49 protein-coding genes (1 of these 49 running past the window's edge) are annotated in these 57,671 nt (G+C 73.8%); 29 read left to right on the top strand and 20 right to left on the bottom strand.

Going from position 1 to position 57,671, the window contains the following annotated elements; all coding sequences use genetic code 11:
* Positions 1 to 884, top strand: the 3' portion of a protein-coding gene (locus Ae150APs1_RS08275; protein ID WP_075296760.1) for a LysR family transcriptional regulator. It extends 46 nt beyond the left edge of the window; only the last 884 of its 930 coding nucleotides appear in the window; its start codon lies off the left edge, out of view; the stop codon is at positions 882 to 884.
* Between the two features lie 10 nt (positions 885 to 894).
* On the opposite strand, the gene Ae150APs1_RS08270 is transcribed toward Ae150APs1_RS08275, so the two are convergent.
* Positions 895 to 4,419, bottom strand: coding sequence for a molybdopterin-dependent oxidoreductase (locus Ae150APs1_RS08270; protein WP_212567178.1), 3,525 nt, complete (start codon positions 4,417 to 4,419; stop codon positions 895 to 897).
* On the bottom strand, positions 4,416 to 4,922 hold the full coding sequence (locus tag Ae150APs1_RS34240) for a molybdopterin-dependent oxidoreductase (RefSeq protein ID WP_212567177.1): 507 nt from the start codon (positions 4,920 to 4,922) through the stop codon (positions 4,416 to 4,418). The genes Ae150APs1_RS08270 and Ae150APs1_RS34240 overlap by 4 nt, the downstream gene beginning before the upstream one ends.
* 248 nt (positions 4,923 to 5,170) lie before the next feature.
* Between Ae150APs1_RS34240 and Ae150APs1_RS08265 the strand changes: the two genes are divergently transcribed.
* Both Ae150APs1_RS08265 and modA read left to right on the top strand, forming a co-directional pair.
* Positions 5,171 to 5,578, top strand: a complete 408-nt coding sequence (locus Ae150APs1_RS08265) for a RidA family protein (protein ID WP_060575201.1) — start codon at positions 5,171 to 5,173, stop codon at positions 5,576 to 5,578.
* Between the two features lie 186 nt (positions 5,579 to 5,764).
* The gene (gene modA / locus Ae150APs1_RS08260) at positions 5,765 to 6,565 is read left to right on the top strand and encodes a molybdate ABC transporter substrate-binding protein (protein WP_083679998.1); all 801 of its coding nucleotides are present in this window, start codon (positions 5,765 to 5,767) and stop codon (positions 6,563 to 6,565) included.
* Between the two features lie 71 nt (positions 6,566 to 6,636).
* Here the strand turns inward: modA and Ae150APs1_RS08255 are convergent, their stop codons facing one another.
* From Ae150APs1_RS08255 to Ae150APs1_RS08240, 4 genes are all read right to left on the bottom strand, one after another.
* A complete protein-coding gene (locus Ae150APs1_RS08255) occupies positions 6,637 to 7,059 on the bottom strand; it encodes a VOC family protein (RefSeq protein ID WP_075301845.1) in 423 nt (140 codons plus the stop codon).
* Between the two features lie 91 nt (positions 7,060 to 7,150).
* A complete protein-coding gene (gene cydB, locus Ae150APs1_RS08250; protein WP_075296758.1) occupies positions 7,151 to 8,167 on the bottom strand; it encodes a cytochrome d ubiquinol oxidase subunit II in 1,017 nt (338 codons plus the stop codon).
* Positions 8,168 to 8,180: 13 nt separating this feature from the next.
* Positions 8,181 to 9,599 carry a cytochrome ubiquinol oxidase subunit I gene (locus tag Ae150APs1_RS08245; RefSeq protein WP_060575203.1) on the bottom strand — a complete coding sequence of 473 codons (1,419 nt, stop codon included), beginning with the start codon at positions 9,597 to 9,599 and terminating at the stop codon, positions 8,181 to 8,183.
* Positions 9,600 to 9,774: 175 nt separating this feature from the next.
* Complete coding sequence (locus Ae150APs1_RS08240) at positions 9,775 to 10,788, bottom strand: nitroreductase (protein WP_010240107.1); 1,014 nt, start codon at positions 10,786 to 10,788, stop codon at positions 9,775 to 9,777.
* Between the two features lie 178 nt (positions 10,789 to 10,966).
* Here Ae150APs1_RS08240 and Ae150APs1_RS08235 point away from each other — a divergent pair, with 178 nt between their 5' ends.
* Positions 10,967 to 12,604, top strand: coding sequence for a GAF domain-containing protein (locus Ae150APs1_RS08235; RefSeq protein WP_075296756.1), 1,638 nt, complete (start codon positions 10,967 to 10,969; stop codon positions 12,602 to 12,604).
* 3 nt (positions 12,605 to 12,607) lie between these two features.
* Here Ae150APs1_RS08235 and Ae150APs1_RS08230 read toward each other — a convergent pair whose 3' ends face one another.
* From Ae150APs1_RS08230 to Ae150APs1_RS08215, 4 genes are all read right to left on the bottom strand, one after another.
* A complete protein-coding gene (locus tag Ae150APs1_RS08230) occupies positions 12,608 to 13,261 on the bottom strand; it encodes a response regulator transcription factor (protein ID WP_010240103.1) in 654 nt (217 codons plus the stop codon).
* 133 nt (positions 13,262 to 13,394) lie between these two features.
* Positions 13,395 to 14,405, bottom strand: a complete 1,011-nt coding sequence (locus Ae150APs1_RS08225) for a nitroreductase family protein (RefSeq protein ID WP_083679997.1) — start codon at positions 14,403 to 14,405, stop codon at positions 13,395 to 13,397.
* On the bottom strand, positions 14,402 to 14,842 hold the full coding sequence (locus Ae150APs1_RS08220; RefSeq protein WP_060575205.1) for a hypothetical protein: 441 nt from the start codon (positions 14,840 to 14,842) through the stop codon (positions 14,402 to 14,404). Before Ae150APs1_RS08220 ends, Ae150APs1_RS08225 begins: the two co-directional genes overlap by 4 nt.
* A gap of 100 nt (positions 14,843 to 14,942) precedes the next feature.
* Entirely contained in the window at positions 14,943 to 15,518 is a 576-nt protein-coding gene (locus Ae150APs1_RS08215; RefSeq protein ID WP_075296754.1) for a maleylpyruvate isomerase N-terminal domain-containing protein, read from the bottom strand.
* A 54-nt stretch (positions 15,519 to 15,572) separates the two neighbouring features.
* On the opposite strand from Ae150APs1_RS08215, the gene Ae150APs1_RS08210 reads away from it, so the two are divergent.
* A complete protein-coding gene (locus Ae150APs1_RS08210) occupies positions 15,573 to 16,733 on the top strand; it encodes a PIN domain-containing protein (RefSeq protein WP_075296753.1) in 1,161 nt (386 codons plus the stop codon).
* A gap of 54 nt (positions 16,734 to 16,787) precedes the next feature.
* Here Ae150APs1_RS08210 and Ae150APs1_RS08205 read toward each other — a convergent pair whose 3' ends face one another.
* Positions 16,788 to 18,188, bottom strand: coding sequence for a DUF2188 domain-containing protein (locus Ae150APs1_RS08205; RefSeq protein WP_075296752.1), 1,401 nt, complete (start codon positions 18,186 to 18,188; stop codon positions 16,788 to 16,790).
* 165 nt (positions 18,189 to 18,353) lie between these two features.
* On the opposite strand from Ae150APs1_RS08205, the gene Ae150APs1_RS08200 reads away from it, so the two are divergent.
* Positions 18,354 to 18,983 (top strand): VTT domain-containing protein, encoded by a 630-nt coding sequence (locus Ae150APs1_RS08200; RefSeq protein WP_010230407.1) that lies wholly within the window; start codon positions 18,354 to 18,356, stop codon positions 18,981 to 18,983.
* Between the two features lie 311 nt (positions 18,984 to 19,294).
* Positions 19,295 to 19,549, top strand: coding sequence for a hypothetical protein (locus Ae150APs1_RS08195; protein ID WP_010230410.1), 255 nt, complete (start codon positions 19,295 to 19,297; stop codon positions 19,547 to 19,549).
* A gap of 62 nt (positions 19,550 to 19,611) precedes the next feature.
* On the opposite strand, the gene Ae150APs1_RS08190 is transcribed toward Ae150APs1_RS08195, so the two are convergent.
* Both Ae150APs1_RS08190 and gltB read right to left on the bottom strand, forming a co-directional pair.
* Positions 19,612 to 21,063 carry a glutamate synthase subunit beta gene (locus tag Ae150APs1_RS08190; protein ID WP_010230413.1) on the bottom strand — a complete coding sequence of 484 codons (1,452 nt, stop codon included), beginning with the start codon at positions 21,061 to 21,063 and terminating at the stop codon, positions 19,612 to 19,614.
* On the bottom strand, positions 21,056 to 25,606 hold the full coding sequence (gltB, locus tag Ae150APs1_RS08185; protein WP_075301843.1) for a glutamate synthase large subunit: 4,551 nt from the start codon (positions 25,604 to 25,606) through the stop codon (positions 21,056 to 21,058). Before gltB ends, Ae150APs1_RS08190 begins: the two co-directional genes overlap by 8 nt.
* Positions 25,607 to 26,135: 529 nt before the next feature.
* Between gltB and Ae150APs1_RS08180 the strand changes: the two genes are divergently transcribed.
* Positions 26,136 to 26,975, top strand: a complete 840-nt coding sequence (locus tag Ae150APs1_RS08180; RefSeq protein WP_212567176.1) for a (2Fe-2S)-binding protein — start codon at positions 26,136 to 26,138, stop codon at positions 26,973 to 26,975.
* A gap of 67 nt (positions 26,976 to 27,042) precedes the next feature.
* Here the strand turns inward: Ae150APs1_RS08180 and Ae150APs1_RS08175 are convergent, their stop codons facing one another.
* The 3 genes from Ae150APs1_RS08175 to Ae150APs1_RS08165 are packed head-to-tail and all read right to left on the bottom strand — an operon-like array spanning position 27,043 to position 28,612.
* A complete protein-coding gene (locus Ae150APs1_RS08175) occupies positions 27,043 to 27,402 on the bottom strand; it encodes an Asp23/Gls24 family envelope stress response protein (protein ID WP_075296751.1) in 360 nt (119 codons plus the stop codon).
* Entirely contained in the window at positions 27,399 to 27,956 is a 558-nt protein-coding gene (locus Ae150APs1_RS08170) for an Asp23/Gls24 family envelope stress response protein (protein WP_075296750.1), read from the bottom strand. Before Ae150APs1_RS08170 ends, Ae150APs1_RS08175 begins: the two co-directional genes overlap by 4 nt.
* Positions 27,947 to 28,612 (bottom strand): RNA polymerase sigma factor, encoded by a 666-nt coding sequence (locus tag Ae150APs1_RS08165; RefSeq protein ID WP_083679995.1) that lies wholly within the window; start codon positions 28,610 to 28,612, stop codon positions 27,947 to 27,949. Before Ae150APs1_RS08165 ends, Ae150APs1_RS08170 begins: the two co-directional genes overlap by 10 nt.
* 162 nt (positions 28,613 to 28,774) lie before the next feature.
* Between Ae150APs1_RS08165 and Ae150APs1_RS08160 the strand changes: the two genes are divergently transcribed.
* The 8 genes from Ae150APs1_RS08160 to Ae150APs1_RS08125 all read left to right on the top strand — a co-directional run bounded on the left by Ae150APs1_RS08160 (position 28,775) and on the right by Ae150APs1_RS08125 (position 37,401).
* On the top strand, positions 28,775 to 28,957 hold the full coding sequence (locus Ae150APs1_RS08160; RefSeq protein WP_010232510.1) for a CsbD family protein: 183 nt from the start codon (positions 28,775 to 28,777) through the stop codon (positions 28,955 to 28,957).
* Between the two features lie 92 nt (positions 28,958 to 29,049).
* Positions 29,050 to 29,352: a hypothetical protein gene (locus Ae150APs1_RS08155; RefSeq protein WP_075296749.1), complete on the top strand. Its 303-nt coding sequence runs from the start codon at positions 29,050 to 29,052 to the stop codon at positions 29,350 to 29,352.
* A 218-nt stretch (positions 29,353 to 29,570) separates the two neighbouring features.
* Entirely contained in the window at positions 29,571 to 31,022 is a 1,452-nt protein-coding gene (gene tig, locus Ae150APs1_RS08150) for a trigger factor (protein ID WP_075296748.1), read from the top strand.
* 297 nt (positions 31,023 to 31,319) lie between these two features.
* Positions 31,320 to 31,916 carry an ATP-dependent Clp protease proteolytic subunit gene (locus Ae150APs1_RS08145; RefSeq protein WP_029239652.1) on the top strand — a complete coding sequence of 199 codons (597 nt, stop codon included), beginning with the start codon at positions 31,320 to 31,322 and terminating at the stop codon, positions 31,914 to 31,916.
* Complete coding sequence (locus Ae150APs1_RS08140; protein ID WP_139316834.1) at positions 31,916 to 32,608, top strand: ATP-dependent Clp protease proteolytic subunit; 693 nt, start codon at positions 31,916 to 31,918, stop codon at positions 32,606 to 32,608. The genes Ae150APs1_RS08145 and Ae150APs1_RS08140 overlap by 1 nt, the downstream gene beginning before the upstream one ends.
* A 204-nt stretch (positions 32,609 to 32,812) precedes the next feature.
* The gene (gene clpX, locus Ae150APs1_RS08135; RefSeq protein ID WP_075296747.1) at positions 32,813 to 34,096 is read left to right on the top strand and encodes an ATP-dependent Clp protease ATP-binding subunit ClpX; all 1,284 of its coding nucleotides are present in this window, start codon (positions 32,813 to 32,815) and stop codon (positions 34,094 to 34,096) included.
* Between the two features lie 135 nt (positions 34,097 to 34,231).
* A complete protein-coding gene (locus Ae150APs1_RS08130; RefSeq protein WP_249266267.1) occupies positions 34,232 to 35,776 on the top strand; it encodes an OFA family MFS transporter in 1,545 nt (514 codons plus the stop codon).
* 80 nt (positions 35,777 to 35,856) lie between these two features.
* Complete coding sequence (locus tag Ae150APs1_RS08125; RefSeq protein WP_075296746.1) at positions 35,857 to 37,401, top strand: alkaline phosphatase D family protein; 1,545 nt, start codon at positions 35,857 to 35,859, stop codon at positions 37,399 to 37,401.
* A 21-nt stretch (positions 37,402 to 37,422) separates the two neighbouring features.
* Here the strand turns inward: Ae150APs1_RS08125 and Ae150APs1_RS08120 are convergent, their stop codons facing one another.
* The 3 genes from Ae150APs1_RS08120 to Ae150APs1_RS08110 form a co-directional block, all read right to left on the bottom strand.
* Complete coding sequence (locus Ae150APs1_RS08120) at positions 37,423 to 38,409, bottom strand: family 43 glycosylhydrolase (RefSeq protein ID WP_249266266.1); 987 nt, start codon at positions 38,407 to 38,409, stop codon at positions 37,423 to 37,425.
* Between the two features lie 318 nt (positions 38,410 to 38,727).
* Positions 38,728 to 40,206: an MFS transporter gene (locus tag Ae150APs1_RS08115; RefSeq protein WP_075296745.1), complete on the bottom strand. Its 1,479-nt coding sequence runs from the start codon at positions 40,204 to 40,206 to the stop codon at positions 38,728 to 38,730.
* 99 nt (positions 40,207 to 40,305) lie between these two features.
* Positions 40,306 to 40,728: a PPOX class F420-dependent oxidoreductase gene (locus tag Ae150APs1_RS08110; protein ID WP_010232638.1), complete on the bottom strand. Its 423-nt coding sequence runs from the start codon at positions 40,726 to 40,728 to the stop codon at positions 40,306 to 40,308.
* Between the two features lie 64 nt (positions 40,729 to 40,792).
* On the opposite strand from Ae150APs1_RS08110, the gene Ae150APs1_RS08105 reads away from it, so the two are divergent.
* The 10 genes from Ae150APs1_RS08105 (at position 40,793) to dapA (ending at position 50,540) form a co-directional block, all read left to right on the top strand.
* Positions 40,793 to 42,007 carry an MFS transporter gene (locus Ae150APs1_RS08105; protein ID WP_075296744.1) on the top strand — a complete coding sequence of 405 codons (1,215 nt, stop codon included), beginning with the start codon at positions 40,793 to 40,795 and terminating at the stop codon, positions 42,005 to 42,007.
* Between the two features lie 32 nt (positions 42,008 to 42,039).
* Complete coding sequence (locus Ae150APs1_RS08100) at positions 42,040 to 42,555, top strand: hypothetical protein (protein ID WP_075301835.1); 516 nt, start codon at positions 42,040 to 42,042, stop codon at positions 42,553 to 42,555.
* A 140-nt stretch (positions 42,556 to 42,695) separates the two neighbouring features.
* Complete coding sequence (locus Ae150APs1_RS08095; protein WP_075296743.1) at positions 42,696 to 45,332, top strand: valine--tRNA ligase; 2,637 nt, start codon at positions 42,696 to 42,698, stop codon at positions 45,330 to 45,332.
* 302 nt (positions 45,333 to 45,634) lie between these two features.
* Positions 45,635 to 47,005, top strand: a complete 1,371-nt coding sequence (locus Ae150APs1_RS08090; protein WP_249266543.1) for a folylpolyglutamate synthase/dihydrofolate synthase family protein — start codon at positions 45,635 to 45,637, stop codon at positions 47,003 to 47,005.
* A complete protein-coding gene (locus tag Ae150APs1_RS08085; protein ID WP_083679992.1) occupies positions 47,002 to 47,421 on the top strand; it encodes a DUF4233 domain-containing protein in 420 nt (139 codons plus the stop codon). Before Ae150APs1_RS08090 ends, Ae150APs1_RS08085 begins: the two co-directional genes overlap by 4 nt.
* A gap of 43 nt (positions 47,422 to 47,464) precedes the next feature.
* Positions 47,465 to 47,665, top strand: coding sequence for a ribbon-helix-helix protein, CopG family (locus Ae150APs1_RS08080; RefSeq protein WP_249266542.1), 201 nt, complete (start codon positions 47,465 to 47,467; stop codon positions 47,663 to 47,665).
* Between the two features lie 143 nt (positions 47,666 to 47,808).
* A complete protein-coding gene (gene ndk, locus Ae150APs1_RS08075; protein WP_010232591.1) occupies positions 47,809 to 48,219 on the top strand; it encodes a nucleoside-diphosphate kinase in 411 nt (136 codons plus the stop codon).
* A complete protein-coding gene (locus tag Ae150APs1_RS08070) occupies positions 48,216 to 48,737 on the top strand; it encodes a GNAT family N-acetyltransferase (RefSeq protein WP_010232592.1) in 522 nt (173 codons plus the stop codon). Before ndk ends, Ae150APs1_RS08070 begins: the two co-directional genes overlap by 4 nt.
* Positions 48,738 to 48,805: 68 nt before the next feature.
* The gene (locus tag Ae150APs1_RS08065; RefSeq protein ID WP_075296737.1) at positions 48,806 to 49,582 is read left to right on the top strand and encodes a hypothetical protein; all 777 of its coding nucleotides are present in this window, start codon (positions 48,806 to 48,808) and stop codon (positions 49,580 to 49,582) included.
* A 79-nt stretch (positions 49,583 to 49,661) separates the two neighbouring features.
* On the top strand, positions 49,662 to 50,540 hold the full coding sequence (gene dapA / locus Ae150APs1_RS08060) for a 4-hydroxy-tetrahydrodipicolinate synthase (RefSeq protein ID WP_010232594.1): 879 nt from the start codon (positions 49,662 to 49,664) through the stop codon (positions 50,538 to 50,540).
* Positions 50,541 to 50,554: 14 nt separating this feature from the next.
* On the opposite strand, the gene Ae150APs1_RS08055 is transcribed toward dapA, so the two are convergent.
* A complete protein-coding gene (locus Ae150APs1_RS08055) occupies positions 50,555 to 51,166 on the bottom strand; it encodes a TetR/AcrR family transcriptional regulator (protein WP_060575224.1) in 612 nt (203 codons plus the stop codon).
* Positions 51,167 to 51,249: 83 nt separating this feature from the next.
* On the opposite strand from Ae150APs1_RS08055, the gene Ae150APs1_RS08050 reads away from it, so the two are divergent.
* The 3 genes from Ae150APs1_RS08050 (at position 51,250) to Ae150APs1_RS08040 (ending at position 57,191) form a co-directional block, all read left to right on the top strand.
* The gene (locus Ae150APs1_RS08050) at positions 51,250 to 52,848 is read left to right on the top strand and encodes an AMP-binding protein (RefSeq protein WP_075296735.1); all 1,599 of its coding nucleotides are present in this window, start codon (positions 51,250 to 51,252) and stop codon (positions 52,846 to 52,848) included.
* Positions 52,845 to 56,045 (top strand): carboxyl transferase domain-containing protein, encoded by a 3,201-nt coding sequence (locus Ae150APs1_RS08045; protein WP_256385576.1) that lies wholly within the window; start codon positions 52,845 to 52,847, stop codon positions 56,043 to 56,045. The genes Ae150APs1_RS08050 and Ae150APs1_RS08045 overlap by 4 nt, the downstream gene beginning before the upstream one ends.
* 75 nt (positions 56,046 to 56,120) lie before the next feature.
* Positions 56,121 to 57,191: a glycerophosphodiester phosphodiesterase family protein gene (locus tag Ae150APs1_RS08040; protein WP_249266265.1), complete on the top strand. Its 1,071-nt coding sequence runs from the start codon at positions 56,121 to 56,123 to the stop codon at positions 57,189 to 57,191.
* Positions 57,192 to 57,671: the final 480 nt, after the last annotated feature.

The following is a 57,671-nucleotide window of genomic DNA, read 5'->3' as shown; positions in this document are numbered from 1 at the left end:
TGGCGCGGGAGCAGCACTTCGGGCGTGCCGCGGCGGCCTGCCACGCGAGCCAGTCGACGCTGTCGGCGGCGTTGCAGACGCTGGAGCGCCAGCTCGGCGTGACGATCGTGCAGCGTGGCCACCGGTTCCAGGGGTTCACCGCGGAGGGCGCCCGTGTCGTCGGCTGGGCGCACCGGATCCTCGCCGAGCGGGACGCGCTGCGGACCGACCTGGACCGGATGCGCGGCGGCCTGTCGGCGGTCGTCCGGATCGGGGCGATCCCCACCGCCGTGCCGGCGACGGCGGCGCTGACACTCGCCTGGACACGGGCCCACCCGCGGGCCGGGACCCGGATCGAGGTCCTGTCGTCGCGCGAGATCGACCGCAGGCGCGCCGAGTTCGAGCTCGACGCCGGGCTCACCTACCTCGACCCCGACGACGACGGCGACACCGTGCTCCCGCTGTACCGGGAGCGGTACCTGCTGCTCACCGGCGCCGCCGGGGTCCCGGCGGACCGGACGGAGGTCGGCTGGGCCGACGTCGCCGGGGTGGAGCTGTGCGCCCTCACCCGCGGCATGGAGAACCGCCGGATCCTCGACGACGCGGTCCGCCGTGCCGGTGGCGAGCCGCGGATCGTGGTCGAGACCGACACCGTCGCCGCGCTGTACGCGCACCTGGCGACCGGCCGGTGGTCCGCCGTCATCGCCCACACCTGGCTGCGGGCGTTCGGGGTGCCGCCGGGGATGCGGGCGCTGCCCGTCGTCGGCGACGGCCCGCTGCCGACGGTCGGGCTCCGGCTGGGCGACCAGGGTCCGGCCTCGTACGTCGCCCGCGCGTTCCGTGACGCGGTCGCCGGCGCGGACGTCGCGGCGGACCTGGAACGCGACGGCGAGGAGGCCCGGTAGGCCCGGCGGCTCAGTAGACGTCGCGGACGTAGCGCCGGTCCTCGGCGAGCCGGGTGACCCAGGCGTCGGCCTCGTCCGGGGCGAGCCCGCCGTGCCGGGCGACGACGGTGCGGAGCGTCCGGTCGACGTCGCGCGCCATCCGCGTCGCGTCGCCGCAGACGTAGAGGTGGGCGCCGTCCCGCAGCCACGACCAGAGCTTCGCGCCGTTCTCCGCCATCCGGTCCTGCACGTAGACCTTCGTCCGCTGGTCCCGGGAGAACGCCAGGTCGAGATCGGTGAGCACACCGTCGCGGCGCAGCGTCTCGAGCTCCTCGCGGTAGTAGAAGTCGGTCGACTCGTGCTGCTCACCGAAGAACAGCCAGTTCGGCGACCGGTCGCCACGGGCCCGTCGTTCCTCGAGGAACCCGAGGAACGGCGCGATCCCGGTCCCCGGCCCGATCATGATCATCGGGACGCCGTCGGCCGGCGGGCGGAAGTGCGGGGCGGGACGGATCCCGACCGGGACCGGGTGCCCCTCCGGGGCGTCGGCGAGGAACGCGGAGCAGACCCCGGTCCGGGCCGTGCCGCGCGGGTTCGCGAACCGGACCACCGACACCGTCAGGCTCACCTCGTCGGGGCGCTCCAGGGGACTCGACGAGATCGAGTACTGCCGCGGGCGCAGCGGGCCGAGCACGTCGGCCCACTCCTGGGCGGTGGCCCGGACACCGAACTCCCCGACGACGTCGACGGCCTGCCTGCCCCACGACCAGCGCTCCAGCTCGCCGCGGTTGTCCGGCCGGAGCAGCTTGCCCGGCAACCCGTCCGCGCAGCGCTCGGCGACGAACCGCAGCAGTGCGGGGCTCGCCCGGGTGATGTCGAGCCGGTCGCGCAGGGCCGTCCCCAGCGGTACCGCGTCGCCGTCGAGCTCCACCTCGGTCGCGCCGTCCAGCCCGGTGGCCGCCAGCCACTCGCCCACCAGGGCCTCGCTGTTGCTGGGGGTCACGTCGAGGGCGTCGCCCGCCTCGTAGGTCAGGCCGGTGCCGGACAGGTCGAAGGTGAAGCGGCGGACCTCCTTGCCGGCGCCGGGCCGGCTGAGGAGGCGGTTGCCGACGAGCGGCGCGGGCTCGGTTGCGCGGCGCGCGGTACCCGGGCTGCCGGACGCCCCGTCCGGTTCGCGGGTGTCCCCGGTCAGGGCGGTGACGACGGCGTCGAGCCAGCGCTGCGCGCCCTCCTCGTACTCGGGCTCGCAGTCGACGCGCTCGACCAGCCGGTCCGCGCCCAGCTCGGCGAGCCGGTCGTCGAGCCGGCGGCCGTGGCCGCAGAAGTCGGCGTAGCTGGAGTCGCCCAGCGCGAGGACGGCGAAGCGCCGCCCGTCGAGGGAGCCCGGCTCGGCACCGGCCAGCGACTCCCAGAACGCCGCGCCGTTGTCCGGGGCCCCGCCGTCGCCGAAGGTGCTGGTCACGACGAGCAGATCGGCGTCGGGCGGGAGCTCGGCGATGCCGCTGCCGCCCATGTCCGTCACGGTCGGGGTGCGGCCCGCCGCGGCGAGCCGCGCGGTCAGCGGGCCGGTCGCGACGTCCTCCGCGGTGCCGGTCTGCGACGCCCACAGGACGACGACCGGCCGGCTCCCGGTGCCCGCCACGCTGCCGGGGGAGTCCGGTGCGCCGGGGGAGGAGCGGGAGAACATCCCGGCGAGGACGCCGTCGACCCAGGTGGCGTGCTCCGGGGCGAACGGGGCGCCGGGCGGCAGCACGGGCACGACCCCGTCCGGTGGTGCGGCCTGCAGCCCGCGGACGAAGCCCGCCAGGTACCGGCGTTCGGTACCGCCGAGCTCCGGCTCGGCCTGCCCGGCCAGGCCGAACACGGCCTCCAGCGGGTGCGCCGCCGCCGCGACCGGTTCCGGCTCGCGGGGCACCGGGACCGGGGCGACGGCGACCGCGCACACCTTGAACTCGGGCTGGAATGACTGCGGGTCGACGGCGTCGCTGGTCACGGCGTTGACCGCGAGGTACTCGCCGTAGCGGTCGTTCCAGTGGAACGGGGCGAACAGGGCGCCCTCGCGCACCCGGTCGGAGACGGCGGCGGGGACGACCGCCCGTCCGCGCCGGGAGGTCAGCTCCAGGCCGTCGCCGTCGGTGACGCCGAGCCGCTCGGCGTCGGCCGGGTGGATCTCGACGTACGGCCCGGGGTTCAGCCGGTTCAGCGCCGCGACGGTCCCGGTCTTGGTCAGCGTGTGCCACTGGTGCTGCACGCGGCCGGTGTTGAGCAGGAACGGGTGGTCGTCGTCGGGCATCTCCGCGGCGGGCAGGTGCGGGCGGGGGAGGAACGCGGCGCGCCCGCCGGGCCGCGGGAACCACAGCCGCGGCGTCCCGCCGCCGGGGCGGGTGCCGCGGGCCTGGCTGCGGCCGTCGTTGAGGTAGCGGACCGGGTTGCGGTCCCCGGCGCCGGGCGCGGCGGGCCACTGGACCGGGGCCTCGCGGAGCCGGTCGTAGTCGACACCGCGCAGGTCGTAGCCGGTCGCGGGGTTGTGGAACCGGCGGATCTCGGCGAACACCTCCTCGGCGCTCGCGTAGGTGAAGGCGTCGGCGAAGCCCATCTCGCAGGCCACCCGGGCGATCAGCTCCCAGTCCGGGAGGGCCTGGCCGGGCGGGTCGACCGCGCCGGGGACGAGCGTCAGGTTCCGCTCGGAGTTGACCATGACGCCGTCGCTCTCGGCCCACATCGCGGCGGGCAGCACGACGTCGGCGTAGGCGTTGGTCTCGGTGTCGGCCACCACGTCCTGCGTGATCACCAGCTCGGCGGCCTCGAGCCCCTCGATCACCGTGCGGCGGTTCGCGACGGAGGCGACCGGGTTGGTGCAGACGATCCAGCACGCCTTGATCGCGCCGTCGGCCATCCGGGAGAACATGTCGACGGTGCCCTGCCCGGCGTCGGACCGCAGGGTGCCCGCGGAGACGCCCCACTCCTGCTCGACGAACTCGCGGTCGTCGGCGGAGAGCACCGAGCGCTGGCCGGGGAGGCCCGGGCCCATGTAGCCCATCTCGCGGCCGCCCATGGCGTTCGGCTGGCCGGTGAGCGAGAACGGCCCGCTGCCGCGGCGGCAGATCGCGCCCGTCGCCAGGTGCAGGTTGACGAGCGCGTTCGTGTTCCAGGTGCCGTGGGTGCTCTGGTTGAGCCCCATCGTCCAGCAGCTGGTCCAGTTCTCCGCGCCGCCGATCAGCTCGGCGGCCCGCCGGAGGTCGTCCTCGGCGAGCCCGGTGATCCCGGCGACGACGGCGGGCGGATAGTCCGCGAGCAGGGCGGGCATGTCCTCCCAGCCCTCGGTGAACTCCTCGACGAACGCGGTGTCGACGTGCCCGTTCTCCTGCAGCAGGTGCAGGAGACCGTTCAGCAGCGCGAGATCGGTGCCCGGGGTGATCTGGAGGAACAGGTCGGCCTTGTCCGCGGTCGCCGTCCGGCGGGGGTCGACGACGATCAGGGTCGCCCCGGCCGCGACCCGGTCCATCATGCGCAGGAACAGGACCGGGTGACAGTCGGCCATGTTGGAGCCGATCACGAGGAAGACGTCGGCGTGGTCGAGGTCGTCGTAGGAGCCGGGCGGGCCGTCCGAGCCGAGCCGAGCGACAGCTTGTATCCGGTGGCGGCCGACGCCATGCAGAGCCGGGAGTTCGACTCGATCTGGCTGGTCCGCACGAACCCCTTGGCGAGCTTGTTCGCCAGGTACTGCGCTTCGGTGCTCATCTGCCCGGACACGTAGAAGGACAGCGCGTCGGGCCCGTGCTCGTCGAGGATCGCGCGCAGCCGGCGGGCGGTGGAGGTGATCGCCTCGTCGACCGGGGTGGCGACCGGCTCGGCGCCGCGCTCGGTGCGGGTGAGAGCCGTGCCGAGACGGCCGGGCGCCCGGAACAGCTCCGCACTGGTGGCGCCCTTGGTGCACAGCCGCCCCGCGTTGGCCGGGTGCTGCGGGTCGCCGGTGGCCCGGCGGACGCTGCGCTCGCCGGAGGGCCCGGCCCCGATCTCGAGCAGGATCCCGCAGCCGACCCCGCAGTAGGTGCACACGGTCCGCGCCGTGGTCGTTCCGGTCCCCGTGGCCGCCACCGTGTCCCGTCGCCTCCCGCCGTCGCGCCCGGGTCGATCCCGGACGTCGGGGACGGTAGGGCCGGAGCGTTATCCGGCCGTGACATGCCGTCAACACAGGATTACAGGGCCCTCACACCGGCCGGTCGCCGGGTGTGCGCTCCTGACCTTCCGGCATGCAATAACATTGTTGTGTTATGTTTCGGGTCCACGCCGAGAGGAGAACGACGATGACCGTGGAACTGGTGCATCCCGAGCGGGTCAACCGGGTCGACGTCCACCACCAGGTCGCCACCGCGCAGGGGTCGCGCACGGTGTACCTGGCCGGGCAGGTGTCCTGGGACACCGAGGGCACGCTCGTGGGGCCGGGCGACGTCGCCGCGCAGGCCGAGCAGTGCTACCTCAACGTCGCCGCCGCGCTCGACGCGGTCGGGGCGACGGCGGCCGACCTGGCCAAGGTCACCGTGTACGTCGTGGGCCTCGACGAGGCGAAGGCCGGGCAGTTCGTCGTCGGGCGCGAGCGGGCGGCCGCGAGGCTGGGCGTCGAGTTCCAGCAGCCGAGCACCTGGATCGGGGTCACCTCGCTGGCCGCACCCGGCTACCTCGTCGAGGTCGACGCCGTGGCCGTCCTGCCCTGAGGTGAAACGACGATCTGCGGGTCCCGGGCCATGGCGGGTCGGCGTGTGCGTCCTTATAATCCTCGCCGTGCCGCAGTTCCGGACATCGGAGGATGCCCCGGGCGGGGACGTCACCGTCGACGTCCACCCCGGACCGCCGGGACGGCGCGCACACCGACGCACCGTTCGACCTCCCGGAGGACCCTCGTGAAGATCCGTTCCACTGTCCGCGTCGCCGGAGCCGCGGTCGCCGCGACCGCGCTGGCCGTGCTGGCCGGCTGCGGCGGGGGCGAGTCCGGTGGCGGCGCCGCCCCGGAGAGCGCCCAGGCCCAGGGCGGGACCCTCACCGTGTTCGCGGCCGCGTCGCTGACCGGCACCTTCGAGGAGCTGGAGAAGCAGTTCGAGGCCGCCAACCCCGGGACCGACGTCACGTTCAACTTCGCCGGCTCCTCGACCCTGGCCCAGCAGATCAACCAGGGCGCCCCGGCGGACGTGTTCGCCTCGGCCGACCAGAACAACATGAAGAAGGTGACCGACGCCGGCAACCAGCAGGCCGAGCCCACCGTCTTCGCGACGAACACGCTGCAGATCGCGGTCGCCCCGCAGAACCCGAAGGCCGTCGCGTCGCTGCAGGACCTCACGAAGCCCGACCTGCGGACCGTGGTCTGCGCGCCGCAGGTGCCGTGCGGCTCGGCGACCGAGAAGGTCGAGCAGGCGGCGGCCGTCGACATCACGCCGGTGTCGGAGGAGCAGGACGTCAAGGCCGTCCTCCAGAAGGTCACCACCGGCAACGCCGACGCCGGGCTGGTCTACAAGACCGACGTGACGGCGTCGAAGGGGCAGGCCCAGGGCGTCGACTTCCCGCAGGCCGCGGACGCGGTGAACGACTACCCGATCACCGTCCTGAAGAACACGCAGAACGCGGAGCTGGCGCAGAAGTGGGTCGACTTCGTGAACGGTGAGCAGGGCAGGCAGGTCCTCACCACCGCCGGGTTCGGCGCGCCGTGACACGCGGCTGACACCCACGCACGACGGACGCGGGGCGGGCACCGGAGCACCGGTGCCCGCCCCGCGCCGTCTCAGGCGGCCATGTGGAACAGCTCGAGCTGGATGCCGTCCGGATCGCGGAACACGATCACGGAGTAGGGCACCGGCTCGATCGCGTCGACGACCCCGCTGTGGACGACCCCGCACTCGTCCAGCCAGGCGGCCCATGCCTCCAGGTCCTCCCGGGACGCCACCCCGAACGCGATGTGGTCGAGCCCGGTGTGGCTCTCGTGGTAGGTCTCGCCCGGGTTGGCCTCGTGATGATGCAGACCGACGGCGAAGCCGGCCGGGTTCATCAGCAGGACCGCGTAGCCACCCTTCTCGTCCCCGTGGTGCGGGAACGGCGCCGGGACCCGCTCCATGCCCAGCACCGTCGCGTACCAGGCGACGCTGGCGTCGATGTCGGACACCGTGGGGCTGAAGTGGTGGATGGCGGTCAGCGTGGGAGCGGGCATCGTGGTCACCCTTCGTCGCCGGATCGGTCCGCCACGATCGACGCCGCCCCGGTGGGGCCGCATCGCCAGGATCGCGTATCGGTCGGGTCGCTCACGATCCCTCCGGCGTCGTGGGTTCCGCTGCCACGAAGTCCCGGCGGGTCAGCCGCCTGCGGAACACCCAGAACGTCCAGGCCTGGTAGCAGAGCACGACCGGCGTGACCACCGCCGCCACCCACGTCATGATCGTGAGCGTGTACGGCGTGGAGGACGCGTTGTCCACCGTCAGCGAGAACGCCGGGTCGGTCGTGGAGGGCAGGACGTCCGGGTACAGCGACCCGAACAGCGTCACCGCGACCGCGACGATCGCCGTCGTCGTCGCGGTGAACGCCCAGCCCTCCCGGCCCCGCGCCACCAGCACCGTCGCCCCCACCAGCCCGCCTGCCGCGACGGCGACCGGCGCGAGGACCCAGAGCGGGGCGCCGTCGACCAGGGTCCAGACGCCGAACACCCCACCGGCGGTGACGGCCAGCACGCCCGCCGTCACCGCGACGGCGGCGGACCGCTCCCGGACCGGGCCGTCCGTCTTCAGCGCCAGGAACACCCCGCCGTGCAGCGCGAACACCAGCACCGTGGTGATCCCGCCGAGCAGGGCGTACGGGTTGAGGAGGGTGACCAGGGTGCCGGTGAACTCGTGGTCGGCGTCGAGCGGGACCCCGCGTACGACGTTCGCCAGCGCCACCCCGACCAGCAGTGCCGCGGCCAGCGATGACCCGGTCAGGATCCGGTCGAGCACCGGCGCCCAGCGCGGTTCCTTCCCCCGGTACTCCAGCGCGATCCCCCGCAGGATCAGCGCCACCAGCAGCAGCAGGAACGCCAGGTAGAAGCCGGAGAACAGGCTCGCGTACCACTCCGGGAACGCCGCGAACATCGCACCGCCGGCGACCAGCAGCCAGACCTCGTTGCCGTCCCAGACCGGCCCGATGGTGCCGAGCGCGACCTTCCGGTCGTACTCGTCACGGGTCACCGCGGGCAGCAGCATCCCGACGCCGAAGTCGAAGCCCTCCAGGCACAGGTACCCCGTCCACAGGACGGCGATCAGTACGAACCACACGTCGACGAGCTCCACGACCGCGTCCTCCTCAGTAGGTCAGGGCCGGCGGCTCGGCCGGGTCGGGTTCGGGGGCGGGACCTGCCGGGGCGCCGTCGCCCACCGGGGTGCCGGCCGCCGGTGGCCCGGCCCTCACCGCCCGCACGAGCAGCACCACCTCGACCACCGCGAGGACGCCGTAGAGCAGGGTGAGCACGACCAGCGACGTCAGCACGGTCGCCCAGCCGACCGAGGGGGAGACGCCGTCGGCGGTGCGCAGCACGCCGAACACCACCCACGGCTGCCTGCCGGTCTCGGTGAAGATCCAGCCCGCGGAGTTCGCGGCGAACGGGGTGACCAGTCCGGCGAGTGCCGCGACGCCGAACCAGCGGGGCACCCGGCGGGCGCGACGGCGGGTGAGCCACAGCCCGACGAGCGCGACCAGACCGGCGAGCAGGCCGAAGCCGATCATGAACCGGAACGTCCAGTACGTCATCGGGATGTCGGGCGTGTAGAGCCCCGGACCGAAGGTCGCCACCGCCTGCGCCTGGAGCTGGCGGATGCCCTCGACCTGGCCGTCCCAGGTGCCGGTCGCCAGGAACGACAGCAGCCGTGGCACGCGCAGGCTCCAGAGCTCCTGCGTCCCGTCCGGGGTGCCGATCGTGAACAGCGAGAACGACGCCGGTGCGACGGTGTCCCACAGCGCCTCGGCCGCGGCCATCTTCATCGGCTGCTGCTCGGTCATCAGCCGGGCCTGCAGGTCGCCGGTCACCACGACGCCCAGGCCCGCCACCAGCACGGTCCAGAGCCCGACCCGGGCCGAGGGCCGGAACACCTCGGGATGGCGGTCCTTCGCGAGGTTCCAGGCGCTGATGGCGACGAGGAACATCCCGGCCGTGACGAGGCAGGCGGTGATGGTGTGGGAGAACGCGGCGACCGCGGTCGAGTTGGTGAGCAGCGCGCCGAAGTCGTTCAGCTCGGCGCGGCCGGACTCCGGGTTCACCGTGAAGCCGACCGGGTGCTGCATCCAGGAGTTCGCGGCGAGGATGAAGTACGCCGACAGCACGGTGCCGATCGCGGCCAGCCAGATGCAGGCCAGGTGGACCCGCCGGGGCAGCCGGTCCCATCCGAAGATCCACAGGCCGAGGAACGTGGACTCCAGGAAGAACGCGAGCAGCGCCTCGATCGCGAGCGGCGCGCCGAACACGTCACCGACGAACCGGCTGTAGTCGCTCCAGTTCATCCCGAACTGGAACTCCTGGACGATGCCGGTGACCACACCCATCGCGAAGTTGATCAGGAAGAGCTTCCCCCAGAACTTCGTCATGCGCAGCCAGCGTTCGTCGCCGGTGGCGACCCAGACCGTCTGCATGCTCGCGACCAGCAGCGACAGGCCGATCGTCAGCGGGACGAACAGGAAGTGGTAGACGGTGACGATCGCGAACTGCCACCGCGCGAGATCCAGGTTCATCGCGTCCTCGACGCCCCCTCCGGACGGCCGGCGGGACCGGTCCGCCGGCCCCGCTCCGTCGATCGTGGTTCGTGGCGGGGCATCGCGAACCGGGCGGACGGCCGGTCCCGGCCGGGACCTCCGTCCCGGGGTGACCGGCCCCGGGTCCGCCCCCACGCGGGCCCGGGACCGGAGGTCAGGCGGGTTCGACGACCTGTTCCGGCCGCCGCCGCGGCGTGGCGGGGACGGGGACGCCGTGCCCGAGCCGCAGCACGACCTGGGGCGGGCGGGTCCCGCCGAGCAGCCTGCGGACCCGCTCGCGCACGTCGGGGACCTCGACCAGCTGGGACAGGAACGACGCGGACAGGCCCTCCGCGGTCGCCGTCAGCAGCACCCGCTGCAGCGCCTCCCCGGCCCGCAGCTCCTCGCGCGGGCCGTCGGTGTGCACGCTCAGCACGGCGATCAGCGGATCGGACTCGAAGGCCGCGGGCGCCGGGCGGGGATGACGGTCACCGGCGAAGTCCCGCGTCACCCACGGCTGGTTCGGCGGCGGGCAGGGCCCGCCGGCGCGGGCGGGGACACCGTCGTCGCGGTCGCTCCCGAGCCCGGTCCAGGACGCGAGCTCGGCGGTGAACGCGGCGTCCCCGCACTGCCTGCGGTGCGCCTCCCGGGCGAGCCTGCCCAGCTCGGCGAGGTCGTCGGGATCGGTGACGAGGTCCAGCCAGGCCCCCTCGTCGAACGCGGCCCGGCGCAGTGCCGCCCGGACCGGCCGGGGCACCGGGGTGTCCCGGAACGGCCGCCGGTTGGTGTGCCGGCGCGGTACCGCCTCGAGCATCCGGCGCTGGTCCTGCGTGACCGTCGTCGGCGGTACGGCCCCGCCGTGCCGGACGACGGCGACCAGCTCGGGATCGTGCGGTTCGGGGAACCGGCTGACCAGCGGCCGGACCCCGGCGGCGGTGAGCGCCAGCCGGAGGGTGAACAGCGCCGCGCCGCAGCCGACCCGCAGCTCGCGGTCGGCCGGGTCGGCGACCGGGACCCGGCGAGTGGGATCGGCGCGCAGGTCGATCCGGTCCGGGCGCAGCCGGAACAGCCACGGCTGGCTGTTGTGCAACGACGGCGCCCGCGTGGCGAGCCCCAGTACCGCGTGGACGGCCCCGTCGTCGAGCCCGAGCGTGCGGGTGACCGTCCCGCGGTGGCAGGTGGTGTCCATTCCGGTCCCTCCCCCACGTCGGCAGCGGCTGCGTCGCCAGGCCGCCCGGTCGCCGTCGATGGTGTCCCAGGCCGCCCCCGGTGGTCAGGTCCGAAGGTCCCGCGATACCCGGGCCACCCGGACCGCTTGTGCGCGTGCGGGCCCGGTGCCAGGTTCGGTACCGGCGGGAGGAGTCCGGATGGACGAGAACGCGAGCGGTCCCGGCGAGCTGGCCCGGTTGCTGTCCGGGCTCCGCCTGGACCAGCTGATCGGCGAGGTGCAGGACCGGCTGGGCGAGATCGCGGGCACCCGCAGGCGGATGCAGCGGCTGCTCGACGCGGTGCTCGGCGTCGCCGCCGGGCTGGAGCTCGACGCGACGCTGGAACGGATCGTCCAGTCGGCCGTCGACCTGGTGGACGCCCGCTACGGAGCGCTCGGCGTGCTCGCGCCGGACGGCTCGATCGCGCGGTTCATCGACGTCGGGCTGGACGACGCGACACGGGCGGCGCTCGGGCGCCCGCCCGAGGGCAAGGGCCTGCTCGGGCAGCTGATCGAGGATCCCCGCCCGCTGCGCCTCGACGATCTCTCCGCACACCCGGCGTCGTCCGGCTTCCCGCCGAACCATCCGCCGATGGCCAGCTTCCTCGGCGTCCCGATCCGGGTGCGGGAGGCCGTCTACGGCAACATCTACCTGACCGAGAAGATCGGGCCGGGCGGGGCGGCCGCCGGGTTCACCGCCGACGACGAGCTGATCCTGCAGGCGCTGGCCGCCGCGGCCGGGATCGCGGTGCAGAACGCCGACCTGTTCGAGCAGGGGCTGCTGCGCCAGCAGTGGCTGGAGGCTTCCGCCGAGATCCGCGGCGAGGTGCTGGCCGGTACCGACGAGCCGGACACGCTCGCGCTCGTCGCCCGCCGGTGCCTCGAGCTGAGCCGGGCCGACAGCACGCTGATCGCGCTGGGCCCCGGCGACGACGACGGCGGGTTCCGTGAGGGCGCCACGGCGGGCCGGGCCTGGCCGTCGGGCGGCCTCGGCGGGACCCTGCTGCGCGACGTCGTCGAGGGACTGCAGCCGATGCTCGCCGACAGTCCCCGCGCGTTCCTCGACTCGCCCGCCGACGGCGGCTCCGCGGGGCCCACCGTCGCCGTCCCGATGCGTGCCGTCGAGCGGGTGATCGGGGTGCTGATCGCCCAGCGCCGGTCGGGGGACCCACCGTTCCGCCCGTCCGAGGTGCCACTGCTGGTGTCGTTCGCCGACCAGGCCGCGCTGGCCCTGGAGCTGGGGGAGAAGAACCGCGCCCAGCAGCAGCTCGCGGTCGGGCTGAAACTGCAGGGGACGCTGCGCCGCACCGCCGACGGCCCGGCCCGGGAGCGGGTCGAGCAGGCCGTCGACGAGCTGGACCGCACCGTCCGCGAGATCCGGACGACGATCTTCGACCTGCAGACGGCCGAGCACGGTCCCGGCGGGCTGCGCCGCAGGCTGCTCGACACCGTCGCGGAGGCGACCGCCGAGTCGGGGCTGACGACCTCGGTGCACACCGACGGCCCGGTCGACACGCTCGTCCCGGCGACCGTGGCGACGCACCTGCTCGCGGTGGTGCGGGAAGCGGCGACGAACACCGTCCGGCACGCCGCCGCCCACACCCTGACGGTCACGGTGCGGGCCGGCCGCGAGCTCGGCGCCGAGATCGTCGACGACGGTCGGGGGATCGGCGGCACCGGGCGGCGCAGCGGGCTCCGGAACCTGGCGGAGCGGGCGGTGGAGCTGGACGGGACGTTCGTCGCGGACACGCCGGACACGGGCGGGACCCGTCTGGTGTGGACGGTCCCGCTGCCGTGAGCCTCAGCGCTGCCCGCGGCGCCGTTCGACGGCGTACACGGCGGCCTCGGTGCGCCGGGCGTAGCCGAGCTTGTGCAGGATCGAGGAGACGTAGTTCTTGACGGTCTTCTCCGCCAGGTGCAGCTCCCCGCCGATCTGCCGGTTGGTCAGCCCGTCCGCGATCAGCTCGAGGATCCGCTGCTCCTGCGGGCTCAGCGACTCGTAGCGGGGGTCGGACTGCGTGGCGGTGTCGCCGCGGCGCAGCCGCTCCAGCACCGCGGCCGTCGCCTTCGGGTCGAGCAGCGAGCCGCCCGCGGCGACCGTGCGGACCGCGCCGACGAGATCGACCCCGGCCACCTGCTTGAGCAGGTAGCCCGACGCACCGGCCATGATCGCGCCGAACAGGGCCTCGTCGTCGGCGTACGAGGTCAGCATCAGGCAGGCCGGGGGCGGGGTGACCGCCGACCGGACGTCGCGGCAGACGCTGACGCCGTCGCCGTCGGGGAGCCGGACGTCGAGGATCGCGACGTCCGGCCGCAGCGCGGGCAGCCGCACCGTGGCCTGGGAGGCGGTGGCGGCCTCCCCGACGACCTCGATGTCGTCCTCGAGCTCGAGCAGCTGGGCCAGTCCGCGGCGCACGATCTCGTGGTCGTCGAGCAGGAACACCGAGATCGTCACGATCGCCTCCGCACGCCGTCGTCCCCGTCGGGCCCGAGACTATCCGCCGGCCGCCGGGACGGGTGCCGTCCGGACGGCCCGGCCGGGCGGGCCGAAGGTCCGTGTCCGGCCTCACCCCGCTGCCTGGCCGCGCTCAGGGGTGACCGTGCACCAGCACGTCGGAGAGGCGGCGGCGTGGGGTGGCCGGGAGCTCCCGGTCGTCCGGGGCGCGCCCGATCCTGATCAGCAGCTGGGCGTGGTCGGGGGTGCGCAGCACCCGCGACGCCAGCGCCGCCCGGGTCGCCCTGGTCTCCAGGATCCGGGTCAGCGGGCAGGTCGCGAGGCCCGCCCGGGTGGCGGCCAGCAGCAGCGCGCCGCCGGCCTCCCCGGCCGCGAGCCGGGCCTCGTCGTCGTCCGCGGGGGTGCTGAGCACGAGGATCGTGGCCCGGTCGTGGGCGAGCGGGTCCACCGGCAACGACCCGGGCGGGAAGCGGACGGCGAGATCGTCCCCGGCCGTCCGGAGTGTGCCCGCCGGGACCGACGAGGCCCGCACGCCGTCGCGGGAGCCGGCGTAGCGGTGCGTCCAGACCAGCAGCTCCGCGGCCTGACCGGGCCGACGGCGGGCGTCGCGGGCGGCCTCCCGCTCCAGCTCCGCGAGCTGTTCGCGGGCCGCCGTCCCCGTCACGGCGTGCAGGGCGACGCCGTAGCGGGCGGCGCGGAGGCCGAGCGCGGCGCGGGTGTGCGGGGCGAGCTCACCGTCGGTGAAGGGCCGGCGGTCGCTGCGCCGGACCGCGATGGCGGGCGCGAGGACGCGGTCGGCGCGCGCGGCCAGGTCCGGTGGTCCGCCGGTGAGACGGACCGTGGCCAGATGGTGGCGGTCGTCGGTGGGGAAGCGCAGCGTCTCGTGCCCGACGTCCGCCGCGGCCAGGGCGACGTGCAGGTGGGAGAGCGCGCTGCCGCAGCTGACCAGCAGGTCGCGGCCGTCGGGATCGGTGAAGGGCAGCCGCCGGTCCGGGTCGCCGTACAGCTCGATGCGGTCGGCGCCGATCCGCCAGCGCCACGGCTGGCTGTTGTGCACCGAGGGTGCCATGAGCGCGGTGGCGACCGCCTGCCGGACGACACCCGGGCGGGGTGGGGTCGGCCCCGGGACCCCGGGCCTGGTCACGACGCGCCCACCGGGGTGCCCGTCCCGGCGAGCTCGCCGGCGATCGCCGACGCCCACGGCCCCCAGCCGGCCGCCTCCGGCCCCTGCACGGGTCCCCGCAGTTCCACCCCTGCCGGGGGCACCGGGTGCGGGTGCCGACCGGGACCGGTGCGCGGGTTGGCATCGAACATCCAGAGTGGACGGTCGCGCAGCAGGTCGTCGTCGTGGTGCAGGAAGCGGTGGGCGGCCAGGCGCGCCCACGGCCGGTCCCAGGCCCCGCCGAGGACGACGGCGCACACCCCGTCGAGCGGGGGGAGGTCGCCCGCGGCGGCGATCAGCGGGCTGTGGCCGTGCACGACCAGCGCACGCCCGATCTCGGCGGCCGCGCGCAGGGTGCGGTGGTCGGCAGAGGCGAGCGCGACGAGGACGGTGCCGGCCGGCGGGTGCGGGGAGTTCATGGGTCTCCTCCTCCGGTGGAGGGCCCAGTCTGCTCCGATCCGCCGCGGACGGGGAGGGCCGACGGTCACCGGATTTCCGGGACGCAGTACCCCGTGCGGATCAGGTGTGCGGGGCGCCGTACCACCGCCACCGCGACGGCGGTGGGACCCCGTTCAGTGGTGCCCGGCCGGTCCGGTGCAGCAGTGTCGCCGCCGGGTCGTCGCCCGGGTCGGTGTCCGGCCAGAGGCGGGCGAGCACACCGCGGCACAGCGGGGCCGGCATGGTCCAGCCGACGCCCAGCCCGCGGGTGATGTCGTGGGTGTGCACCAGCACCTCGACCACGCCCATCGCGGCGAAACCGCAGGCGTCGCCGTCGCCGTAGGGGTGCCAGCCGCGGACGCCGGGCGGCGCCGTGCGGACCACCGACGCGAGCATCGCCCCGCCGGTCTCCACCACCAGGAGCAGGCCGTCGACCGACGCCGCGGCGGGGACCGTGAGCTCGAACGGCGGGTAGTCACCCGTCGGCGCGACGGCGACCTGCGCGGCGTAGCCGAACAGGTCGTCGGCGACGTGCACGGCGGTGTCCCGGCACGACCACTCGAGCGGCCCGGCCGGGGCCGACCAGTCGGCGTCGTCGGTCCCGCGCAGCGCCTCCGTCATGACCACGACCGCCTGCTCGACGTCCTCCGCTCGCATGACGTGCAGTCTCCCGGCCGGTCCCCGGCGGTGCACCGGGATTAGTCTTCCGCGGTGGCCCACGAGGACGAACGCATCGCCCTGCTGCTCGACTACGAGAACCTCGCGATCGGCGCCCGGGACGGGCTCGGTGTCGTCCCCTTCGACTTCGGCCCGGTCGCCGACGCACTCGCCGAACGGGGCCGGGTGGTGGTGCGCCGCGCCTACGCGGACTGGTCGGCGTTCGACGAGGACCGCCGCCTGATGGCCCGCGCCCAGGTCGAGCTCATCGAGATCCCGCAGCGGATCGGTGGCTCGCGGAAGAACGCGGCCGACATCAAGCTCGCCGTCGACGCGATCGAGCTCGCCTACGAGCGCGAGTTCGTGACGACGTTCGCGATCGCCACCGGCGACTCCGACTTCACCCCGCTGATGCACAAGCTCCGCGAGCTGGACAAGCGGGTGATCGGGATCGGGGTGCAGTCCTCGACGTCGGCACTGCTGCCGCCGGCCTGCGACGAGTTCCTGTTCTACGACCGGTTGCCCGGCCTGGAACCGAGCCGTGAGCCCGCTCCGCAGCGCCGCAGGCGGGGCACGGCGCGCCCGCCCGCCGCGGCGGCGGCCGCCGAGCCCGTGGCCGCCGCGGCCCCGGCGCCGGCCGGGGCCCCGGCCGCACCCGAGCGGGACCAGAACCCGTTCGGTCTCACGTTCTCCGACGCCACCGAGGAGACCGCGACGACCGGGGCCGAGGAACGCGACGTCGACGGCCTGGTGGTCAGCACCCTGGCCGGCCTGGCCCGGCACGCCGACGGCCCGGTCCTCGCGTCCCGGCTGAAGCGGGCGATCCTCCGCAAGGACCCCACCTTCGACGAGGCCGACCACGGGTTCCGCGGGTTCGGCGAGCTGCTGCGCCACCTGGAGACGCAGGGCGCGCTGTCGCTGGCCGCCGGGTCGGCGCAGGGCGACCCCGAGGTCACGGTGCCCGACGACCCCGACGCCGACCAGGACGCGTTCGCGCTGCTCGTCGGCGTCGTGCGGGACCTGAGCGCGGCCGGCGGACCGCCGCAGCTGTCCGGGCTGAAGGACCAGCTCCGCAAGCGGGTGCCCGACTTCTCGGAGAAGCGGTTCGGCTTCGGCAGCTTCCTGTCGTTCGCGAAGGCCGCCAGGGCCCGGGACCTGATCCAGATGGAGTGGCGCGACGACGTCGGCGACTACGTGATCAGCCCCGCCCCCTGACATGGTCCGGCCCCGCCCCGGACGTTCTGCGGGGCGGGGCCGACGGGGCCGGGGTCAGCGGCCGGTGGCCTTGCGGGTGCCGCTCTGGAAGAGCTTGCCGGCACGGGAGGTGACGGCGCCGGTCACGCCGAACGCGGTCGCCACCGCGCCGGCGGCGACCCGGCTGCCGAACCGGATCGGGTTCAGCGGCCGGTAGAGGCGGAGGGCGAACTCGTCGAGGCGGACGGCGGCGCGCTCACCGTCGTCGTGCAGCTTGCGCGCCAGCCGGGCACCGGTGTCGTCGAGGTCGTCCTCGACGCGCTCACCGACCCGGGCGGCCCGGTCCGCGCTGCGCACCGCGGTGTCCGCGCCCTCGCCGGCGACGGACCGCAGCGTCGCCGCGGAACGCTCCGCCGAGGCGGTGGCCTCCCCGGCGACCTGACGTCCGGTGCGGGAGGCGGTGCCCGCCAGACGCTCGCCGGTGGCCTTCGCCGCGTCGGCGGCGTCCCGGCCGGCGTTCTCCGGCTTCTTGCCGTTGTCGGAGACCTTGCGCGCCTCCGCTGCGACCTGCTCGGCGCCGGTCTTCGCCGTGTCACCGGCCTTCGCCGCGGCGCTGCGCGTCTCGCCGGCGACCTTCCGGGCGGTGGTGGCGGTGTCGGAACCGATCTCGTCCGCCGCGCGGCCTGCGGTGTCGGCGGCCTTGGCCGCCGTGTCCGCGGCCGCGGTCCCGGTCGCGGAGGCGGTCGCCCTGGCCGCGGTGCCGGTGGTGGCGTCCGAGCAGGCTTCCACCGAGCGGCGCTCGCGGACCGAGCCGTCGGTGCCGTACACGACGAGGTTGCCGCCGCCGTCCTTCGCGATGATCTCCACCGCCCTGGTGATCGCCTCGGCCTGGGTGCCGGCCTTGGCGCTCGGGCGCTGGGCGTTCTGCTTCTCGACGGTCCAGCCGTCGTCGACCGGCTTCACGTGGCGGTCGGCCATGGCGGGTTCTCTCCTCTGGGAAGACTGCGGAACGGCGCCGGAGCGCCCGTGTCGGTCGGGGGGGTCCCCGTCGCACGACGGGTAAACGCTGGTCAGCGCTTCGTGGTGAGGGTCTCCCGGCGGCCGGCGGCCGGCGGCGACGAGGCCGAACAGCACGCCGAGCACGACCGGGGTCAGCACCAGCGCTCCGCCGTGCAGCACGAACGCCTGCGTGAGCGCCGCGCCGATCATGAGCAGGACCAGGCCGACCGCGGCGGGGCCGGCGTACCGCCTGGTCATCAGGCCGATCCCGCCGGCGAGCTCCAGCACCCCGACGAGGTAGCGGAGCCACTGGCCGATCCCGATGTCGGTGAAGATCTGCACCGCGGAGGCCTCGCCGACGAGCTTGGGTGCGGCGGAGGCGACCACGATGAACAGGCCCAGCAGGATCTGCAGCACCCACAGCGTCCGGTGCAGCGCGGGGGAGACGGACGGGCGGGTGGCCGACGGCGCGGACATGACGTACCTCCGGGGGCGGGCCACGGCCGGTCCGTGGCACTCACCCGATCAGACCGGGACGAGCAACGGAACTCATCGCGGAGCCCGGGGGGGATGCCCCCGTTACGCCGTGTGTGGGATCTGCGAGGGTCGTGGGACGACGCACCGGACACGGAGGTCCCTCGGGTGGAGCTGGTCACGGCGGTACTGCACAGCGCGTGGCTGATCCCCGCCCTGGTCCTGATGATCGCGGTGGACGGGCCGATGCCGGTGCTGCCGAGCGAGACCGTCCTGATGACGGCGACGGCGACGGCGGGCGTGTCCGGTGACGTGCCGATGGTGGTGGGCCTCGTCCTCGCCGCGGTCGTCGGCTCGATGACGGGTGACCTCGCCGTGCACGCGCTCGGCCGTGGCTCGCACCGGTTGCTCCCGCGCTCCGCCGACACCGACGACCGTCCGGCGGTGCGCTGGGTCCGGGAGAACCTCGCCCGGCGTCCGGTGACGGTGCTCGCGGCAGCCCGGTTCCTGCCCGGCGGGCGCCTGGCCGGCTGTGCCGCGGCCGGACGGCTGGGGCTGGGTCTGCGCCCGTTCCTGGCCGGGTCGGCCGTGAGCTCGGTGCTGTGGGCGTCGTACATGCTCGCGATCGGGCTCGCGCTCGGTCCGGTGACCGGCGGCAACCCGCTGCTGTGCGTGCTGGCGGGCGGGGTGCTGGCCGTGGTGACGGCGTCGCTGTTCTGGGTGGCGAGCCGGGTGCGGACGCTGCGGCGGCGGGCTCACGGGTCCGCACGGCCGGTCCCGGCGCTCGCGGGCCGCTGACCCGGCGCCGCCCCACGAGTTACACCACCGGGCACCGGGCCCGCGAGCGGACTCGCGGTACCCGATGTCCCGATGGTGCCCGGCACCGACAGGGGCTCCCGGTTCTGCAGGTGCCGGTCGCACGGTTCAACGCACGAGAGCGCCCCGGGTTGTGGTGCGGGTGGCGGTCGTTCCGGGTTCGACCGCGAGCGGCATCGCGTCCGCGACGGACGGGGCCGTGACGACGACCGGAGGCCGATGTGGACCGTTTCGGTGCGATCGCCGGTCGTCGGGTGGCGACGGGCGGGGGTGATCCGGTTCATACTCGCTGGATGCGCGAGTCACGATGGCGGGCCGAGGTCGGCACGGCGAACGCGGCCTGGCTGGCCACCGCGTGCCGGACGGCCCTGCTCGCCCGCGAGTACCGGCCGGTCGACGCCGGGGACGGGGTCGTCGAGTTCGGCCGCCGCGCCCTGGGCGCCATCCGCGAGCTCGGTGAGGAGGAGGACGGCTACGTCACCGACGACGCGGACGGTCTCCGGATCTGGATCGGTGACGACGCGTTCGACCTGGAGCTCGTGGAATGAGTCCGGGCCCGGCCGCGGTGTGCGGCCGGGCCCGGACTCATTCGGATCCGTGTGGCGGGCGCTCAGCCGATCTGGCGGTCCGTCGGGTCGATCGGCCGCGGGAGCACGGTGCGGCCGGTCAGGTAGGTGTCCACCCCGGCGGCCGCGGAACGGCCCTCGGAGATCGCCCACACGATGAGCGACTGCCCGCGGCCGATGTCGCCGGCGACGAACACGCCGTCCGCGGACGACATGTAGGTCTCGTCGCGGGCGACGTTGCCGCGCCCGTCGAGCTCGACCTCCAGGTCGGTCAGGAGCCGGCCCTTCTCCGGGCCGACGAAGCCCATCGCCAGCAGCACCAGCTGCGCGGGGAGCTCCTGCTCGGTGCCCTCGACCGGCTCGAAGCCGTTGTCGCCGCGCTTGACCTCGACGATCCGGATGCCGGCGAGCCTGCCGTCGGCGTCCTTCACGAACTCGGTCGTGTTGACCGAGAACAGCCGCTCGCCGCCCTCCTCGTGGGCCGAGGACACCCGGTAGACCATCGGGTAGGTCGGCCAGGGCATGCCCGCGGTGCGGTCCTCCGGCGGCGTCGGCATGATCTCCAGCTGGGTCACCGAGCGCGCACCCTGGCGGTGCGAGGTGCCCAGGCAGTCGGCGCCGGTGTCACCGCCACCGATGATCACGACGTCCTTGCCCTCGGCGGAGATCGGGGGCGCGTCCATGTCGCCCTGCTGCACGTGGTTGGCCCACGGCAGGAACTCCATCGCCTGGTAGACGCCCTCGGCGTCACGGCCGTCGGCGGGGATGTCGCGCCACGCCGTCGCGCCGCCCGCGAGGACGACCGCGTCGAAGTCGGCCCGCAGCTGCTCGACGGTCACGTCGGTGCCGACGTCGACCGAGGCCCGGAAGTGGGTGCCCTCGGCGACCATCTGCTCCAGCCGCCTGTCGAGCCGCGACTTCTCCATCTTGAACTCGGGGATGCCGTAGCGCAGCAGCCCGCCGATGCGGTCCGCCCGCTCGAACACGACGACGTCGTGCCCGGCACGGGTGAGCTGCTGGGCGGCGGCCAGCCCGGCCGGCCCGGACCCGACGACGGCGACCTTCTTGCCGGTCTTCGCCGCGGGCACCTGCGGGGTCACCCAGCCCTCGTCCCACGCGCGGTCGATGATCTCGATCTCGACCTGCTTGATGGTGACGGCGTCGTCGTTGATCGCGAGCACGCACGCCGCCTCGCAGGGCGCGGGGCACAGCGTCCCGGTGAACTCCGGGAAGTTGTTGGTGGCGTGCAGCCGCTCGGTCGCCTCCCGCCAGTCCTTGCGGTAGACGAGGTCGTTCCACTCGGGGATGAGGTTCCCCAGCGGACAGCCCTGGTGACAGAACGGGATGCCGCAGTTCATGCAGCGCCCGGCCTGCTTCTCCAGGCTCTGGCGGGGGAAGTCCTCGTAGACCTCGCGCCAGTCCATCAGGCGCAGGTCCACCGGTCGCCGGGTCGGGGTCTCCCGGCGGGTCGTCATGAAGCCCTTCGGGTCACCCATGAGCAGCCTCCATGATTGCCTGGTTCACGTCGCGCCCCTCGCGCTCGGCGTTCTCCGTCGCGAGCAGCACGCGCTTGTAGTCCTTGGGCATGACCTTGCCGAACCGCTCCACCGCGGCGTCCCAGTCGGTGAGCAGGGCGTGCGCCACCGCGGAGCCGGTCTCGGCGTGGTGCCGCTCGACGCGGTCCCGCAGGATGGCGCGGTCGTCCTCACCGAGCGGGTCGAGGTCCACCATCTCCGGGTTGACCCGGTTCTTGTCCACGTCCAGCACGTAGGCCACGCCGCCGGACATGCCGGCCGCGAAGTTGCGCCCGGTCCGGCCGAGCACGACCACCTGACCGCCCGTCATGTACTCGCAGCCGTGGTCGCCCACGCCCTCGACGACGGCGACCGCGCCGGAGTTCCGCACGCAGAACCGCTCGCCGACGACGCCCCGGATGAACATCTCGCCCGAGGTGGCGCCGTAGCCGATGACGTTGCCGGCAATGACGTTCTCCTCGGCGGGGAACGGCGCCGACGGGTCCGGCCGCAGGGTCAGGCGTCCGCCCGACAGGCCCTTGCCGAAGTAGTCGTTCGTGTCACCGACCAGCCGCAGGGTGATCCCCTTGGGCACGAAGGCACCGAAGCTCTGGCCGGCCGCGCCGGTGAGCGTGATGTCGATCGTGCCGTCCGGCAGGCCCTTGCCGCCGTGCGCCCGGGTCAGCTCGGACCCGAGCATGGTGCCGACGGTGCGGTTCACGTTGCGCACCGGCAGGTCCAGCGTGACCTGGTCGCCGTTGCGCAACGCGCCCTCGGCCAGCTGGATCATGGTGTTGTCCAGCGCCTTGTCCAGGCCGTGGTCCTGCTCGCGGGTCCGCTTGCGCGGCACGTCGTCGCCGTGGTCACCGACCTCGAAGATCGGGGACAGGTCGAGCTGCTTCGACTTCCAGTGCTGCGCGGCGGTGTCGACGTCGAGCACGTCGGCCCGGCCGATCGCCTCGTCGATGGAGCGGAAGCCCAGCTCGGCCAGGTACTCCCGCACCTCCTCGGCGACGAACCGCATGAAGTTGACGACGTACTCGGCCTTGCCGTCGAACTTCTTGCGCAGCTCCGGGTTCTGGGTCGCGACGCCGACCGGACAGGTGTCCAGGTGACAGACGCGCATCATGATGCAGCCCGACACGACGAGCGGGGCGGTCGCGAAACCGAACTCCTCGGCGCCGAGCAGCGCCGCGATGACGACGTCGCGGCCGGTCTTGAGCTGGCCGTCGGCCTGCACCGTGATCCGGTCACGCAGGTTGTTGGCCATCAGCGTCTGCTGGGTCTCGGCCAGGCCGAGCTCCCAGGGGCCGCCCGCGTGCTTGATCGAGGACAGCGGCGAGGCGCCGGTGCCGCCGTCGTGGCCCGAGATGAGCACGACGTCGGAGTGCGCCTTGGACACGCCGGCCGCCACGGTCCCGACGCCGACCTGGGACACCAGCTTCACGTGGATGCGGGCCCGCGGGTTGGCGTTCTTCAGGTCGTGGATGAGCTGCTTGATGTCCTCGATCGAGTAGATGTCGTGGTGCGGTGGCGGCGAGATGAGGCCGACACCCGGTGTCGAGTACCGGGTGGTCGCGATCCACGGGTAGACCTTGCCGCCCGGCAGCTGACCGCCCTCGCCGGGCTTGGCGCCCTGCGCGATCTTGATCTGGATGTCGTCGGCGTTGACCAGGTACTCGGACGTGACGCCGAACCGGCCGGACGCCGCCTGCTTGACGGCGCTGCGGCGGGAGTCGCCGTTCGGGTCCGGGGTGAAGCGGTCCGGGTCCTCCCCGCCCTCACCGGTGTTCGAGCGCCCGCCGATGCGGTTCATGGCGATCGCCAGGGTCTCGTGCATCTCCTGCGAGATGGAGCCGTAGGAGATCGCGCCGGTGGCGAACCGGGTCATGATCGACTCGATGGACTCGACCTCGTCGATCGGCACCGGGGCCCGCAGCCCCTCCTTGAAGCCGAACAGGCCGCGCAGCGTCATCAGCCGCTTCGCCTGCTCGTCGACGGCCTTCGTGTACTCCTTGAAGACGTCGTACTGGCCGGATCGGGTCGAGTGCTGCAGCTTGAAGACGGTCTGCGGGTTGAACAGGTGCAGCTCGCCCTCGCGGCGCCACTGGTACTCGCCGCCGACCGCCAGGGCCCGGTGCGACGCGCGGACGTCGTCGGACGGGTAGGCGCGCCGGTGGTGGGCCAGCACCTCCTCGGCGAGGACGTCGAAGCCGACGCCGCCGAGGCGGGAGGTGGTGCCGGTGAAGCAGGCGTCGACGACGTCCTGCCCCAGGCCGACGGCCTCGAAGATCTGCGCGCCGGTGTAGGACGCGACGGTCGAGACACCCATCTTCGACATGGTCTTGCGGACGCCCTTGCCGAGCGCCTTGACCAGGTTCTTCGCCGCGGTCCGGCCGTCGACGCCGGGGATGTCGCCCCGCTCGGCGAGGTCCTCGACCGTGGCCATCGCCAGGTACGGGTTCACCGCGGAGGCGCCGTAGCCCAGCAGCAGCGCGACGTGGTGGACCTCGCGGGCGTCCGCGGACTCGACGACCAGGCCCACCCGGGTGCGCGAGCGCTCCCGGACGAGGTGGTGGTGGACCGCGCCGGTCAGCAGCAGGGACGGGATCTGCGCGTGCTCGGCGTCGACCCCGCGCTGGGACAGCACGATCAGGCGGGCGCCGCCCTCGATCGCGCGGGACACCTCCTGCTTGATCTCGGCGAGCCGGGACAGCAGGCCCTTGCCGCCGTCCTTCGCGAGGAAGGTCCCCTGCACGACGTGCGAGGCGAAGCCGGGGAACTCCCGGTCGTCGTTGATATGGACGATCTTCGCGAGGTCGTCGTTGGTGAGCACCGGGAACGGCACGACGACGGTCCGGCAGTGCGCCGGGGTCGCGTCGAGCAGGTTCTGCTCGGGCCCGAGCTGGCTGAACAGCGAGGTGACGAGCTCCTCGCGGATCGCGTCCAGCGGCGGGTTCGTGACCTGCGCGAAGAGCTGGATGAAGTAGTCGTAGAGCTGGCGCGGGCGCTCGGAGATCGCGGCGAGCGGCGCGTCGTTGCCCATGGAGCCGATCGGCTCGGCGCCGCCGACGGCCATCGGGCGGAGGACGACGTTGAGCTCCTCCTCGGTGTACCCGGACGCCTGCTGGCGCAGTGTGAGCGCCTGGTGGGTCGGGGGCTCCCGGTGCCGGTCGGGGAGCTCCTCGAGGCGGATGAGGCCGGCGTGCAGCCACTCCTCGTAGGGGTGCTCGGCCGCCAGCTCGCCCTTGACCTCGTCGTCGTCGACGATCTTGCCGCGCTCGGTGTCGATGAGGAACATCCGGCCCGGCTCGAGACGGCCCTTGCGGACCACCTTGTCCGGCTCGACGTCGAGCACGCCGACCTCGGAGGCCAGCACGACGAGCCCGTCCTCGGTGACCCAGTACCGGGCGGGCCGCAGGCCGTTGCGGTCGAGGACCGCACCGATCTGGGTGCCGTCGGTGAAGGCGACCAGGGCCGGTCCGTCCCAGGGCTCCATCAGCGTGGAGTGGTACTCGTAGAACGCCCGGCGGGCGGCGCCCATCTCGGTGTTGTGCTCCCAGGCCTCCGGGATCATCATCAGCACCGCATGCGGCAGGCTGCGCCCGGACAGGTGGAGCAGCTCGAGGACCTCGTCGAAGGTGGCCGAGTCCGACGCGTCCGGGGTGACGATCGGGGTCAGCCGGTACAGGTCGCCCGGCAGGTTCGCGGACTCCAGCAGCGCCTCGCGGGCCGCCATCCAGTTCCGGTTCCCGCGCAGGGTGTTGATCTCACCGTTGTGCGCGACGTAGCGGAACGGGTGGGCCAGCGGCCACGCCGGGAACGTGTTCGTCGAGAACCGCGAGTGCACGACGGCCAGGGCCGAGGTGACGCGCTCGTCGGTCAGGTCCGGGTAGAACGCGGCGACCTGCGGCTCGGCGAGCATGCCCTTGTAGATGACGGTGCGCGGCGACAGCGACGCGAAGTAGGTGTCGTGCCCGTGCTCGACCCGCTTGCGCAGGCAGAACGCGCGACGCTCCAGCTCGATGCCGCTCGGCGCGCCCGCGGGGTCGTCGCCGGTCAGCTCGGCGCCGCCGACGAACAGCTGCCGGAAGATCGGCATCGCGGCGAGCGCCGTCGGGCCGAGGTCGGCCGCGTCCGGGTCGGTGGGCAGCTCGCGCCAGCCCAGCACCGTCAGGTTCTCCTCGGCGGCCAGCCCGTCGATCGCCCGGACCGCCGCCTCGGCGGCCTCCGGGTCCTGCGGGAGCATCGCGATGCCGGTGGCGTACGCACCGGCCGCGGGCAGCTCGAAGTCGGTGACCTCGCGGTAGAACTCGTCGGGTACCTGGATCAGGATCCCCGCACCGTCACCGGTGTTGTGCTCGGACCCGCGCGCTCCACGGTGCTCCAGTCGCAGCAGGGCCTCGATGGCCTTCTGCACGATGGAGTGGTCGCGCTTGCCGGTGACGTCGGCCAACATGGCCACACCGCAGGCGTCGTGCTCGTGATCGGCGGCGTACAGACCACCGGGCGAGGGGCGACGCATCTGGTCACTGATCGCGGCCAACTGCTCCTCCTGTCGTCTCGGTGCACCTCTGCCACCCGCATCGGACGACCCGGGACCAGGCAGCTCGCTGCGGTCCGAAAGGGTTCTCAGAATACAGCGCTGCTCTGGTACGGGGCGTGCGAAGTGGGCCGTTCAGGTGCACCGTGCCGCCGGGCGGGTGACCGACGGACGTTGTCCTCCGGGCACGACGAGCGGCCGGGCGCTGGTTGTCAGTACCCGGCCAAAACCCTGCGGCACGGTTCGACCGCACACCCCGGCGAGTGCGGTCTGGCGAGAGCACAGAGTCGCATGCCGCCGCCCGGACGCGCTACTGATGATCGGGCCCCGGGCCCGTGATGTGGATCGCTGGCCATCCGACCAGGGCGACGTTGCCGTCCTGTGTCCGGACGGTGAGCGACGCGTGACCATCCGACGGGAGGGGTCTCGTGCCGAGGGTATCGCTGCGCGTGCCCGATCCGTTACCGCAACGGTGCGGCGGATCCGGCCCCGCCGGGGGAGAGTGGCCGCGATGGACCTACCCGCGCCCGGCCGAGCCATGTCGGCGTCACCTGATCGGACGACGATCGCGGCGGTGCTCGCCGACGTCGCCCGGATCGGCCCGTGGTTCGCCGTCGGCCTGCTGCCGGCCGGCGCCGCGGTCCCGTCGCCCGGCCGGTCCGCCCGCGCGGGTGCCGGCGGGACCGGGCCGCGCCGCTGGGACGAGCTCCACGCGCCGCCCGGTGCCGGGGCCGACCCGCTGTCGGCGCGGATCGACCAGGTGGCCGCCGCCCTGCGCACCGACCGGCGGGTCGCGGCGTCGATCGCGGTGCAGGGGATGGCGGCCCGGCTGGTGTCGATGCCGTTCGCCGCCGTCGCGCTGCACGGGGTGCTGCCGTCGCTGGGCGACCTGCACCGCGACCCCGGTGCCGACGACCCGTGGGCACCCGCCCTGCCCGCGGAGCCGGTCGCCGTCGTGACCCCGGACGCCCGCACCGACCCGCACGGCGCCGCCGGTCTGCTGGCCCGGGAGCTCGCCGGCACCCACCTCGAACCGCTCTACGCGGCCGTCGGTGCCCGGGTGTCGGTGTCGGAGCGGGTCCTGCGCGGCAACGTCGTCTCCGCGATCGCCGGGGCGGCCCGGGTGATGGACACCGCGCGGCCGGAGGACCGGCCCGCGTTCCTCGCGCTGCTCGACGCCCTGGTCGGGCACCCCGGGCTGGCCGGTCCGCTGCCGGACGGGGCCACCGGGCGCCTGTCCCGGCCCGCCGGCGACGCCGGGTGGACCTTCCACCGTCGCTCCTGCTGCCTCTACGTCCGGGTGCCCGGCGGTGGCACCTGCGGCGACTGCGTCCTCGCCGGACGGGGCTGACGGGGCCCGGGGCGCCGTCCGGCCGTGCGGGGAGCTCGCGTGCGGGGAGCTCCCCGGCGGGGAGGTCTCAGGCGGGGAGATCGATGCCGGCGACCGTGACCCGGACCCGCGCCGCGAGGCCGGTGACCGCGGCGACCTCCTCGGCCACCTCGCGCTGCACCCGCGCCGCGAGGTCCGCGCACGGCGTCCCCAGCCGGACGCCGACGGTCACCCGGATCTCGGCCTCCCGGCCGAGGACGGTCGCGACGACGCCCTGGGTGCGCAGCTCGTCGGGCACCGGGTAGCGGGGCAGCCAGGTCGCGGCCAGCCCGAGCAGGGTCTGGGTCACGTCGCCCAGCAGTGTCGCCACGTCCGGGACCGCGCGGGCCCGGCGCGCGGCGACCCGGGCGACCGCCAGGTCCGAGACGTGGACGCGGACGGTGCTCACCGGCGTGCCACCTCCGGCTCCTCCCACACGTCCTCCACATGGATGTCGACGCCGGCGATCGGCACGCCGAGCGTCCGTTCTCCGGCCGAGATGATCATTTGTCGGACCCGCGCGGTGACCGAGGCGAGGTCGACACCGAACCGCGCGGACACCGTCATCCGGACCCAGACCGGCTCGGCCGGGCCGGGGCCGCGGGCCTGCTCGATCCGGCAGCGCCGGGCCCGCAGGCCGCCCATCGAGTCGACGACGTGCCGCAGCGCGGCCTCCGCGGCCGGGCGTCCCAGCCAGGCGTCCGGCCCGATCTCCAGCAGCTCGTGCGGACGCAGGTCCGCCACGACCGCGCCCATCACCTGCTCCAGGACCGACGGCGGCGGCCGCAGCGGCTCGGCCGCCATCCGGGCGACGAGCCCGCCGAGCCGGTCGTGGTCGGCCCGCGCCGCGACGCAGTGCGGGCAGGACACCTCGTGCTCGTCGAGGGTGCCGCCCTCGTCGGGCTCCCAGACGTCGGCGGCGTCGCGCCCGCAGGCCAGCGGCTCCACCTGCTCTACCGCCATGCCCGCATCCTCTCCGCCAGGGCCGTCCGTGCCCGGTGGATCCTCCCGCGTACCGCCGTCTCGGAGACACCGGTGATGTGGGAGATGTCGGCGTACCCGAGCCCCTCCAGCTCGCGCAGCACCCAGCAGGTGCGCTGCTCGCCGGGCAGCTCGGCCACGGCCCGGGACAGCGCGGCCATCTCGGCGTCGACCTCGGCGGCCCGCTCCGGGGAGCCGGATCCGGTGACCAGGACGGAGGACCCGGCGCCGTCCTCCGCGGGCAGCGGCTCGGTCCGCCGGTTCCGGCGCATGAGCGCGGTGCAGCGGTGCGTGACGATGCGGTACATCCAGGTCGAGAACGCGGCCTCGCCGCGGAAGGTGCCGATCCGGCGCCACGCGTCGATCAGCGCCTCCTGCAGCGCGTCCTCGGCGTCCGCCCGCTGGCCGAGCACCCGCACCGCGACCCGGAACAGGGCGTCCTGGTGCCGGCGGGCCAGCTCCTCGAAGGCGTGCACGTCACCGTCCTGCGCCCGTGCGACGAGGGTCGGCTCGTCGAGCGCGGCGCGCGGCGTCGCCGCACCCTGCGCCTCGGGCGGTGCGGCACCGTCCACCGGTGCGCCCCCGACCTGCGTCGCGGTCGGCGACCCGTCCTGGGTCGTCCGGTGGGTGACCTGCACGTCCGTCCGTCCCGATCGGTGTGGGCGATGGTCCCGCGTCCGAGATGTCCGTCTCTCCCGCGGTTGAGACGTGATCGACGGGGTACCCGGCGCGTGTCAGCGACGGTAGCGACCGGCTCGTGCGGTCGCGCGTCGGACACGCAGAGGAAGCGGGTGAGCCCCATGGGTCTCGGAGACAAGATCGACAACAAGACCGAGGAGCTGGGCGGGAAGGCCAAGGAGGCCGTGGGCCGTGCGGCCGACGACCAGGACCTCGAGGCCGAGGGCAAGAAGGACCAGGTCACCGGGAACCTCAAGCAGGCCGGCGAGAAGCTGAAGGACACCTTCAAGAGCTCGAAGGACTGATCCACCCCCTCCGACGACGGCGGCGCCCACGACCGGGCGCCGCCGTCGTCGTGTGCGGGGCCGGGGACCGCCGGCGGGGCTAGGGTGCCCGCGTGGACGAGCACACGGGCCCCGGGCCGCAGGACGTGGCGACGGCCGTGCTGGCGCACCCGTCGGTGCTGCGGCTCGACGGCGGGCCGTTCGGCTCCATCGCCTCCTACCTCCCCGGCCACCGGGTGTGGGGCGTCCGCCTCGGCGACCCCGTGGAGATCGCCGTCGTCGGCCTCGGCGTCCCGTTCGCCGAGATCGCCGACGGGATCGCGGCCCGCGTCCGTGCCGTCCTCGGCGACGACACCGTGGACGTGGAGGTCACGGTGGCCGACGTGGGCGGGGTCGATCCCGTCCCGTCGCGCTGAGGCACGCCCGGCCCGACACGCCGTGACGAGCCTCGCCTAGACTCGCGCGGGCCCCCGCCGTAGCCGGGCACGTCCGACGTGCCCGCGCCCGGCCGGGAGGGACGCCCGGGTCAGCCCGGGATCGTCCACCGACACCCGGAGGGCGGGGGAGAGACACCGACCGGGGCCGCGCGCGGCGCGGCCCGTTGCACCAGCCCGTACCGGCAAGGAGTTCCACCGTGAAGAGCACCGTCGAGCACCTCAGCCCGACGCGCGTCCGGATCAACGTCGAGGTGCCGTTCGACGAGCTCAAGCCCGACTTCGACCGCGCGTACAAGAAGATCGCCCAGCAGGTCCGGATCCCGGGCTTCCGCCCGGGCAAGGCCCCGGCCCGCATCCTCGAGACGCGGATCGGCCGGGCCCCGGTGCTCGACGAGGTCGTGAACAACGCGATCCCGACGAAGTACCAGGAGGCCGTCGTCTCGGCCGAGGACGTCACCCCGATCGGCCGTCCGGACATCGAGGTCACCGAGATCGCCGACGGCGAGCGCATCGCGTTCACCGCCGAGGTCGACGTCCGCCCCGAGATCGCGCTGCCGGACCTCGACGGCCTGGCCGTCGAGGTCGACGAGACCGAGGTCGACGAGGAGCAGGTCACCGAGCAGCTGGACCAGCTGCGCGCCCGCTTCGGCACCCTGGCCGGTGTCGAGCGTCCCGCGACCTCGGGCGACTACGTCCAGATCGACCTCTCCGCCGCCGTCGACGGCAAGGAGATCGAGGAGGCCACCACCACCGGGTTCTCCTACGAGATCGGTCAGGGCGGCCTCATCGAGGGCATCGACGAGGCCCTCGAGGGCATGTCGGCCGACGAGGAGAAGACCTTCACCTCGAAGCTGGTCGCCGGCGAGCACGCCGACGCCGACGCCGAGATCACGGTCAAGGTGACCACCGTCAAGGAGCGTCACCTCCCCGACGCCGACGACGAGTTCGCCCAGCTCGCCTCCGAGTTCGACACGCTCGACGAGCTGACCGAGAACCTGCGCGAGCGCCTCGGCCAGTCGAAGCGGATGGAGCAGGCCGCCCAGGCCCGCGACCGCCTGCTCGACAAGCTGGTCGAGGGCACCGAGGTCCCGCTGCCGGAGAGCGTCGTCCAGGCCGAGGTCGACAACCGCCTGCACGACGCGGTGCACGCCTTCGACCACGACGAGGAGCGCTTCGCGGAGTTCCTGTCCTCCCAGGACAAGACCCGGGAGCAGTTCGACGCCGAGTCGCGCGAGGAGGCCGAGAAGGCCGTCCGCTACCGCCTCGTGCTCGACGCGCTGGCGGACTCCGAGGAGGTCTCGGTCAACGACCAGGAGATCACCGAGCGAATCCTCTACCAGGCCCAGCAGTACGGCATGGCGCCCGAGCAGTTCGTCCAGCAGATCCAGCAGGCCGGCCAGATCGGCGCGATCTACCAGGACGTCCGCCGCTCCAAGGCGCTGATCACCGCCGTGCGTGCCGCCTCGGTGACGCTGCCGAACGGTGAGGCGGTCGACCTGTCCGACCTCCTGGGCGACGACGAGGCCGCCGACGAGGCCGCCGAGGGGACCGTCGAGGGGACCGTGGTCAAGGGCTCGGAGGACACCACCTCCGAGGCCGCCGACGCGGCGGACGAGGCCTCCGGCGAGAAGGCGGACGCCAAGGCCTGACCTGGCCGTCCACCCGTCCGGAACGGCACGTGGTGCGCTCTCGGCGAACATCGGGCGTCGCTCCCCGCGCGGGCACCGGTGTCCGCGTAGGGTCGGCCTCGAACCGGTCCCCACGAGGGACCGTGGACGGGTTCGCAAGACCCGAATACCGGAGAACCGAGAGCGATCCAGAGGAAGACTTTCGGGACCTGGGCGGGCACGACCGACGTCGTGCCCGCCCGGCCCGACTTCGGAAAGCAGGGTGAAGTGAGCCAGCAGGACATCGGCCCGCTCGCGGGCCTCGGTAGCGGGCCGCAGATGCGGGCCGCGACCCACAGCATGTCGCTGTCCGACTCGGTGTACGAGCGGCTGCTCCAGCAGCGGATCATCGTCCTCGGCCAGCAGGTCGACGCGGAGATCTCGAACCGGATCGCCGCGCAGATGCTGCTCCTCGCAGCCGAGGACCCCGAGAAGGACATCGAGCTCTACATCAACTCGCCGGGTGGTTCGGTGACCGACGGCATGGCCGTTTTCGACACCATGAACCTCATCCCGTGCGACGTGTCGACCACGGCGATGGGCATGGCCGCCTCGATGGGCCAGTTCCTGCTCTCCGCAGGGACGCCGGGCAAGCGCTTCGCGCTGCCGCACGCGCGGATCATGATGCACCAGCCGTCCGGCGGGATCGGCGGCACCGAAGCCGACATCACCATCCTCGCCGAGCAGATGCGCAAGACGAAGCGGGAGATGGCCGAGCTGATCGCGCAGCACACCGGCCAGTCGCTCGAGACCATCGAGCGGGACTCGGACCGTGACCGCTGGTTCACCGCCGAGGAGGCCAAGGACTACGGCTTCGTCGACCACGTCGTGACCCACGCCGGCCGCGCGTCGGGTTCGCAGAACGGGAGCGCCTGATGAGCACCTTCGATCCGCGCCACCCCGAGTCCGTGGCGGACCTGCGCGGGCCCGGTGGCTACGCGCCGGACCCGGTCCGGTCCCGTTACGTGCTGCCCTCCTACGTCGAGCGCACCAGCTACGGGGTCAAGGAGTCGAACCCGTACAACAAGCTCTTCGAGGAGCGCATCATCTTCCTCGGTGAGCAGATCAACGACACCTCGGCGAACGACACGATGGCCCAGCTGCTGGTGCTCGAGTCGCTCGACCCGGACCGCGAGATCTCGCTGTACATCAACTCGCCGGGCGGGTCCTTCACCTCGCTGATGGCGATCTACGACACGATGCAGTTCATCCGGCCCGACATCCAGACCGTCTGCCTCGGGCAGGCGGCGTCGGCCGCGGCGGTGCTGCTGTGCGCGGGCACCCCGGGTCGCCGGATGGCGGTCGAGAACGCCCGCATCCTGATCCACCAGCCGGCCACCGAGGGTGTCTACGGCCAGGCCTCCGACTTGGAGATCCAGGCCACCGAGATCTCCCGCATCCGCAAGCGGATGGAGGAGGTCATCGCCCGGCACTCGAACCGCACCGCCGAGCAGGTGCGCGACGACATCGACCGGGACAAGATCCTGACGGCCGAGGAGGCCAAGGAGTACGGCCTGGTCGACGAGATCGTCCAGAGCCGGAAGCTGTCCGCCACCGGCGGCCGCTGACGACATCCCGGGTCACCGGGGCCGGGCACGGCCCTGGTGACCGCCCGCCGACCCGCCGCGGAATCGGACTCTTCTTCCGGTCCCGGCGGCGGGTCCGGGCAGGTACCGTCGTCCCCGGAGGCCACGCGGTCCCGGAGGACCGGTCTCTCCGGAGACGACGGGCACGACGCGAGAACGCCGGACCAGGACTGGGGATCGACACCTATGGCACGCATCGGCGACGGCGGGGACCTGCTCAAGTGCTCCTTCTGCGGGAAGAGCCAGAAGCAGGTCAAGAAGCTCATCGCCGGCCCCGGCGTCTACATCTGCGACGAGTGCATCGATCTCTGCAACGAGATCATCGAGGAGGAGCTGGCCGAGGCCGGTGAGGTCAAGCTCGACGAGCTGCCGAAGCCCGCCGAGATCCACGACTTCCTCGACCAGTACGTCGTCGGTCAGCCCGACACCAAGCGGACGCTGTCCGTGGCCGTCTACAACCACTACAAGCGCATCCAGGCCGGCGAGCGCCTCCGCGCCAGCGGCAACGGCGACGGCATCGAGATCGCCAAGTCGAACATCCTGATGCTCGGCCCGACCGGGTGCGGCAAGACCTACCTCGCGCAGACCCTCGCGAAGCTGCTGAACGTGCCGTTCGCCATCGCCGACGCGACCGCGCTGACGGAGGCCGGCTACGTCGGCGAGGACGTCGAGAACATCCTGCTGAAGCTGATCCAGGCCGCCGACTACGACGTGAAGCGTGCCGAGACCGGCATCATCTACATCGACGAGGTCGACAAGATCGCCCGCAAGTCGGAGAACCCGTCGATCACCCGGGACGTCTCGGGCGAGGGTGTCCAGCAGGCGCTGCTGAAGATCCTCGAGGGCACCACCGCGAGCGTGCCGCCGCAGGGCGGGCGCAAGCACCCGCACCAGGAGTTCATCCAGATCGACACGACGAACGTGCTGTTCATCGTGGCCGGCGCCTTCGCCGGGCTGGAGCGGATCATCGGGGAGCGGGTCGGCAAGTCGGGGATCGGCTTCGGCGCGGACATCCGCTCGAAGAAGGACATGGACCCGGCGGAGAGCTTCGCCGAGACCCTCCCCGAGGACCTCATCAAGTTCGGCCTCATCCCCGAGTTCATCGGCCGGCTGCCGATCGTGGCGTCGGTGACCTCGCTGGACAAGGACGCCCTGGTCAAGATCCTCACCGAGCCGCGCAACGCCCTGGTGAAGCAGTACCGCAAGCTGTTCGAGATGGACGGCGTGGAGCTCGACTTCGCCGAGGAGGCGCTGGAGGCCGTCGCCGATCTCGCGATCCTGCGCGGCACCGGCGCCCGTGGCCTGCGGGCGATCATGGAGGAGGTGCTCCTCCCGGTCATGTACGACATCCCGAGCCGCGACGACGTGGCGAAGGTCGTCGTCACCGCGCAGACGGTCAAGGAGAACGTCAACCCGACGATCGTCCCGCGGCAGCCCCCGCGCCGGGAGCGCCGCGACCGCTCGGCCTGAGCCCGGTCACCCGCCGCGACGCCGGTCCCGCCCACAGGGTGGGGCCGGCGTTGCCGCGTCGAGTGCACTACTCCGGTTGCCGTACCGTTCGTCGTTACTTAGCGTTGCGCCCGCAACGGACGACGGAGGGGCGCGTTGGCCGGTTTTCTGACGAGGGAGCGGATCGTCGCTCCACCCGGGTGGAGCAGGTGGCTCGTGCCACCGGCGGCGCTCTCGATCCGCCTGGCGATCGGCCAGGCGTACGCGTGGAGCGCGTTCAAGGCCCCGCTGGAGAACGGGCTCGACATCTCGGGTGTCGCGAGCGCGCTGCCCTTCACCCTGGCCATCATCATGCTGGGGCTGTCGTCGGCGCTGTTCGGCACGAAGGTCGACGCCAACGGGCCCCGCTGGGCGATGGTCGTCGCCACGGCGTGCTTCGTCTCCGGATTCCTGATCTCCGGCCTCGGCCTGCATCTCGGCTGGTTCTGGCTGGTCGTGCTCGGGTACGGCTTCGTCGGCGGCATCGGGCTGGGCGTCGGGTACATCTCGCCGGTGTCCACCCTGATCAAGTGGTTCCCGGACCGGCCGGGCCTGGCCACCGGCCTCGCGATCATGGGTTTCGGTGGCGGCGCGCTGATCGCGTCCCCGCTGACGGCGTCGCTGCTGTCGACCTTCGGTGCGAGCGGTGACTCGCCCTCGGTGCCGGGCATCGGCAACACCTTCCTCGCCATGGGGGCCATCTACCTGGTCTTCATGTCGCTGGGCTGGCTGCTGATCCGGGTCCCGGCCGAGGGCTGGGCACCGGCAGGCTGGTCGCCCGCCGCGGCGAAGAAGTCCGGGATGATCTCGACCGGCCAGGTGTCGGCACGCAACGCGATCAGGACCCCGCAGTTCTGGCTGCTGTGGGTGGTCCTGTGCTTCAACGTCACCGCGGGCATCGGGATCCTGGAACGGGCCACCCCGATCTTCAAGGACTTCTTCGCGGACTCCTCGCCCGCGGAGACGCTGGCGGCCGCCGCGGTCGGCTTCGTCTCGATCCTCTCGCTCGCGAACTCCGCGGGCCGGATCGCCTGGTCGTCCCTGTCGGACGTGCTGGGCCGCAAGAACATGTACCGGATCTACCTGGGTGTCGGCGCGCTGCTCTACCTGCTGATCACGCTGATCCCGAACTCGAACCGGGCACTGTTCATCGTGGCCGCGGTGCTGATCCTCTCGTTCTACGGCGCCGGTTTCGCCACCGTCCCCGCCTACCTCCGGGACCTGTTCGGCACCTACCAGGTCGGCGCGATCCACGGCCGGCTGTTGACCGCCTGGTCCACGGCGGGCGTGCTCGGGCCGCTGATCGTCAACGCGATCGCCGACGCCCGCATCGAGGCCGGCGTGCAGGGCCCGGCCCGGTACACCACCGCCTTCTCGATCATGATCGGGCTGCTGGTGATCGCGTTCGTGTGCAACGAGCTGATCCGGCCGGTCGACGCGAAGCACCACGAACCCGAGCCGGAGGGACACCGCCACCGGCCCGGAGACCGAGACCGCCGAGGCGAAGGGGGCACAGTCGTGAGCACGTCCGAGGTGGCGGGATCCGCCACGTGGAGCCCGCTGCAGTGGCTCGGGGCGGTCCTGGCCTGGATCTGGGTCGGGGTGCCGTTCGCCTACGGCCTCTACGAGCTGGTCCTGAAGATCCCCGCCCTGTTCGGCTGAGAGATCACCCACGGCCGGTTCACCGGCCGTTCACCCGGATGGTCCGGTTGTTGTTCACCCGTCCGGATTAGAACGGCGTCGTGGTCCTGTCACGACGTTCCCTGTTCCGCACCGCGGCCGCCGGTGGCCTCGCCGCCGGCGCCGCGCTGACCCTTCCCACCACCGCGTCCGCGGCACCGGCACTGGTCCGCTCCGGACGCCCCGTCCTCACCCACGGCGTCCAGGCCGGGGACGTCCGCGGCGGCTCCGGTCTGGTCTGGACGCGGGCCGACCGGCCGTCCCGGATGGTCGTCGAGGTCGCGGACTCGCCGGACTTCCGGCGGGCCCTGCGCGTCCCCGGCCCGCTGCTGACCCCCGACGGCGACTTCACCGGCCGGCTGCGGGTGCCCGCCCGTCGTGGCCGGGTGCACTACCGCGTCGTCGCGGAGGCGCTCGACGGCGGCGGTGCGAGCGAGCCGCTCACCGGCAGCTTCCGGGCCGAGCCCGGACGCGGGGAGCCGGTCCGGATCCAGTGGTCCGGCGACGTCGTCGGGCAGGGCTGGGGCATCGACCGGGCGCACGGCGGGATGCGGATCTTCTCCGCGATGGCGGACCGCGAGCCGGACCTGTTCCTGCACTCCGGGGACACCGTCTACGCCGACGGCCCGCTGGAGGAGACGGTCACGCTGCCCGACGGCCGGGTCTGGCGCAACGAGATGACCGCCGAGAAGGCGAAGGTCGCGGAGACGCTGGCCGAGTTCCGCGGCCAGTTCGCCTACAACCTGCGCGACGACAACATGCGCCGGTTCGCCGCGTCGGTGGGCCAGATCGTCCAGTGGGACGACCACGAGGTCACCAACAACTGGTACCCCGGCGAGATCCTGACCGGCGAGGTCGGGGAGAAGTACACCGAGAAGCGGGTCGACGTGCTCGCCGCCCGCGGGTTCCGGGCGTTCCACGAGTGGCAGCCGCTGGACCCGCGCACCGCCGTCGACGGGCGGGTGTACCGGCGGCTGACGTTCGGCCCGCAGGTCGAGGTGTTCGTGCTCGACATGCGCACCTACCGGACCCCGAACTCGGCCAACACCGGTACCGGCGAGCGGATCCTCGGCGAGGCCCAGGCGCGCTGGCTGGTGGAGTCGCTCGCCGACTCCCGGGCCACCTGGAAGATCATCCAGTCGGACATGCCGATCGGGGTGCAGGTGCCCGACGGCGACACCGCATGGGAGGCCGTCGCCAACGGGGTGCCGGGTCCGCCGAGCGGGCGCGAGTCCGAGATCGCCGGGGTGCTGGCGGGCATCCGCCGCCGCGGGATCCGCAACGTCGTCTGGGTGACCGCGGACGTGCACTACACCGCCGCCCACCACTACTCGCCCGAGCGGGCCGCGTTCGACGGGTTCGACCCGTTCTGGGAGTTCGTCTCCGGGCCGCTGCACGCCGGAGCGTTCGGGCCGAACGAGCTCGACCCGACCTTCGGGCCGAAGGTGGAGTTCGTACGCGGGCCGTCCCGCCAGGAGGCGTCGCCGTTGGAGGGGTTCCAGCACTTCGGGGAGCTCGACGTCGCGCCCGACGGGTCGACGCTGGACGTGCACCTGCGCGACCAGGACGGCGCCTCGCTCTGGAGCACGACGCTGCAGCGGGCCTGATCCCGGACCGCTCCGGGCGGGTCAGGGGACCGGGCGCGGTGCGGGACCGGCGAGCGTCGGGGTGACCCGCCCGAACCGGCCCTCGGAGGTGATCGGCAGCCGGTCCAGGGTCACCTCGCGGTGCGTCCCGTCGCCGCCGGGGATCGCGAAGCGGTGGTAGGCGTAGTACCACTCGTCGGTCCCCGGGATCCGCAGCGGCGATCCGTGCCCCGGCCCGCGGACGCCCGCGGCCTCGTTCTTCGCGAGGATCACGCCGTGGTCGGTGAAGGGCCCCGCCGGGCCGGGCCCCGTCGCGTAGCCGACCCGGTAGTCCTCGGAGCGGTAGTCGCCGATCGACCAGGTGACGTGCCAGGTCCCGGCGCGACGGTCGACGTGGATCCCCTCACCGAAGCCGTCCAGCCCGGACAGCACCCGGATCTTCTTCGGGTCGAACGACACCATGTCCGGGTTCAGCGGCACCATCTGCGCCTGGCCGTTGCCCCAGTACAGGTAGCGGGTGCCGTCGGGCCCGGCGACGACGGCGGGGTCGATCGCCGCGCCCCGCCCGCCCGGGTTCGTCGTGACCAGCGGGCGGCCGCTGTCGCGGAACGGTCCCGTCGGGGAGTCGGCGACGGCGACGCCGATCTTCTCCTCGGCGGTGAAGTAGAGGTACCAGCGGCCGTCCTTCTCGGCGACCTCCGGCGCCCAGGCGAGCTTCTCCGCCCACCGGACGTCGGTGCCGAGCCGCAGGATCTCGCCCCGCGGCCGCCAGTTCACCAGGTCCGTCGACGACCAGGCGGTGAAGGACGCGTCGCTCGATCCCTCGCCGTCGGTGGTCGGGTACAGGTAGTACGTCCCGTCCGAGACGGTGATCGCGGGATCGGCGTAGTAGCCGTCGAGGGCGCGGCCGCCGACCGGGTGCGCGGGTGCCCCGGCCGCGGCCGGCGCCGGTGCGGGGTACAGGGCGACGGCGGCCAGCGCGAGGGCGGCGGCGAGCACGGCCGTGAGCGGCAGGCTGGTTCGCGACACCCCCGCACGGTGGGGGAGGGCACCGCGCCGCGGTGGGACGGCACGCCCGGGGCCCCCCGGATCCACCCGTGCGTGCGACCGCCCCGGCCGCCCGGCCACGCGCCGCCCGCCCCGGGCCGCGCACGCTGCGGCACCCGTGCCGGTGCGCGGCACCCGGTCACGGTGCGCGGCACGCGGTCATGGTGCGCGGCCCCCGTCACCGTGCGCACCTGGTCTCCGTGCGCGGCACCCCGTCGCTGTGCGCCGCACCCGTTGCGTGGGGTGCGTCGGCCCGTGACGGGGTGCCTCGCGAGGTCGTGGGGCGGGGCGGCGGGCTGGTCAGGGCTCCTGGCTGTCGTGGGAGGCAGGGGGGTCTGTGAAGTCCGGGCCGGGCGCTACCGCTACGGGGGTCCGGGCCGCCAGGACGGGGCCTGCGGGCATCACGTCATCGGGATCGGCGGGGGGCCGGTCGTCGGCGGGGGCCGCGAGGTAGGCGGCGGAGAGCCGCCGGTACGGGCGCGAGGCCAGGGCCGCCAGGGTCGCCATCAGCCCGAGCAGCCCCGTCACCACGAAGACCAGTGCGATCGCCCGGTCGGTCCCGGTGCCGAACCAGCCGCCGATCGCCCGGGCATCGGCGCCGCCGTCGCTCATGAACGGCACTACCACCAGCTCGGTGACGGGCGCGAGCAGGAACGCCGTCAGCGGCGAGGCGGCCTGCTCCACGCTCTGCGCGAACCCGAAGACCCGGCCCTGCCTGCCGTAGGGCACCACCCGCTGCAGGACGGTCTGCTCCGCGGCCTCGGCGTAGGGCATGAGCAGCATGAACACCGTCATCCCGATCGTCAGCAGGACGATCGAGGCCTGCAGCGGGAACAGCATCGTCGCCGTCCACAGTGTCGCGTTCACCAGCAGCAGGGTCCGGACCGGTCGCGATCCGAGGCCGGTCCGCGCGACCAGCAGCCCGCCCACGATCACGCCGGTGGACAGCGCGCCCCACAGCAGACCCCACGCCTGCACCGAGATCATGGACAGGCCGTACGGGTCCATCAGCGCCATGAACACCCCGCCGAGCAGGTTGTTCACGCAGGTGAAGACGATCAGGGCCGGGAGGCCGGGCACCGAGCCGACCACCCGCAGCGTCCCGCGCAGGTCGACCCCGCCGCGGTCGTCCCCGCCCCCGGCGGCGGCGTCCACCGGCGCGGAGGGCACCCGCACCCGGGACAGGTGGAGCAGCGACGCGCCCAGCACGACGAGCGCGAGCAGCAGCACCGACCGCATGCCGTCGTACGCGACGAGCAGGCCCGACAGCACCGACGTCACCAGGAACGAGACCCCGGTCGCCGTGCCGACGAGCCCGTTCGCGCGGTCCCGGACCCCGGCCGGGACCAGCAGCGTCACGAGTGTCGGCAGCGCGATCGTGCGCAGGTTGCCGGTGATCACGCCGAGCATCAGCGCGACGACGAACCCCCACAGCAGCGGGCTGGACGCGTCGCGGAAGACCTCCGCCGGCGTCGTCAGGTAGACGACCAGGCAGCCCGCGTAGATCGCCAGCGACACCGCGGCGGAGCCCTGCATCACCGCGCGCTTGCCGAACCCGTCGACGAGGCTGCCGAACCAGATCCCGGTCGACGACGTCGCCGCCAGGAAGATCCCCGCGATGATGCCGGTCGCCATCACCGACCGGGTCTCGACGAACACCCAGAACGTCACGGCGAACCACACCGTGAAGTTGACGACCGACACGGTCAGGGTGCTCGCCAGCAGGTGCGCGAAGGTCCGCTGCGTGCCGTGCCGCAGGTCCAGGCGCGTGGGGTCCATGGTCCACCGTCCTCTCGGAAGCTGGGACCGGCGGGACCGCCGGAACTCATCGGCTCCGGGACGGACGGTGCGGGACGGACCCGGGTTCGGGTCGAGCGATCAGGCGGTCATGTCCAGCGAGGCGACGACCTTCGTCGGCCGGATCCGGACGACGAGCTCGCCCGGCACGCCATTGCGGCGCCCGAACTCCTCGGCCCGGTCCTCGCCCATGTACCGGCGGCCGAGCGCGGTGGCGGTGCGCAGCAGCTCGTCCGGGTCCTCGCTGGTCTCGGCGATCCCCTGGACCTGCACGAACGCGTACGGCGGTTCCGGCAGGTCGGCGGTCAGCACGACCCGCGGGTCGCGGACGATCGCGCGGCCCTTCGCGGTGCCGGCCCCGGTGTTGAAGACGATCGCGTCGTCCTCGGCCAGGAACCAGACGGGGGCGACGAGCGGGCGGCCGTCCCGCGCGGTCCAGCCGAGCATCCCGGTGCGGGTGCCGTGGTTCAGGAACCCGGCGACCTCGGGTGTGAGAGCGGTCATGCCGCGCAGCGTAGGGCGGGAATCCGGATGACCGCGCGGCCGTCACCGTGTTGGGCTCCCTGCGATGTCCCACGCGACCGAGACCGGAGTGGACGTACGGCAGCCCGTGCCGCGCGTCGTCACGGTGCTGGCCCTGAGCATCTTCGTGCTCGGCACCAGCGAGTTCGTGATCACCGGGCTGCTGCCCGACATGGCCGCCGACCTGGGCGTGACGATCTCCCAGGTCGGCTACCTGATCTCCGGGTTCGCCGTCGGGATGGTCGTCGGCGCGCCGCTGATGGCGGTCGCGACGCTGCGGCTGCCGCGGCACACCACGCTGGTGGCGATGCTCGTGGCCGTCGCCGCGCTGCACGTGCTCGGCGCGCTCACCTCCAGCTACCCGCTGCTGGTGGCGATCCGGGTGCTGACCGCGGTCGCGACCGGCGGGTTCTGGGCGGTCGCCGCCGTCGTCACGGTGTCGTCGGTGGGACCGCGCGACCGGGCCCGGGCGCTGTCCCGGCTGCTCGCCGGGCTGACCGTGTCCAACGTGGCCGGCATCCCGCTCGGCACGGTGATCGGGCAGCAGTTCGGCTGGCGGGCGACGTTCTGGATCATCGCGGCGCTGGCGCTCGCCGGACTGGCGGGGGTGCTCACGCTGGTCCCCCGTACCTGGGGCACCGGTCAGGAACGACGGCTGTCGGCCGAGCTGGCGGTGTTCCGGCGCGCCCGGCTGTGGTTCGCGCTGACCACGACGGCGCTCTACCAGGCCGGCATGATCGCGATGCTGGCGTACCTGGCGCCGCTGCTGATCGAGGTCGCCGGGCTCGCCCCGGGCTGGGTGCCCGCCGTGCAGTTCGGCGCGGGCGTCGGCTCGCTGGCCGGGATCGTGCTGGGCGGCCGGTTCGCCGACCGGCACCCGTGGCGGACGCTGTTCGCCGCACTGGTCGGCGCCGGCGTCCTGCTCGGGCTGCTCGCCGGGACGGCCGCGCTCCCCGGCGCGGCGCCGGCGGTCGCCGTCGGGCTCGGGTTCGTCGCGTTCGTCGCCGCCGCCCCGCTGAACGCCCGCGTGTTCGCCCTCGCCGGGACCGCTCCGACGCTCGCGAGCGCGACGAACACCTCGGCGTTCAACGTGGGGAACTCGCTGGGCCCAGCGCTGGGTGGGCTCGCGATCGCCGCCGGCTGGGTGCTGACCGCGCCGCCGCTGATCGGGGTGCTCCTGATGGCGTGTGCACTCGTCCCGGCCTGCGCCTCGGTGCTCCTGGACCGGCGGTGGGGCGCCCCGGGGACGACCGGGGCGTGACACCGGCGGCGCAGGCCAGCAGGATCACCGTCGTGGGCGGGAGCGGGGGTCCGGAGGTCGGCAGTGTGCTCGGGCGGCAGGTCGACGGCGTCACCTGCGGGCCGTCGGTGCTCGTGATGACGGCCGCGCTCACCGGTTCCGGATGGCCGGGCCCGGCGGCGGAGCGGTTCGGCGCCGCGCAGCGGGCTGCCCACCGCCAGGCGAACCGGTTCTGGCCGCGCGCGCTCGGGACGACGCCCTGGGGGATGCGGGCGTGGCTGCACCGGCACGCGCCCGCCGCGGGCCGGTTCCGGATCCGGCCCGCCACGGCGCGCGAGCTCGCCGCGGTCGCGTCCGCGCGTCGGCCGGTCCCGCTCCTGGTCGGGACTCGCCGGCTGCCCCGGCACTGGGTGCTGGTCCTGGGCGCCCGCGCCGACGGCACCTGGCGGGTCTACGAGCCGGGCTCCGGCACGGTCCGGGCGTTCCACCCGGCGGCCTTCGCCGACGGCACCGCCGCCCGGACCCTGGGCATGCCCCGCCCCTGGTGCGTGCTGCGCCCCGTCCCGTGAGCCGGTCGATCAGCACGTCGTGGCCCCGGCGACGGCCGGAACGTGCTGACCGGTCCGGGCCGGCGGTGCGGCGCGGTGCGGCGGGGGTGGCGGCGGCGGGGGTCCGGAGAGCTGTCGGTGCCGACTCGTAGACTTGACATGTGACCGAGACCCTGGGAGCGCGTACCGCCGACCTGCCCGCCAAGTGGAACCCGGGCGAGGTAGAGGGCGACATGTACCGCCGCTGGGTCGACCGCGGGTACTTCGAGGCCGACCCGGCGTCCGGCAGGCCGGCCTTCAGCATCGTGATCCCGCCGCCGAACGTCACCGGCAGCCTGCACCTGGGCCACGCGATGGACCACACCCTGATCGACATCCTGACCCGGCGCCGCCGGATGCAGGGCTACGACGCGCTGTGGCTGCCCGGCATGGACCACGCCGGCATCGCGACCCAGTCGGTCGTCGAGCGGCGGATGGCCGCGGCCGGCGAGCCCGACCGGCACACGATCGGCCGCGAGCGGTTCGTCGAGAAGGTCTGGGAGTGGAAGGCCGAGTCCGGCGGCTCGATCCTGGGGCAGATGGAGCGCCTCGGCGACGGCGTCGACTGGTCCCGCGAGCGCTTCACCCTCGACGAGGGGCTGTCCCGCGCCGTCGCCACCGTCTTCAAGCGGATGTTCGACGACGGGCTGATCTACCGGGCCGAGCGCCTGGTCAACTGGTCCCCGGCGCTGCGCTCGGCGATCTCCGACATCGAGGTCGACCACATCGAGACCGAGGGCGAGCTCGTCTCCATGCGCTACGGCGACGGCGACGCCTCGGTCGTCGTCGCGACCACCCGGGTCGAGACGATGCTGGGGGACACCGCCGTCGCGGTCCACCCCGACGACGAGCGCTATGCCGCGCTGGTCGGCACCGAGATCGAGATGCCGATCACCGGCCGGCGGATCCCGGTCATCGCCGACACCTACGTCGACCCGGAGTTCGGCTCCGGCGCCGTCAAGATCACCCCAGCACACGACCCGAACGACTTCGAGGTCGGGAAGCGGCACGACCTGCCGATGCCGACGATCATGGACGAGACCGGCACGATCGCCGGGTCCGGCACCCGGTTCGACGGGATGGACCGGTTCGCCGCGCGCGAGGCGATCCGCGAGGAGCTGCGCGCCGAGGGTCGGATCGTCGCCGAGAAGCGGCCCTACGTGCACTCGGTCGGGCACTGCTCGCGGACCCAGGTCCCGATCGAGCCGCGCCTGAGCCTGCAGTGGTTCGTCAGCACCGGGCCCCTCGCCAGGGCGGCGGGCGACGCGGTCCGCGAGGGCCGCACCGTGCTGCACCCGAAGGAGCAGGAGAAGCGCTTCTTCGACTGGGTCGACAACATGCACGACTGGACGATCAGCCGTCAGCTGTGGTGGGGGCACCGGATCCCGGTCTGGTACGGCCCCGCCGGCGAGGTCGTCTGCGTCGGGCCGGACGAGGAGCCGCCGACCGGCGAGGGCTGGCGGCAGGACTCCGACGTCCTCGACACCTGGTTCTCCTCCGGGCTGTGGCCGTTCTCCACGCTCGGCTGGCCGGACGAGACCCCGGACCTCGAGCGCTACTACCCGAACTCGGTGCTGGTCACCGGCTACGACATCCTCTTCTTCTGGGTCGTCCGGATGATGATGTTCGGGACCTACGCGATGGGGGAGACCCCGTTCCGCGACGTCTACCTGCACGGGCTCATCCGCGACGAGCACGGCAAGAAGATGTCGAAGTCCAAGGGCAACGTCATCGACCCGCTGGACCTGATGGAGGACTACGGCGCCGACGCGCTGCGCTTCACCATCGCCCGCGGCTCCAACCCGGGCACCGACATGTCGCTGTCGCCGGAGTGGGTCGCCGCGTCCCGGAACTTCACCACGAAGCTCTGGAACATCACTCGGTTCGCGCTCTCGAAGGGCGCCGACCCGCACCTGCCGCTGCCCGCCGAGGCGGACCGCACCGACGCCGACCGCTGGATCCTGGGCCGGCTCGCCGAGGTCCGCGGGCAGACCGACGAGCTGCTCGACGGCTACCAGTTCGCGAAGGCGACCGAGGGCCTCTACCACTTCGCGTGGGACGAGCTGGCCGACTGGTACGTCGAGCTGTGCAAGACCCAGCTCGACGACCCGGCCACCGCGCCCGGCACCCGTGCGGTGCTCGGGCACGTCCTCGACGCGCTGCTGCGGATGCTGCACCCGATCGCGCCGTTCGTCACCGAGGCGCTGTGGACCGCGCTGACCGGTCGCGAGACCGTCGTGACGGCCGCCTGGCCGACCGCGGCCGACACCGGCGCGCCCGTCGACGCCGCCGCGGCCGCACGGGTCACCGACGCGCAGAAGGTGATCACCGAGGTCCGCCGGTTCCGCACCGAGCAGGGCCTGCCGGACCGCAAGTCCGTCGCGGCCCGCCTGGCCGGGCTCACCGACGCGGGCCTGGCCGGCCACGAGACCGCCCTGCGGTTCCTCAACCGGCTCGACGCGGCGGGCGACGACTTCGCCGCCACCGCCACCTTCGAGGTCACGACCTCCGGGGGGCCGGTCACCGTCGAGCTGGACACCTCGGGGGCGATCGACGTCGCGGCCGAGCGCGCCCGGCTCGGCAAGGACCTGGCCGCCGCCGAGAAGGAACGCGACCAGGCGGACAAGAAGCTGAACAACCCGAAGTTCACCGAGAAGGCACCGGCCGACGTCGTCGACGGCATCCGCTCCCGGCACGCCGCCGCGCTGGCGGACATCGAGCGGATCACCGCGCGGCTGGCCGCGCTGCCGGAGGCCTGAGGCACGTGGCACCACGCGACGATCGACACGGCTACGACCAGTTCGACGAGGAGGACTCGCCGACCTACGGCGGGGACCGCTGGGCCGAGGGCGGGTTCGGCGACGACGAGGAGCCGGAGGCCGGCACCGAGCGGTCCGAGGACTCCGAGCGGTCCGAGCAGTCCGAGGAGGACGGCTCCGACGAGGACCGCTCGGACACCGCGGCCGCCGACGAGGCGGCGGAGACCCCCGAGAAGGACGCCCAGGAAGCCGTGATCGCGGCCGTGCTCGACGAGATCCGCGGTGGCGACACCCCGGACGTCGTGCCGGCCCAGTCGACGGTCACCGGGTACGCCGAGTTCCTCGCGGTCGACGCCGCGCTGGACCGGCGCTGGCCCGAGTCGGTCATGGAACCGTCGCTGGAGCGGATGCAGACGCTGTGCGACGCGCTCGGCGAACCGCAGCGCGGCTACCCGGTCGTGCACCTGACCGGGACCAACGGCAAGACGTCGACCTCCCGGATGATCGACGCCCTGCTCACCGAGGTGGGCCTGCGCACCGGCCGCTACACCAGCCCGCACCTGCAGCGGGCCACCGAGCGGATCAACCTGGACAACCGCCCCGTCACCCCGGAGCACTACGTCGCGACCTACCGGGAGGTCGAGCCCGTCGTCGAGCTGGTCGACGCGAAGCGGGGCGACGCCCCGGCGCTGTCGAAGTTCGAGGTGCTCACCGCGATGGCCTTCGCGTCGTTCTCCGACGCCCCGGTCGAGGCCGCGGTGATCGAGGTCGGGCTCGGCGGCCGGTGGGACGCGACCAACGTCGCCGACGCCGACGTCGCCGTCATCCTGCCGATCGGCGTCGACCACGCCGAGTACCTCGGGAACGACGTCCTCGACATCGCCCGCGAGAAGGCCGGGATCATCAAGGAGGGCTCGGTCGCCGTCCTCGCCGCGCAGGACAAGGAGGTGGCCGAGGTCCTCATCGAGCGCTGCGCCGAGGTCGGCGCGCAGGTCGCCCGGGAGGGCGCCGAGTTCGGCGTCCGGGAGCGGGAGCTCGCGGTCGGCGGGCAGCGCCTCGAGCTGCAGGGGCTGTCCGGCCGCTACGACGAGATCTTCCTGCCGCTGCACGGCGAGCACCAGGCGTCGAACGCGGCGGTGGCACTGGCCGCCGCCGAGGCGCTGGTCGGGGCCGGCACCGCGCAGCCCCTCGACCCGGAGGCCGTCCGGGCCGCATTCGCGTCCGTCCGCTCGCCCGGCCGGCTGGAGCCGGTGCAGGGCGGACCGGACACCCCCACGGTGCTGCTCGACGCCGCGCACAACCCGGCCGGGGCGACGGCGCTCGCCACGGCGCTGACCGGCGAGTTCCGGTTCACCCGGCTGGTCGGCGTGCTCGCGGTGCTCCAGGGCAAGGACGCGCGCGGGATCCTCGAGGGCCTCGAACCGGTGCTGCACGAGGTCGTGGTGACCACCAACTCCTCGCCCCGGGCGATGGACGCCGACGAGCTGGGCGCGCTCGCCGCCGAGGTCTTCGGCTCCGACCGGGTCAGCGTCGAGCCGTCGCTGCAGGCCGCCGTCGAGCAGGCGGGGGAGATCGCCGAGGAGGCCGGCGGGTCCGGCGTCGGCGTGGTCGTGACCGGGTCGGTGGTGACGGCCGGCGAGGTCCGGTCGCTGTTCGGCAGGGAGCCGGAGTGAGCGGGACGGACCGGATCGACGGGGTCCCGGAGGGCGTCCGCCCGCCGCCGACCGACCCGATGAAGGGCGCCCGCGGCGTGTTCGCCGCGACGCTGATCCTCGAGGCGATCGTGGTGCTGCTCGCGCTGCTGGTGCTGCCACGCTTCGGCAGCGGCTCCACCGCACTCGGCGCCGGGGTGATCACCGCCCTGGCCGTGGCGATGATCCTGCTGTCCGGGCTGCAGCGGCGTTCCTGGGGCCTGGGCGCCACGCTCGCGCTGCAGGTGCTCCTCGTCGTCGCGTCGTTCGTCTTCGTGCCCTCGCTGGCGATCGTCGCGTTCGCGTTCGTGGTGGTCTTCGCGATCCTGCTGTGGATGCGGCGCGAGGTCGCGCGGCGGATGGCGGCGGGGACGCTGCCGTCGCAGCAGGAGGAATGAGAGGCATCGCGGTATCACCGCAGGTATCATCGCTGCCGTGGCGATGACCCTGCGGCTCACCGAGTCGGAGACCGAAGCCCTGCGCGCCCGCGCCGAGACCGAGGGGCGATCGATGCAGGAGGTCGCCCGGGCCGCCGTCCGGGGGTACGTCGACCGGCACGACCACGACATCGAGGTCGACCGCGCCGCCGCCTGGGTCACGGAGAACTTCAGGGACACTCTCGACCGGCTCGGCCGGGCCTGACGACCACCCGCTCCTCGTGACCCGGTACCTGAGCCTGCCCGATCTTCTGCGTTTCGCCGCGACCGCGCTCGGCGAGGAGCCCGGGGTGACGGGTGACGGTGGCCCGTGCGGGCTCGTCACACACCGTCGCTACCCTGGCCCGCGTGACTGAACGCACTCTCGTCCTGGTCAAGCCCGACGGCGTCGCGCGCAAGCTCGTCGGCGAGGTCGTCTCGCGGATCGAGCGCAAGGGCCTCGACCTCGTCGCCCTCGACCTGCGCACCGTCGACCGTGAGCTGGCCACCCAGCACTACGCCGAGCACGACGGTAAGCCCTTCTTCGAGGAGCTGATCTCCTTCATCACCTCCGGCCCGGTCCTGGCCGCGGTCGTCGAGGGCCCGCGGGCCATCGCCGCCTGGCGCCAGGTCGCCGGCGGGACCGACCCGGTGGAGAAGGCCACCCCCGGCAGCATCCGCGGGGACCTCGCCCTGGAGACGGGGTCCAACCTGGTCCACGGCTCGGACTCCCCGGAGTCGGCCGACCGCGAGATCAAGCTCTGGTTCCCGAACCTGTGAGTGTCGACGCCCCGGCCGTCCACCGGGTCGTCGATCCACCCCCCGGCGCCGCCGCCGCGCTCGGCGATCTCTGGATCGCCGTGACCGAGGCCGGCGGCGCCGTCGACTTCGTGCCCGGCTGGGACCCCGGTGAGATCCGTGACCTCGCCGCGGCGACGATCGACGGCGTCCGCTCCGGCGACGCCTGGATGATCGTCGCCGGGGACGGGGCCGAGCCCGACGGCACCGTCTTCCTGGCCCGCGGGGGCGGTATCGCGGCGCACCGCGCCGACGTCCAGCGCCTGATGGTCCGCCCGGACCTGCAGGGCCGTGGGGTCGGGACTGCGCTCCTCGCCGCCGCCGTCGCGCACGGCCGGGAGATGGGCGTCGAGATGCTCACGCTCGGGGCGCGCGGCGGGACGCCGCTGCCGGCGTTCTACGCCGCCCGCGGGTTCGCCGAGTACGGAAGGCTCCCCGCCGGGGTGCGGCTCGCGCCCGGCGACGCGCGCGACGTGCACCTGTTCGTGTACCCCCTCTGACCGGCCGATCGATCAGGTCGCCCGTCGGCCGGATGGCAGGGACGGGCGTTGCGCGCCACCATGAGCGGATGACGGTGCTCACCCCGCGCCCGACCACCGCGGATCTCGTCCGGAGCGTGGTCGTGGCGGTCCTGGCGATCCTGCAGGTGCTGGTCTCCACGCTGGGCGGATCCGGGATCGGGGAGGTGGCCCGGTCCTACGACACGCCGCTGCTCGCGGCCTGGTGGGCGTTCTCGATCTGGGGCCTGTTCTACCTGGGGTTCGTCGTCTACGCGGCCTACGCGCTGCTGCCCGCGCAGCGGGGGCGCGGGATCCACCGCCGGGTCGGCTGGTGGCTCGCGGCCTCGGCGGCGCTGAACCCGCTGTGGATCCTGGCGTTCTCGAACCGCTGGGTCGTCACCGCCGAGGTGGTGCTGATCGGGCTGGTCGCCGTCCTCGCGGTCGCGTACTCGCGGCTGGCGCGCGACGCCGCCGACGGCTGGGTCGAGCGGCTGGCGTTCCGGCTGCCTGTCGCCCTCTACCTGGGCTGGTCGTCGGCGGCGCTGGTGCTCGGCCTGATGGCCGCCGGTGTCGCGGTCGGCCTGCCCGCCGACGGCGCGCTGCCCCAGACCGCGGCGATCCTGCTGCTGGTGATGCTGACCGCCGCCGTGCTGTCGGTGATCGGATCGACCGCGGGTTTCGCGGGCTTCGCCGCGGCCGTCGTCTGGGCGCTTGCCGGGGTGGCCGCGAACGACCGTCCGATCGCGGTCACCGCCGTCGCCGTCGTCGCCGCGGTGCTGGTCGCGGTGCAGGCCGGACGCCGGATCGGCCGGTCGGTCCAGCCGGCCCGGCTCGCGCTGGGCTGAGTGCCACGAACCCGGTGGCGTCGTCGGGGTCGCTTGCTACCGTCGTGCCGGCACAGCAGCGGTACCAGGGAGGACCGGAATGATCACCGGGAGCATCGTCGCGATCGTGACCCCGATGCACGACGACGGCGAGGTGGACCACAAGGCTCTCGGCGAGCTCGTCGAGCGCCAGATCGACGCGGGCACCTCCGCGATCGTCTCGGTCGGCACCACCGGTGAGTCGTCGACGCTGTCGGTTCTGGAGCACACCGAGGTCATGCGCCGCACCATCGAGGTCGCGAACGGGCGGGTCCCCGTCATCGCCGGCACCGGTGCCAACTCCACCGACGAGGCCGTGCACCTCACCCGGGCCGCCCGCGCCGCCGGTGCCGACGGGGCCCTGCTGGTCACGCCGTACTACAACAAGCCCCCGCAGGAGGGGCTGTACCAGCACTTCAAGCGGATCGCGGAGACCGTCGCCATCCCGCAGTACCTCTACAACGTGCCGGGGCGCACCGCCTGCGACCTCCTCCCGACGACGGTCGCGCGGCTGGCCGAGATCCCGAACATCGTCGGGCTCAAGGAGGCCAAGGGCGATCTCGACCGCGTCCGCGAGCTGGTCGCCCTCGGCCTCGACGACTTCGCGCTCTACTCCGGCGACGACGGCACCGCCCGCGCGTCGATGCTCGCCGGGTTCCACGGCGACATCTCGGTCACGGCCAACGTCGCCCCCGAGCCGATGGCCCGGATGTGCAAGGCCGCCGTCGCCGGCGACGCCGAGACCGCCGCCGCGCTGGACGCCGACCTCGCGGGCCTGCACGCCGCCCTGTTCTCGGAGCCGAACCCGATCCCGGTGAAGTGGGCGCTGGCCGAGCTGGGCCTCATGCCCGGCGGGATCCGGCTGCCGCTGGTGCCGCTCGACGAGTGGCACCACGAGGACGTCCGCGCCGCGCTGCGCGCTGCCGAGCTGCTCGCCTGACCCGCGGCCCCGGCTCAGTCCGGGGGATCGGCGATGCCGGCCAGGCACAGGTACATGTCCGAGACCTCGCCGGCGAGCGCCTCGAGCCTGTCCGGCTCCGCCGCGGCCAGACGTGCGAACCGGGCGATCAGGCCGGTGATCGCCACCGAGATCCGGTCCGGGGGCACCACGGGCCGGGCGACGCCGTCGTCGGCGAGCCGTTCGAGGAAGCGGGTGTTGCGGCGCTCCGCGCGGGCGAACACCTCGTCGTGCACCTCGCGCAGCGCCGGGTCGGCGAGCGCTTGGTGGGCGAGGATCGTCAGCAGCCCGTCGTGACGGGTGTAGGCGCGCAGGTAGCCGGCGACGATCTCGCGGACCATCGTCGCCGGTGACCCGCTCGGCGTGCGCTCCTGGAGGCGCAGGAACTCCGCCCGGACGCGGTCGACCAGCGCCCGGAACACGGCGTCCTTCGAGTCGAAGTAGGAGTACACCGTCGGCCGGGTCACCCCCGCCGCCGACGCCAGCGCCGCGACCGTCGTCGCCTCGTACCCGAGCCGCCGGAACACGCCCTCGGCGGTGTCGAGCAGCAGGGCGCGCCGGTCCTCCGCCGGGACGGCCCGGCCACCGAGCCCCGCGGCCTGCGACATGGGGCCACTCTCGCACGCGGCCGGCTCACTTGACACCCATGTAAAGTCAGCGTCGTCCACGCCGCCCGACGAGGGGTGCTGATGTGAGCCTTCCGCCGATCGCCGAGCGCACGCTGCGCGCCGCCTACGACCGTGCCCTCGCGGAGTCCCCGGACGCCGTCGCGCAGGTGGGGCCGGACGGCCGGTACACCGTCGCCGGGAGCCACGAGCGCTCGCTGCGCGTCGCGGCCGGGCTCTCGGCACTCGGCGCGGCCCGGCAGGACACCGTCGCGCTGCTGCTGGACAACTCGCTCGACGCCGTCCACACCTGGTCGGGGGCTGGACTCGGCGGGTTCGTCGAGGTCCCGGTGAACACCGCGTACACGGGCTCGTTCCTCACCCACGTCCTCGAGGACTCGGCCGCCGGGATCCTGGTCTGCGAGGACGCCCACGTCGAACGGGTCGCCCGGGTCGCCGGGGACCTGACGGCGCTGCGGACACTCGTCGTCCGGGGTGATCCCGCGGCCGCGGACGGCCTGCGGGACCGGTTCCGCGTCGTCGGTTTCGACGAGCTGCTCGCCCACGAGCCCGCCGCACCCGTCACGCTCGATCCCGGCGAGCTCATGGCGCTGATGTACACCTCGGGCACCACCGGAAGGTCCAAGGGCGTCCGGATCCCGCACGCGCACGCCTACACCTACGCCTCCCGCGAGGACCAGGCGCGCCCCGTCCCGGGCGACCGGATCCTCGTCACGCTGCCGCTGTTCCACCTCGCGGGGCAGTGGTTCGGCGTCTACCAGGCCCTGATCCACCGGGCGCTGTGCGTGATCGAGCCCGGTTTCTCGGTCAGCCGGTTCTGGCCGACGGTCCGCGAGCACGGCATCACGGTCACCGTGATGCTCGGTGCGATGGCCGAGCTGCTCCAGCAGGCGCAGCGTCGCCCCGACGACGCGGACAACCCCCTGGAGCTGGCCGTCATGGCGCCGCTGGCCAGCGACGTCGACGGGTTCCGTGCGCGGTTCGGGATCGACCTCGCCGCCGTCTACGGGATGAGCGAGATCGGCTGCGTGCTCAACGGGCCACCGGAGACCGTGGTCGGCGGCGAGTGCGGCTTCCCGCGGCCCGGCTACGAGCTCCGCCTCGTCGACTCCGCGGGTCACGACGTGCCGTCCGGGTCCGTCGGCGAGCTGTGGGTCCGGCCCGAGGAGCCGCTGACCGTGATGCAGGGCTACCACGGCCTGCCGGAGAAGACCGCCGAGACGCTCGTCGACGGCTGGGTGCACACCGGCGACGCCTTCCGGGCCGACTCCGAGGGCCGGTTCTTCTTCGCCGACCGGATGAAGGACGCGCTGCGCAGGCGTGGCGAGGACATCTCCAGCTTCGAGGTGGAGCGCGTGATCAACGAGCATCCCGACGTGTACGAGAGCGCCGTCGTCGCGGTGCCCTCCGAGCTGACCGAGGACGAGATCAAGGCCGTCGTCGTGCCGCGGGAGGGCCGCACCGTCGATCCCGTCGAGCTGACCCGGTTCCTGATCGAGCGGCTGCCGTACTTCATGGTGCCCCGCTACGTCGCGTTCGCCCCCGAGCTGCCCAAGACCCCGACCCAGAAGGTGCACAAGCACGTGCTGCGCGAGTCCGGCGCCGGGACCGGCGTGTGGGACCGCGAGGCCGCCGGGATCGTCGTGCGGAGGCCGGGCCGGTGAGCGGGACGCTGCTGGTCGCGAACCGGGCCGAGATCGCCGTCCGGATCATGGACACGGCGTCGGCGCTCGGGATCGGGACGGTCGCCGTGCACCCCGCCGACGACGCCGCGTGCCTGCACGTCGTGCGCGCGGACCGGGCCGTCGAGCTCCCCGGCGCCGGGGCCGCGGCCTACCTGGACGTCGACCGGATCGTGCGCGCGGCCGTCGACACCGGAGCCGACGCCCTGCACCCCGGCTACGGGTTCCTGTCCGAGAACCCGGCGCTCGCCCGGGCCTGCGCCGCCCACGGCGTCACCTTCGTCGGTCCGGCGCCGGAGGCGCTGGAGCTGTTCGGGGACAAGGCTTCCGCGCGGGAGCGGGCCGCCGCGCTGGGCGTCCCGGTGCTGGAGGCAGTCGCCCCCGACGACGGCGCGGCGCTGCTGTCCCGGCTCGGCCCCGGCGGCGCGGTCATGGTCAAGGCCCGCTCCGGCGGTGGCGGACGCGGGATGCGGCCGGTCACCGACGCCGCCCACCTCGACGACGCCGTCCGCCGGTGCGCCTCCGAGGCCAGGACCTCGTTCGGCGACGGCGAGGTGCTCGTCGAGCGGCTCCTCCCGCGCGCCCGGCACGTCGAGGTCCAGCTCCTCGGGGACGGGACCGACGTCGTCGTCCTCGGCGACCGGGACTGCTCGGCCCAGCGGCACCGGCAGAAGCTGGTCGAGATCGGCCCCGCGCCGGCCCTGCCCGGCGACGTCCGGGCCCGTCTGCACGACGCCGCGCTGCGCCTGCTCGCCGGGTACTCTGGCCTCGCGACCGCGGAGTTCCTGGTCGCGGGTGCCGAGATCGCGTTCCTGGAGGTCAACCCGCGGATCCAGGCCGAGCACACGGTCACCGAGGAGACGACCGGACTGGACCTGGTCGAGCTCGGCCTGCGGGTCGCCCGCGGCGCGCGGCTCGCCGACCTCGGGCTCACCGCGCCACCCGTCCCGCGCGGTACCGCGGTGCAGGCCCGGGTGAACGCCGAGGCCGTCGGACCGGACGGGTCCCGTGCCCCGGCGGCCGGGACGCTGACCCGGTTCCAGCCGCCCGCCGGGTGCGGGATCCGCGTCGACACCCACGGCTACGCCGGCTACCCGGTCGGGCCCCGGTACGACCCGTTGCTGGCCAAGGTCGTCACCCGCGGCGCGGACGCCGCCACGGCCGCCGCGGCGGCCCGGCGGGCGCTGGCCGGGTTCGACGTGGCCGGGGTCGAGGTGAACATCGGGCTGCTGCAGGCGCTGCTGGCGCTGCCGGAACTGGTCGACGGGACGCTGGACACGTCCTATGTGGACCGGAACGTCGGCGGCCTGGCGGGCGCGGAGCGCGAGTCGGTGCTGCCCCCGGCCGGGCCGGCTGACCCGTCGGGGACCGGGGCAGGCCCGGTCGCGTCCGCCGGACGGACCGCGGTGCCGGAGGACCGGACCGCCGTCCGTGCGGCGCGGCCGGGCGTCGTCGTCGCGCTCCCCGCGGGTGTCGGGGACGTGGTCGGTGCCCGCGGCGAGGTCGTCGTCCTCGAGGCGATGAAGATGGAGCACCCGGTCACCGCGGGCACGCCGGGCCGGGTCGAGTCGCTCGCCGTCGCCGTCGGTGACGCCGTCGAGGCGGGTGACCTGCTCGCCGTCCTCGCCGACGCCGACGCGGCCGAGGACGCCGAGTGCGCCGGGGCGGACGACCCGGACCGGATCCGGCCCGATCTTGCCGAGGTGCGGGACCGTCGGCGCACCGGGCTCGACGAGGGCAGGGCCGCCGCCGTCGCCCGGCGCCGTGACGCCGGGCGGCGCACCGCCCGGGAGAACATCGCGGACCTCCTCGACCCGGACAGCTTCGTCGAGTACGGCGCGCTCACCCTCGCGGCGCAGCGCGCCCGGCGCAGCGTCGACGAGCTCGTCGCGAAGACCCCGGCGGACGGCCTGGTCACCGGGACCGGGACGGTCGGCGGGCGCCCGGTCGCCGTGATGTCCTACGACTACACCGTCCTGGCCGGCACCCAGGGCGTGCACAATCACCACAAGACGGACCGGCTCTTCCGGCTGGCCGAGCGCGAGAACCTGCCGGTCGTCGTGTTCGCCGAGGGCGGCGGCGGGCGCCCGGGGGACACCGACACCTCGGCGGTCGCCCAGCTCGACGTCCCGACGTTCCGGCTGTTCGCCCGGCTCCGCGGGCGGGTGCCGACGGTCGCCGTCGTCGCCGGGTACTGCTTCGCGGGCAACGCCGCGCTCGCCGGCGCCTGCGACCTGATCGTCGCGACCGAGGGGAGCAGCCTCGGGATGGGCGGGCCCGCAATGATCTCCGGTGGTGGGCTCGGCGTCGTCGCCCCGTCCGACGTCGGGCCGATGCCGATGCAGTGGGCCAACGGCGTCGTCGACCTGCTGGTGCCGGACGAGGCCGCCGCGGTCGCCGAGGCCCGTCGCTACCTGCTGCACGTCGGCGGCGACCCGGTCCCCGGCGAGCACGCCGACCAGCGGGCGCTGCGCCACGCGGTCCCGGAGAACCGGGTCCGGGCCTACGACGTCCGGCGCGTCCTCGACGTCCTGTTCGACACCGGCAGTGTCGTGGAGCTGCGCGGCGGGTTCGGGGCCGGGATCGTCACGGCGTTCGCCCGGCTCGACGGCCTCGCCGTCGGCGTCCTCGCGAACGACCCGGAGCATCTCGGCGGGGCGATCGACGGCGACGCCGCCGACAAGGCCACCGCGTTCCTGCAGCTCTGCGAGGCCCGCGGGCTGCCGGTGGTGTCGTTGTGCGACACCCCTGGGTTCATGGTCGGTCCGGACGCCGAGCGGACGGCCACCGTGCGCCGGTTCGGCGCGATGTTCGTCGCCGGGGCGCAGCTCACGGTGCCGCTGGTGGCGGTCGTGCTGCGCAAGGGCTACGGACTCGGGGCGATGGCGATGGCGATGGCCGGCGGCGACCTGCACGCTCCCGTGCTCACCGTGGCCTGGCCGACCGGCGAGTTCGGCGGGATGGGCCTGGAGGGGGCGGTCCGTCTCGGCTACCGCGACGAGCTGGCCGCGATCGACGACGCCGACGCCCGGCAGGTCCGCTACGACGAGCTGGTCGCGGGCTACTACGAGCGCGGCAAGGCGCTGAGCGTCGCGACGGTCTTCGAGATCGACGACGTGATCGACCCGGCCGACACCCGCACCCTGCTGACCCGGGCCCTGGGGAACCGGGGGCGCTGAGCTCGTCGACCGGCCGCCATGCCCCTGTCATCTGCGGGCAGGTCACCCGACAGCGGCGGTTCCTAGGGTCGCGCCGTGCGACTCCGACGCCCCCTGCCCGTGCCCCTGCTCGTCGTGCTCGCGGCCGCGGCACTGCTCGCGACGACGGCTGCGGCCCCCGCCCCGCCGGACGACGACCGGGTGGTCGACCTGCAGGCGCACCGCGGCGGATCGGTGCTGTCGGTGGAGAGCTCGCTGCAGTCGTTCGGCACGGCCCTCGACCTGGGGGTGCACACCCTGGAGCTGGACGTCCAGATCACGGCCGACGGGCACGCCGTCGTCACCCACGACCGCCGGACCAGCGACGAGGTCTGCACGGACACCGCGCCGGTGGCCCCGGGCGATCCGCAGTTCCCGTACGTCGGGAAGTACGTGAAGGACCTGACCCTCGACCGGATCCGGACCATGGACTGCGGCTCGGTGCGCCGGCCCGCGTACCCCGCGCAGACCCTGTCGCCGGGCGCCCGGATGCTCGAGCTGCACGAGGTGTTCGCTCTCGCGCGGGACCGCGGGGCCGACGACGTCCGGTTCAACGTCGAGACCAAGGTCGAGGCCGCGGCCCCGGCGGAGACCGCGCCGCGGGAGCAGTTCGTACAGGTCGTCGCGGACGAGGTCCGCCGCGCCGGAGTCGTGGAACGCACGACGGTCCAGAGCTTCGACCTCGCCGCGCTGGACCGGATGCGGGAGGTCGCTCCCGAGCTGGACCGGATCCTGCTGATGAACGAGAGCTTCTTGGAGCTCGGGCAGCCGGGCCGGTCGCCGTGGCTGAACGGCCTCGACGCCGACGACCTCGGTGCCGATCCGGCCACCGCCCTGGTGGCCGCGGCACGCACGGTCGACGCGTCGGCGGTCTCCCCGGTGCACGGCACGCCGCAGTCGGCGGGGACCACCGCGCCCGGCTACACGCCCTTCACCACGGCCGCGACGGTACGGGCCGCGCACGACGCCGGGCTCGCGGTGATCCCGTGGACGGTGAACGACGTCCCCACGATGGACGCGCTGCTCGACCTCGGGGTCGACGGGATCATCACCGACGCCCCGGACCGGGCGCGCTGGGTGTTCGAGCGCCGCGGGCTGCCCCTCCCGTCCCCGCGCCCGGCAGGCTGACGGCACGACCTCGCCCGGCCGCCGCGCACACCGGACCGCGTCGTGCGAACGGAGCCTGTGGGTTCGCTGGGTTCGCACGAGCTCGTGTCGTTCGCACGGGGTCCGACCCCGTGCGAGGCGCGATCCCGTGCGAACCCTCGGGACCTGGACCTCGTCGTGGGTTGCGGGGGGAGCGAGGGGGTGAGGGGAGTACCGGAGCCGGGCAGGGTGCCGAGGGACTCCGGGGCGGGCTCGCCGGGCGGTGGTCGGCGGGTCCGGGGAGGAGGTTCTGCGGAATCGCTTCCTCAGGCAGCGATCTCAGCGCAGGTACGTGCCTCGTGTGTGGGAGCACTGGTCCGTGCCCCGTGCCCCGTGCCCCGTGCCCCGTGCCCCGTGCCCCGTGCCCCGTGCCCCGTGCCCCGTGCCCCGTGCCCCGTGCCCCGTGCCCCGTGCCCCGTGCCCCGTGCCCCGTGCCCCGTGCCCCGTGCCCCGTGCCCCGTG

It is taken from the genome of Pseudonocardia sp. Ae150A_Ps1 (assembly GCF_001932315.1).
GTDB lineage: Bacteria > Actinomycetota > Actinomycetes > Mycobacteriales > Pseudonocardiaceae > Pseudonocardia.
The sequence above is the reverse complement of the archived record's forward strand: the minus strand, read 5'-3'. Positions and strand labels throughout refer to the sequence as shown.

Bases quoted from the DNA above. Each gene is read 5' to 3' on its own strand.
- Ae150APs1_RS08240 (WP_010240107.1), bottom strand. From the start codon at position 10,788: ATGGACACCACCTGCCACCGCGGGACGGTCACCCGCACGCTCGGGCTC.
- Ae150APs1_RS08065 (WP_075296737.1), top strand. From the start codon at position 48,806: ATGACGGTGCTCACCCCGCGCCCGACCACCGCGGATCTCGTCCGGAGC.
- Ae150APs1_RS08170 (WP_075296750.1), bottom strand. From the start codon at position 27,956: ATGGCGGTAGAGCAGGTGGAGCCGCTGGCCTGCGGGCGCGACGCCGCC.
- Ae150APs1_RS08265 (WP_060575201.1), top strand. From the start codon at position 5,171: ATGACCGTGGAACTGGTGCATCCCGAGCGGGTCAACCGGGTCGACGTC.
- Ae150APs1_RS08245 (WP_060575203.1), bottom strand. From the start codon at position 9,599: ATGAACCTGGATCTCGCGCGGTGGCAGTTCGCGATCGTCACCGTCTAC.
- Ae150APs1_RS08255 (WP_075301845.1), bottom strand. From the start codon at position 7,059: ATGCCCGCTCCCACGCTGACCGCCATCCACCACTTCAGCCCCACGGTG.
- Ae150APs1_RS08195 (WP_010230410.1), top strand. From the start codon at position 19,295: ATGCGCGAGTCACGATGGCGGGCCGAGGTCGGCACGGCGAACGCGGCC.
- Ae150APs1_RS08105 (WP_075296744.1), top strand. From the start codon at position 40,793: ATGTCCCACGCGACCGAGACCGGAGTGGACGTACGGCAGCCCGTGCCG.
- Ae150APs1_RS08145 (WP_029239652.1), top strand. From the start codon at position 31,320: ATGCGGGCCGCGACCCACAGCATGTCGCTGTCCGACTCGGTGTACGAG.
- clpX (WP_075296747.1), top strand. From the start codon at position 32,813: ATGGCACGCATCGGCGACGGCGGGGACCTGCTCAAGTGCTCCTTCTGC.
- dapA (WP_010232594.1), top strand. From the start codon at position 49,662: ATGATCACCGGGAGCATCGTCGCGATCGTGACCCCGATGCACGACGAC.
- Ae150APs1_RS08180 (WP_212567176.1), top strand. From the start codon at position 26,136: ATGGACCTACCCGCGCCCGGCCGAGCCATGTCGGCGTCACCTGATCGG.
- Ae150APs1_RS08080 (WP_249266542.1), top strand. From the start codon at position 47,465: ATGACCCTGCGGCTCACCGAGTCGGAGACCGAAGCCCTGCGCGCCCGC.
- Ae150APs1_RS08205 (WP_075296752.1), bottom strand. From the start codon at position 18,188: ATGTCCGCGCCGTCGGCCACCCGCCCGTCCGTCTCCCCCGCGCTGCAC.
- Ae150APs1_RS08215 (WP_075296754.1), bottom strand. From the start codon at position 15,518: ATGCGAGCGGAGGACGTCGAGCAGGCGGTCGTGGTCATGACGGAGGCG.
- Ae150APs1_RS08190 (WP_010230413.1), bottom strand. From the start codon at position 21,063: ATGGGTGACCCGAAGGGCTTCATGACGACCCGCCGGGAGACCCCGACC.
- Ae150APs1_RS08115 (WP_075296745.1), bottom strand. From the start codon at position 40,206: ATGGACCCCACGCGCCTGGACCTGCGGCACGGCACGCAGCGGACCTTC.
- Ae150APs1_RS08160 (WP_010232510.1), top strand. From the start codon at position 28,775: ATGGGTCTCGGAGACAAGATCGACAACAAGACCGAGGAGCTGGGCGGG.
- Ae150APs1_RS08220 (WP_060575205.1), bottom strand. From the start codon at position 14,842: ATGAACTCCCCGCACCCGCCGGCCGGCACCGTCCTCGTCGCGCTCGCC.
- Ae150APs1_RS08110 (WP_010232638.1), bottom strand. From the start codon at position 40,728: ATGACCGCTCTCACACCCGAGGTCGCCGGGTTCCTGAACCACGGCACC.
- Ae150APs1_RS08235 (WP_075296756.1), top strand. From the start codon at position 10,967: ATGGACGAGAACGCGAGCGGTCCCGGCGAGCTGGCCCGGTTGCTGTCC.
- gltB (WP_075301843.1), bottom strand. From the start codon at position 25,606: ATGCGTCGCCCCTCGCCCGGTGGTCTGTACGCCGCCGATCACGAGCAC.
- Ae150APs1_RS08055 (WP_060575224.1), bottom strand. From the start codon at position 51,166: ATGTCGCAGGCCGCGGGGCTCGGTGGCCGGGCCGTCCCGGCGGAGGAC.
- Ae150APs1_RS08140 (WP_139316834.1), top strand. From the start codon at position 31,916: ATGAGCACCTTCGATCCGCGCCACCCCGAGTCCGTGGCGGACCTGCGC.